The sequence below is a fragment of the Stenotrophomonas sp. YJH_SMC_123 genome, assembly GCF_059368215.1.
Genome location: NZ_JCAFRM010000011.1, coordinates 1 through 56,941 on the forward strand (window position 1 = coordinate 1; position 56,941 = coordinate 56,941).

Annotated in this window: 48 protein-coding genes and 10 tRNA genes (1 of these 58 cut by a window edge); 39 read left to right on the forward strand and 19 right to left on the reverse strand. The window is 66.2% G+C overall.

Going from position 1 to position 56,941, the window contains the following annotated elements; all coding sequences use genetic code 11:
- Positions 1-149: 149 nt before the first annotated feature.
- Both yczE and AC5P5W_RS19510 read right to left on the reverse strand, forming a co-directional pair.
- A complete protein-coding gene (gene yczE / locus AC5P5W_RS19505; RefSeq protein ID WP_014646070.1) occupies positions 150-779 on the reverse strand; it encodes a membrane protein YczE in 630 nt (209 codons plus the stop codon).
- A gap of 195 nt (positions 780-974) precedes the next feature.
- Positions 975-1,994 (reverse strand): zinc-binding alcohol dehydrogenase family protein, encoded by a 1,020-nt coding sequence (locus AC5P5W_RS19510; protein ID WP_180835079.1) that lies wholly within the window; start codon positions 1,992-1,994, stop codon positions 975-977.
- A gap of 357 nt (positions 1,995-2,351) precedes the next feature.
- On the opposite strand from AC5P5W_RS19510, the gene AC5P5W_RS19515 reads away from it, so the two are divergent.
- The 4 genes from AC5P5W_RS19515 to AC5P5W_RS19530 all read left to right on the forward strand — a co-directional run bounded on the left by AC5P5W_RS19515 (position 2,352) and on the right by AC5P5W_RS19530 (position 5,416).
- Positions 2,352-3,443: an OmpA family protein gene (locus AC5P5W_RS19515; protein ID WP_014646072.1), complete on the forward strand. Its 1,092-nt coding sequence runs from the start codon at positions 2,352-2,354 to the stop codon at positions 3,441-3,443.
- Positions 3,444-3,661: 218 nt separating this feature from the next.
- On the forward strand, positions 3,662-4,168 hold the full coding sequence (locus tag AC5P5W_RS19520) for a hypothetical protein (RefSeq protein WP_014646073.1): 507 nt from the start codon (positions 3,662-3,664) through the stop codon (positions 4,166-4,168).
- A gap of 20 nt (positions 4,169-4,188) precedes the next feature.
- Positions 4,189-4,995: a pseudouridine synthase gene (locus AC5P5W_RS19525; protein WP_219633258.1), complete on the forward strand. Its 807-nt coding sequence runs from the start codon at positions 4,189-4,191 to the stop codon at positions 4,993-4,995.
- 85 nt (positions 4,996-5,080) lie between these two features.
- Entirely contained in the window at positions 5,081-5,416 is a 336-nt protein-coding gene (locus tag AC5P5W_RS19530) for a hypothetical protein (RefSeq protein WP_005415439.1), read from the forward strand.
- Between the two features lie 161 nt (positions 5,417-5,577).
- Here the strand turns inward: AC5P5W_RS19530 and kbl are convergent, their stop codons facing one another.
- Positions 5,578-6,786, reverse strand: a complete 1,209-nt coding sequence (gene kbl, locus AC5P5W_RS19535) for a glycine C-acetyltransferase (protein ID WP_197574734.1) — start codon at positions 6,784-6,786, stop codon at positions 5,578-5,580.
- Positions 6,787-6,987: 201 nt separating this feature from the next.
- On the opposite strand from kbl, the gene AC5P5W_RS19540 reads away from it, so the two are divergent.
- Positions 6,988-7,683, forward strand: coding sequence for a TorF family putative porin (locus AC5P5W_RS19540; protein WP_014646076.1), 696 nt, complete (start codon positions 6,988-6,990; stop codon positions 7,681-7,683).
- Positions 7,684-7,817: 134 nt separating this feature from the next.
- Here AC5P5W_RS19540 and tdh read toward each other — a convergent pair whose 3' ends face one another.
- Positions 7,818-8,840, reverse strand: a complete 1,023-nt coding sequence (gene tdh, locus AC5P5W_RS19545; RefSeq protein ID WP_032955954.1) for an L-threonine 3-dehydrogenase — start codon at positions 8,838-8,840, stop codon at positions 7,818-7,820.
- 283 nt (positions 8,841-9,123) lie between these two features.
- Here tdh and AC5P5W_RS19550 point away from each other — a divergent pair, with 283 nt between their 5' ends.
- The 7 genes from AC5P5W_RS19550 (at position 9,124) to AC5P5W_RS19580 (ending at position 17,712) form a co-directional block, all read left to right on the forward strand.
- Complete coding sequence (locus tag AC5P5W_RS19550) at positions 9,124-11,289, forward strand: S46 family peptidase (RefSeq protein WP_046429104.1); 2,166 nt, start codon at positions 9,124-9,126, stop codon at positions 11,287-11,289.
- Between the two features lie 199 nt (positions 11,290-11,488).
- Positions 11,489-12,133: a histidine phosphatase family protein gene (locus AC5P5W_RS19555; protein WP_014646078.1), complete on the forward strand. Its 645-nt coding sequence runs from the start codon at positions 11,489-11,491 to the stop codon at positions 12,131-12,133.
- A 41-nt stretch (positions 12,134-12,174) separates the two neighbouring features.
- On the forward strand, positions 12,175-13,446 hold the full coding sequence (gene folC, locus AC5P5W_RS19560; RefSeq protein WP_046429107.1) for a bifunctional tetrahydrofolate synthase/dihydrofolate synthase: 1,272 nt from the start codon (positions 12,175-12,177) through the stop codon (positions 13,444-13,446).
- Positions 13,447-13,526: 80 nt separating this feature from the next.
- Positions 13,527-14,555, forward strand: a complete 1,029-nt coding sequence (locus AC5P5W_RS19565; RefSeq protein WP_164109412.1) for an SPOR domain-containing protein — start codon at positions 13,527-13,529, stop codon at positions 14,553-14,555.
- A gap of 46 nt (positions 14,556-14,601) precedes the next feature.
- Positions 14,602-15,381, forward strand: a complete 780-nt coding sequence (locus tag AC5P5W_RS19570) for a CvpA family protein (protein WP_014036126.1) — start codon at positions 14,602-14,604, stop codon at positions 15,379-15,381.
- Between the two features lie 30 nt (positions 15,382-15,411).
- Positions 15,412-16,878 carry an amidophosphoribosyltransferase gene (gene purF, locus AC5P5W_RS19575; RefSeq protein WP_005408246.1) on the forward strand — a complete coding sequence of 489 codons (1,467 nt, stop codon included), beginning with the start codon at positions 15,412-15,414 and terminating at the stop codon, positions 16,876-16,878.
- A gap of 9 nt (positions 16,879-16,887) precedes the next feature.
- A complete protein-coding gene (locus AC5P5W_RS19580) occupies positions 16,888-17,712 on the forward strand; it encodes a ferritin-like domain-containing protein (protein ID WP_197574733.1) in 825 nt (274 codons plus the stop codon).
- Between the two features lie 67 nt (positions 17,713-17,779).
- On the opposite strand, the gene AC5P5W_RS19585 is transcribed toward AC5P5W_RS19580, so the two are convergent.
- Complete coding sequence (locus AC5P5W_RS19585) at positions 17,780-19,237, reverse strand: DUF2235 domain-containing protein (RefSeq protein ID WP_197574732.1); 1,458 nt, start codon at positions 19,235-19,237, stop codon at positions 17,780-17,782.
- 225 nt (positions 19,238-19,462) lie between these two features.
- On the opposite strand from AC5P5W_RS19585, the gene AC5P5W_RS19590 reads away from it, so the two are divergent.
- Positions 19,463-20,716, forward strand: coding sequence for a M12 family metallo-peptidase (locus AC5P5W_RS19590; RefSeq protein WP_014646083.1), 1,254 nt, complete (start codon positions 19,463-19,465; stop codon positions 20,714-20,716).
- Positions 20,717-20,805: 89 nt separating this feature from the next.
- Here AC5P5W_RS19590 and lpxH read toward each other — a convergent pair whose 3' ends face one another.
- From lpxH to AC5P5W_RS19635, 9 genes are all read right to left on the reverse strand, one after another.
- Positions 20,806-21,552 carry a UDP-2,3-diacylglucosamine diphosphatase gene (lpxH, locus tag AC5P5W_RS19595; RefSeq protein WP_049407506.1) on the reverse strand — a complete coding sequence of 249 codons (747 nt, stop codon included), beginning with the start codon at positions 21,550-21,552 and terminating at the stop codon, positions 20,806-20,808.
- Between the two features lie 93 nt (positions 21,553-21,645).
- The gene (locus AC5P5W_RS19600; RefSeq protein WP_032955935.1) at positions 21,646-22,185 is read right to left on the reverse strand and encodes a phosphatase PAP2 family protein; all 540 of its coding nucleotides are present in this window, start codon (positions 22,183-22,185) and stop codon (positions 21,646-21,648) included.
- A complete protein-coding gene (locus tag AC5P5W_RS19605; protein WP_049407510.1) occupies positions 22,166-23,311 on the reverse strand; it encodes a glycosyltransferase family 4 protein in 1,146 nt (381 codons plus the stop codon). Before AC5P5W_RS19605 ends, AC5P5W_RS19600 begins: the two co-directional genes overlap by 20 nt.
- 169 nt (positions 23,312-23,480) lie before the next feature.
- Positions 23,481-26,405, reverse strand: a complete 2,925-nt coding sequence (locus tag AC5P5W_RS19610) for a TonB-dependent receptor domain-containing protein (RefSeq protein WP_032955931.1) — start codon at positions 26,403-26,405, stop codon at positions 23,481-23,483.
- A 316-nt stretch (positions 26,406-26,721) separates the two neighbouring features.
- Positions 26,722-28,248 (reverse strand): exopolyphosphatase, encoded by a 1,527-nt coding sequence (ppx, locus tag AC5P5W_RS19615; protein ID WP_032955928.1) that lies wholly within the window; start codon positions 28,246-28,248, stop codon positions 26,722-26,724.
- A 175-nt stretch (positions 28,249-28,423) separates the two neighbouring features.
- The gene (gene ppk1, locus AC5P5W_RS19620; RefSeq protein WP_046429123.1) at positions 28,424-30,511 is read right to left on the reverse strand and encodes a polyphosphate kinase 1; all 2,088 of its coding nucleotides are present in this window, start codon (positions 30,509-30,511) and stop codon (positions 28,424-28,426) included.
- 4 nt (positions 30,512-30,515) lie between these two features.
- Entirely contained in the window at positions 30,516-31,847 is a 1,332-nt protein-coding gene (gene phoR, locus AC5P5W_RS19625) for a phosphate regulon sensor histidine kinase PhoR (protein WP_005415460.1), read from the reverse strand.
- Positions 31,848-31,953: 106 nt separating this feature from the next.
- On the reverse strand, positions 31,954-32,643 hold the full coding sequence (gene phoB / locus AC5P5W_RS19630) for a phosphate regulon transcriptional regulator PhoB (protein ID WP_005408258.1): 690 nt from the start codon (positions 32,641-32,643) through the stop codon (positions 31,954-31,956).
- 116 nt (positions 32,644-32,759) lie between these two features.
- Positions 32,760-34,406 (reverse strand): M48 family metalloprotease, encoded by a 1,647-nt coding sequence (locus AC5P5W_RS19635; protein ID WP_495221401.1) that lies wholly within the window; start codon positions 34,404-34,406, stop codon positions 32,760-32,762.
- Between the two features lie 142 nt (positions 34,407-34,548).
- On the opposite strand from AC5P5W_RS19635, the gene grxC reads away from it, so the two are divergent.
- From grxC to AC5P5W_RS19665, 6 genes are all read left to right on the forward strand, one after another.
- Complete coding sequence (gene grxC, locus AC5P5W_RS19640) at positions 34,549-34,839, forward strand: glutaredoxin 3 (protein WP_004154541.1); 291 nt, start codon at positions 34,549-34,551, stop codon at positions 34,837-34,839.
- Positions 34,836-35,228, forward strand: a complete 393-nt coding sequence (locus AC5P5W_RS19645) for a carboxymuconolactone decarboxylase family protein (RefSeq protein ID WP_004154542.1) — start codon at positions 34,836-34,838, stop codon at positions 35,226-35,228. Before grxC ends, AC5P5W_RS19645 begins: the two co-directional genes overlap by 4 nt.
- Positions 35,229-35,550: 322 nt before the next feature.
- Entirely contained in the window at positions 35,551-36,555 is a 1,005-nt protein-coding gene (locus AC5P5W_RS19650; protein ID WP_014036138.1) for an isocitrate dehydrogenase, read from the forward strand.
- A 248-nt stretch (positions 36,556-36,803) separates the two neighbouring features.
- A complete protein-coding gene (locus tag AC5P5W_RS19655; RefSeq protein WP_014646091.1) occupies positions 36,804-37,547 on the forward strand; it encodes a cysteine hydrolase family protein in 744 nt (247 codons plus the stop codon).
- A 53-nt stretch (positions 37,548-37,600) separates the two neighbouring features.
- The gene (locus tag AC5P5W_RS19660) at positions 37,601-38,509 is read left to right on the forward strand and encodes a LysR family transcriptional regulator (protein ID WP_049440267.1); all 909 of its coding nucleotides are present in this window, start codon (positions 37,601-37,603) and stop codon (positions 38,507-38,509) included.
- Between the two features lie 25 nt (positions 38,510-38,534).
- The gene (locus AC5P5W_RS19665; RefSeq protein ID WP_197575006.1) at positions 38,535-39,287 is read left to right on the forward strand and encodes a sulfite exporter TauE/SafE family protein; all 753 of its coding nucleotides are present in this window, start codon (positions 38,535-38,537) and stop codon (positions 39,285-39,287) included.
- An 11-nt stretch (positions 39,288-39,298) separates the two neighbouring features.
- Here AC5P5W_RS19665 and AC5P5W_RS19670 read toward each other — a convergent pair whose 3' ends face one another.
- Positions 39,299-39,919 carry a flavin reductase family protein gene (locus AC5P5W_RS19670; protein ID WP_014646094.1) on the reverse strand — a complete coding sequence of 207 codons (621 nt, stop codon included), beginning with the start codon at positions 39,917-39,919 and terminating at the stop codon, positions 39,299-39,301.
- Positions 39,920-40,008: 89 nt separating this feature from the next.
- Positions 40,009-40,767 (reverse strand): Bax inhibitor-1/YccA family protein, encoded by a 759-nt coding sequence (locus AC5P5W_RS19675; protein WP_014646095.1) that lies wholly within the window; start codon positions 40,765-40,767, stop codon positions 40,009-40,011.
- A 180-nt stretch (positions 40,768-40,947) separates the two neighbouring features.
- On the opposite strand from AC5P5W_RS19675, the gene AC5P5W_RS19680 reads away from it, so the two are divergent.
- From AC5P5W_RS19680 to AC5P5W_RS19715, 8 genes are all read left to right on the forward strand, one after another.
- Positions 40,948-41,024: transfer RNA gene (locus AC5P5W_RS19680), tRNA-Pro, on the forward strand.
- A 39-nt stretch (positions 41,025-41,063) separates the two neighbouring features.
- Positions 41,064-41,140: transfer RNA gene (locus AC5P5W_RS19685), tRNA-Arg, on the forward strand.
- Between the two features lie 174 nt (positions 41,141-41,314).
- Positions 41,315-41,391, forward strand: a tRNA-His gene (locus tag AC5P5W_RS19690).
- A 79-nt stretch (positions 41,392-41,470) separates the two neighbouring features.
- Positions 41,471-41,546, forward strand: a tRNA-Lys gene (locus AC5P5W_RS19695).
- Between the two features lie 196 nt (positions 41,547-41,742).
- Positions 41,743-41,818 (forward strand) — tRNA-Lys (locus AC5P5W_RS19700).
- 220 nt (positions 41,819-42,038) lie between these two features.
- Positions 42,039-42,407: a hypothetical protein gene (locus tag AC5P5W_RS19705; protein WP_197575005.1), complete on the forward strand. Its 369-nt coding sequence runs from the start codon at positions 42,039-42,041 to the stop codon at positions 42,405-42,407.
- Positions 42,408-42,729: 322 nt separating this feature from the next.
- A complete protein-coding gene (locus AC5P5W_RS19710; protein ID WP_142234347.1) occupies positions 42,730-43,302 on the forward strand; it encodes a hypothetical protein in 573 nt (190 codons plus the stop codon).
- A 160-nt stretch (positions 43,303-43,462) separates the two neighbouring features.
- Positions 43,463-44,173, forward strand: coding sequence for a hypothetical protein (locus AC5P5W_RS19715; RefSeq protein WP_495221402.1), 711 nt, complete (start codon positions 43,463-43,465; stop codon positions 44,171-44,173).
- 50 nt (positions 44,174-44,223) lie between these two features.
- Here AC5P5W_RS19715 and AC5P5W_RS19720 read toward each other — a convergent pair.
- Positions 44,224-44,307, reverse strand: a tRNA-Leu gene (locus AC5P5W_RS19720).
- A 401-nt stretch (positions 44,308-44,708) separates the two neighbouring features.
- On the opposite strand from AC5P5W_RS19720, the gene tig reads away from it, so the two are divergent.
- From tig to AC5P5W_RS19770, 10 genes are all read left to right on the forward strand, one after another.
- A complete protein-coding gene (gene tig, locus AC5P5W_RS19725) occupies positions 44,709-46,004 on the forward strand; it encodes a trigger factor (protein ID WP_014646097.1) in 1,296 nt (431 codons plus the stop codon).
- A gap of 74 nt (positions 46,005-46,078) precedes the next feature.
- Complete coding sequence (gene clpP, locus AC5P5W_RS19730) at positions 46,079-46,705, forward strand: ATP-dependent Clp endopeptidase proteolytic subunit ClpP (RefSeq protein WP_019659528.1); 627 nt, start codon at positions 46,079-46,081, stop codon at positions 46,703-46,705.
- Between the two features lie 126 nt (positions 46,706-46,831).
- Complete coding sequence (gene clpX / locus AC5P5W_RS19735; protein WP_014646099.1) at positions 46,832-48,121, forward strand: ATP-dependent Clp protease ATP-binding subunit ClpX; 1,290 nt, start codon at positions 46,832-46,834, stop codon at positions 48,119-48,121.
- Positions 48,122-48,264: 143 nt separating this feature from the next.
- Positions 48,265-50,712: an endopeptidase La gene (gene lon / locus AC5P5W_RS19740; protein ID WP_014646100.1), complete on the forward strand. Its 2,448-nt coding sequence runs from the start codon at positions 48,265-48,267 to the stop codon at positions 50,710-50,712.
- 219 nt (positions 50,713-50,931) lie between these two features.
- A complete protein-coding gene (locus AC5P5W_RS19745) occupies positions 50,932-51,204 on the forward strand; it encodes an HU family DNA-binding protein (RefSeq protein ID WP_004146343.1) in 273 nt (90 codons plus the stop codon).
- A gap of 11 nt (positions 51,205-51,215) precedes the next feature.
- Positions 51,216-51,290: transfer RNA gene (locus AC5P5W_RS19750), tRNA-Val, on the forward strand.
- Between the two features lie 26 nt (positions 51,291-51,316).
- Positions 51,317-51,393, forward strand: a tRNA-Asp gene (locus tag AC5P5W_RS19755).
- 82 nt (positions 51,394-51,475) lie between these two features.
- Positions 51,476-51,552: transfer RNA gene (locus tag AC5P5W_RS19760), tRNA-Asp, on the forward strand.
- A gap of 270 nt (positions 51,553-51,822) precedes the next feature.
- Positions 51,823-51,899, forward strand: a tRNA-Asp gene (locus AC5P5W_RS19765).
- A gap of 181 nt (positions 51,900-52,080) precedes the next feature.
- Positions 52,081-54,036 carry a peptidyl-prolyl cis-trans isomerase gene (locus tag AC5P5W_RS19770; RefSeq protein WP_197575003.1) on the forward strand — a complete coding sequence of 652 codons (1,956 nt, stop codon included), beginning with the start codon at positions 52,081-52,083 and terminating at the stop codon, positions 54,034-54,036.
- Positions 54,037-54,211: 175 nt separating this feature from the next.
- Here AC5P5W_RS19770 and AC5P5W_RS19775 read toward each other — a convergent pair whose 3' ends face one another.
- Positions 54,212-55,414: a lytic transglycosylase domain-containing protein gene (locus tag AC5P5W_RS19775; RefSeq protein ID WP_046429131.1), complete on the reverse strand. Its 1,203-nt coding sequence runs from the start codon at positions 55,412-55,414 to the stop codon at positions 54,212-54,214.
- Complete coding sequence (gloB, locus tag AC5P5W_RS19780) at positions 55,411-56,175, reverse strand: hydroxyacylglutathione hydrolase (protein WP_014646155.1); 765 nt, start codon at positions 56,173-56,175, stop codon at positions 55,411-55,413. Before gloB ends, AC5P5W_RS19775 begins: the two co-directional genes overlap by 4 nt.
- 11 nt (positions 56,176-56,186) lie before the next feature.
- Here gloB and AC5P5W_RS19785 point away from each other — a divergent pair, with 11 nt between their 5' ends.
- Together AC5P5W_RS19785 and rnhA are read left to right on the forward strand one after the other, a co-directional pair.
- On the forward strand, positions 56,187-56,831 hold the full coding sequence (locus AC5P5W_RS19785) for a methyltransferase domain-containing protein (protein ID WP_041863105.1): 645 nt from the start codon (positions 56,187-56,189) through the stop codon (positions 56,829-56,831).
- A 12-nt stretch (positions 56,832-56,843) separates the two neighbouring features.
- Positions 56,844-56,941: the 5' end (the start) of a ribonuclease HI gene (gene rnhA, locus AC5P5W_RS19790; protein WP_014646157.1), read on the forward strand. 355 nt of this gene lie beyond the right edge of the window; only the first 98 of its 453 coding nucleotides appear in the window; it begins with the start codon at positions 56,844-56,846; the stop codon falls past the right edge of the window.

Here is a 56,941-nt window from a genome sequence, read left to right on the forward strand (position 1 = left end):
GGTACGCTCGGCACATGCGTGCTGTCGCTCCCGCGTTTCGCTGCGCGAATCGCGGGCCCCACTTACCGGCCTCCACCCCCCGCGCCTGCGGCGCTGCCCCCGAACTCCGGGGGCGATAGTGCCGGCCGCTGGCCGGCATACGGGGTAGCTCAGGGTGATTGCGGCTGCCGCGCAGCGGCGGGTACGACCGGGGGGCGGCCGATCCCGAACCAGCCCAGCGTGACGCCGCACAGCGGGCCGATCAGCAGGGCGAAGGCGAGGGTGCCGAGGCCGACATTGCCGCCCAGCCACCAGCCCAGCAGCAATACGCTGCCTTCGATCAGGCTGCGCACCTTCCAGATCGGCCAACCGGTGCGGGCATGCAGGCCAGTCATCAAGCCATCGCGCGGTCCCGGGCCGAGGCGGGCGCCGATGTACAGGCCGGTGGCCAGCGCGACCAGCAGCATGCCTGCACAGAACATCGCCAGCTGCCAGCCCACGCCGATGGCCGGTGGCAGCAGCCACAACCCGAACTGTGCGGAGGGACCGATCAGCATCACGTTGAGCACCGTGCCGACGCCCGGCTTCTGGCGCAGTGGCCACCACAGCAACAGCACCAGTGCGCCGATGACATTGGTCGCCAGCCCGAAGGACAGCGGCGTCTGTGCGGCGATGCCCTGCGACAGCACGTCCCAGGGCGCCACGCCGATGGCGGCACGGATCATCAGCGAGGCACCGAAGCCATACAGGAACAGGCCGGTGATCAGTTGCAGCAGGCGCAGGGGCAGGGCGGTAGGCATGGTGGGCTCGGGGGAGGGGAGATCTGTTTCCACCGTATCCCTGATTTCCTTGAGCCCATAGATACAGATCCCAGCCAATCCGCTGGTACAGGCCGCGCCGATCCTGCAGGCGGGCGGTTGAGCAGGGCCGCGCCCGTGCTCTGCTGGTGGCGGCAGGCGTAGCAGCCTGGCGTGGGCTCGGCCTACATCACGGCGTCAGTTGTCCCAGCCCACCAGCGCCAGCTTGCCCACCGTGTGCCCGCTGGCCAGGCGCTGATGCGCGATGTCCAGGTTGGCCGCATTGATCGTGCCCAGCGTTTCACTGAGCGTGCCACGCAGCTGGCCGGCATCGATCATGCTGGCGGCGCGGCTGAGGATGCGATGCTGTTCGATGCAGTCGGCGGTGGCGAAGCGCGAGCGCGCGAACATGAATTCCCAATGGATGCCGATGCATTTGGCCTTGTACGGATCGCCGATGCGCAGTGCGCCACGCGGCTCCACGATCAGGCCGACATGGCCCTGTGGTGCCAGCAGCTGGCCCAGTTCGTCCCAGTAGTGATCGGTGTCGGCCAGGTTGAGCGCCACCTGCACTGCGTCGATGCCCAGTGCCTGCAGCTGGGGCTGCAGCGGCTGCCGATGGTCGATCACATGCGTGGCCCCCATCTGCCGGCACCAGTCGATCGAGGCCTCGCGCGAGGCGGTGGCGATCACCTCGAAGCCGGCATGGCGGGCCAGCTGGATCGCCATCGAGCCCACGCCTCCCGCACCGCCGATCACCAGCAGGTGCTGGTCGCCATGGCGGCGATCATCCAGGTGCAGCGGCATGCGCTGGAACAACAGCTCCCAGGCGGTCAGCGTGGTCAGGGGTAGTGCGGCGGCTTCGGCGAAATCGAGCGTGCTCGGCTTGCGGGCGACCAGGCGCTCGTCCACCCACTGGTACTGGGCGTTGCAGCCCGGCCGGGTAACGTCACCGGCGAAGTAGACCTCGTCACCGGAGGCGAACAGGCTGGCCTCGTCACCGATGGCTTCGACCACACCGGCGGCGTCCCAGCCGAGCACCCGGGGAACCTCAAGGGTGGCCGGATCGGTAGCGGCCCGCTGCTTGCCATCGACGGGGTTGACCGATACCGCTTCGATCCGCACCAGCAGATCGCGGCCGCGAGGAGGCAGCGGCGGCGGCAGCAGGACATCACGCAGGGCAGGTGCGTATTCACGACTCAGGGCGACGGCTTTCATCACGGCTCCGGCTGGGTTCGTGATCCCATCATAAGGTTCCTCACGTTTCCGCAAACCTGCTGAACCGTGCGATGCAATGTGCTGCGCAGTATGTCGGTTTTCGCGCTTAAACCCCGTCAAACCCTTGCAGCGTGTGGGTCTTGCGGATTTTCATCATCCTGTATAGGGTTTCAACGTCGGACCGGTCGACGGTCGGGCGCAACACTTCACATGTTACGGGACTGTTAACATGGCCTTCACCCGCCTGAGCATAATGTTCGCGGCGGTGGCGTGCTGAATCGGCTGTCGTACATCGACGCACTAGTGCTGGCCCATGCCTCTACCGGTTTCATACCCCCGAAATAGGAGCTGTACTCAATGAACAAGAAGATCCTTACTGCCGCGCTGCTGGGCGGCCTGGCTTTCGCCCAGGCAGCTTCGGCGCAGGAGTTCGATGACCGCTGGTACCTGACCGGTTCGGCCGGCTTCAACTTCCAGGACAGCGACCGTCTGACCAATGACGCTCCGTTCGTGACCCTGGGCCTGGGTAAGTTCATCAGCCCGAACTGGTCGCTGGACGGTGAACTGAACTACCAGAACCCGAACTTCGACAGCAACCAGGACCTGAACTGGTCGCAGTACGGCGTCTCGCTGGACCTGCGTCGCCACTTCATCAAGGAAGGCCGCGGCTGGAACCCGTACATCGTCGGTGGCCTGGGCTACCAGAAGTCGGAAGAAGAGTACGCTGCAATCGACAACAACGGTCCGCGCCAGCGTAAGGACGGCAACGTTGCCGCCAAGCTGGGCGTCGGCCTGCAGACCACCTTCGAGAAGCGTGTTGCTGTCCGCGCCGAAGTGGCCTACCGCGCTGACTTCGACGACCAGAGCATCGCCGCCAAGGACGAGAGCTGGTTCGGCGACGTGCTGGCTTCGGTCGGCGTCGTGATCCCGCTAGGCCCGGCTCCGGTCGCGGCTGCTCCGGCTCCGGCTCCGGTTGCCCCGAGCTGCGCCGACCTGGATGACGACGGTGACGGCGTCAACAACTGCGACGACAAGTGCCCGAACTCGCAGCCGGGTCAGACCATCGGTCCGGACGGTTGCCCGGTTCCGGTCTCCATCGATCTGAAGGGCGTCAACTTCGACTTCGACAAGTCGAACCTGCGTCCGGACGCCGTGGCGATCCTGAGCGAAGCCACCGAGATCCTGAAGCGTTACCCGGATCTGCGCGTTGAAGTTGCCGGTCACACCGACTCGAAGGGTACCGACGCTTACAACCAGAAGCTGTCGGAGCGTCGCGCCACCGCCGTGTACAACTACCTGACCAAGAACGGCGTCGACGCCGGTCGCCTGGTCGGCCCGATCGGCTACGGCGAGAGCCGTCCGATTGCTCCGAACACCAACCCGGATGGTTCGGACAACCCGGAAGGTCGCGCCAAGAACCGTCGTACCGAGCTGAACGTCCAGAACTAAGTTCTGACGCTCTGCCAGTAGGACACAGCAGGACCCGGCTTCGGCCGGGTCTTGTTGTTTCTGCGGTCCGGAACCCGGCGTTTCAGGCGCGGGAGTAACCGTTCGTCGGGATTTTGCCCATAAAACCAATGAGTTGCCGTATTCATTGAAAGTGGCGCTTGAAAGCTGTCGCGGCATTGCTAAACTCGCCGCGTCACTTCCTTTCCTGGATGCCCTTCATGCTGCGCTCTGCATCGGCCGCCTTCCTGGCGCTGGCCCTGGTTCCCGCCGCCCACGCTGCGGTCGATTGCTCGGTCAACACCAGCGCCTCGCCGCTGCCGTTGCCGGCCACGACCATCGCGCCGGTGGCCGACGAGCTCTACATCCGTGGCAACCAGCTGGGCATGCCGGCCGGCGTGCTGAGCAGCAACTACGATCCGTCGCAGTCGCTGGACCAGGTGCTGCAGCGCCTGCGCATCGATGGGTGCCAGAACATCGCCAAGGCCATTCCGAGCGCACCGGCGGTGAAGCCGAACGATCCGGCGGCCTACAAGCCGCAGACCGAATTCGACAACACGCCCTGGCGCTTCGACATGAGCCAGAACGGCAAGCGCATGACCGCCGAAGAGTTCGACGCCTGGATGAAGGCGCGTGGCGTGCGTGTGGTCAAGGCGCGTCCGGCTCCGGCCGCCACTCCGGCTGCGGCCGAAGCACCGGCTGAGACCAAGCCGGTCGACAAGAAGTAAGCGCGGCGGGGAGCAGAGGCTTGCGCACGCGCCGCCCACCTGCTGCCCCCGCTGCCCGCTCCCACGCACCGCGTGGGCGTGCGGTTCCGGATGTCTCCAATGGCGTGCGCCATGGCCTGGCGCGCGTGCTGTCCAAGGCCGGCGTGTGCTCACGCAGCGAGGCCGCGCGCTGGATTGCCGAGGGCCGCGTGCGCGTGTCCGGCCGCATCATCCGTGATCCCGAGTTCCCGATTGCCAGTCCGCACCCGCCGATCGAAGTCGATGGCCGGCCGATGGATGCGCCGCAGCGGCTGTACCTGGTGCTCAACAAGCCGCGCGGCGTGGTGACCACGGCGCAGGACGAGCGTGGTCGCGACACGGTGTATCGCTGCTTCGATGGTGCCGGCCTGCCGTGGATCGCGCCGGTCGGGCGCCTGGACAAGGCCAGCGAAGGACTGTTGTTGTTCAGCAACGATCCGCAGTGGGCGGCGCGCCTGACCGATCCGGAGACCGGCCCACAGAAGACCTATCACGTGCAGGTGGATCGTCTTCCCGATGAGGACACCCTGGCCGCGCTGCGCGCCGGTGTCGAGGACGAGGGCGAGTTCCTCGTCGCCCAGGCCGTGCGCGTACTGCGCAGTGGCGACAAGACCGCATGGCTGGAGGTGGTCCTCGACGAGGGACGCAACCGCCATATCCGCCGCCTGTTGGCGGCCTTCGACCTGCAGGTACTGCGCCTGGTCCGGGTCGCGATCGGTGGGCTGCTGCTCGGCGATCTCGGCAAGGGGCAATGGCGGGTGCTGGAGGTCAGCGACCAGCAGCGGCTGGGGGCCGCTGCACCGGGCTGATCATCGCCCGCGGCCGGCAGTCGCCGGCCACCGTTCCAGGCGCAGGGGGCGCCTGGTTGCTGAATTTCCCGAACGGAGCCTGCCCATGTACCACCCGACCCTCAACCAAACCCTGCGCTGCGCAGGCCTGCTGCTGCCGATGGTGCTGCTGGCCGCCTGTGGCGGCCACAAGAAGGTGGCCAAGGCGGAAACGCCTGCCGAGACCCCGGTGGTGGAAGTGAAGACCCCGGAGCTGGATGGTCGCGGCAGTTACCGCTTCCTGATGAGCAACGGCGACAAGAAGATGACCGCCGATGAGTTCGATGCCTGGATGAAGGCCAACGGCATCCGCGTTGCCAAGGGCAACGGCCAGGACGCCGCCGCCAAGCCGGTAGTGGTGGCCAGCAAGGAAGAGCCGAAGGGCAAGAAGAAAAAGAAGTGACGCCTGGCGGTGCCGACCCTGGCCGGCACGCCCTCAGGCCACGGCGGGTGCCGACCGTGGTCGGCAGCCATCCAGCCCGGTAGGTGCCGACCTTGGTCGGCACGCTTTGACCAGCGGGGTCAGGGCCTTTTCCGCAGGAAAGGGATCCGACCCCGGCATGATCAGCCCTTGACCACGCCCAGTTCGACACCAATGCGGGTGAACGCATCGATCGCGCGATCCAGGTGCTCGCGGCTGTGCGCGGCGCTGATCTGGGTCCGGATGCGGGCCTGGCCCTTGGGCACCACCGGGAAGAAGAAGCCGATCGCGTAGATGCCTTCTTCCAGCAGGCGCTCGGCGAATTTCTGCGCCAACGGTGCGTCATACAGCATTACCGGGCTGATCGGATGCACGCCCGGCTTCACGTCGAAACCGGCGGCGGTCATCTTCTCGCGGAAGTAGGCGGTGTTCTCGGCCAGCGTGCTGCGAAGGTCGTCAGCGGCAGCCAGCATTTCGAACGCCTTGATGCCGGCGGCCACCACATGCGGCGGCAGCGAGTTGGAGAACAGGTACGGGCGCGAGCGCTGGCGCAGCAGTTCGATCACCTCGGCGCTGGCGCAGGTGAAGCCGCCCAGCGCGCCGCCCATGGCCTTGCCCAGAGTGCCGGTGATGATGTCGATCTTCTCCAGCACGCCCTTGACCTCGGCCGAACCACGGCCGGTAGCGCCAAGGAAGCCTGTGGCGTGGCATTCGTCGATGTGTACCAGCGCGTTGTACTTCTTCGCCAGCGCGGTGATCTCGTCCAGCGGCGCGATGAAGCCGTCCATCGAGAATACGCCATCGGTGGTGATCAGCTTGGTCTTGCAGCCTGCGGCATCGGCGGCCTGCAGCTGCGCTTCCAGATCGGCCATGTCGCAGTTGGCGTAGCGGAAGCGCTTGGCCTTGCACAGGCGCACGCCGTCGATGATCGAAGCATGGTTCAGCGCGTCGGAAATGATCGCGTCGTTCTCGCCGAGCAGCGGCTCGAACAGGCCACCGTTGGCATCGAAGCAGGCCGCGTACAGGATGGTGTCCTGCTTGCCGAAGAAATCGGCGATCTGCTTCTCCAGCTGCTTGTGCAGGTCCTGGGTGCCGCAGATGAAGCGCACCGAGGCCATGCCGAAGCCGTGGGTATCCAGTGCGTCCTTGGCGGCCTGGATCAGGTCCGGATGGTCGGCCAGGCCCAGGTAGTTGTTGGCACAGAAGTTCAGCACCTTGCGGCCGTCGTCGAGGGTGATCTCGGCCGATTGCGGGCTGGTGATGATCCGCTCGGACTTGAACAGGCCCTGGGCGCGGATGGCGTCCAGTTCCTCGGCGTAGTGGCGGGTCAGGTCGGAGGAGACGTCGGTCATGGCGTGGGCACGGCTCTGAACGGGGAAACCGCTGATTCTACCGGGCATCGCCGGTCATCAACCGGGCTGGATGGGGCATCGCCATGGGCAGCGCATGTTGCATCGCAATAGCAAAGTGGTTAAGAATTCGTGAACCGGAGCTGTCGCGCTCCGGCCGCTCCCGCCTTCCACGCCACGCCACCGCCCCCACCGGAGACGCTCATGAAGCACGCCCGTGCCTGCCTCGCCATTGCCGCTGCCCTGACCCTGGCCGCCCCGTTCGCCGCCAGCGCGCAGGAGAACGAATCGCCGTACAGCTGGAATGTCACCGCCGTTTCCGACTACCTGTTCCGTGGCGTGTCGCAGACCGACGAGAAGCCGACCCTGCAGGCGGGCTTCACCTACACCTCGCCGGTGGGCCTGTATGCCGGTGTCTGGGGTTCGGGCGTGGACTTCGGTCCGGGCGATCCGAACACCGAGATCGACTACCAGATCGGCTACGGCGTGGACGTCACTTCGCGCGTCAACTTCGACGTGCTGCTGAACCGCTACACCTACCTCGGTGCCAGCCACCAGAACTACAACGAGCTGGTGACCACCACCACGCTTGACGACACCTACAAGCTGACCGTGGCCTACACCAACGACCAGTGGAACAGCGGCACCGATGGCTGGTACTACGGCTTGGGCGGCAGCTGGGGCCTGCCGAAGGACTTCACGCTGAATGCCAACGTCGGTCGCAGCACCTTCGAGGACGGCATCGCCAAGGACTATACCGACTGGAACGTCGGCGTCAGCCGCCAGTTCGGCCTGTTCAACGTCGGCCTAGGCTACTACGGCACCGACGGCAATGGACGCGAGAACTCGGGCAAGCTGGCCCACAGCCGGGTGCTGCTGACCGTGGCCGTGGGCAAGTAACGCCGCAGGCGTTACGGGTAGTGCCGGCCGCTGGCCGGCAACACCAAAGAATAAGGCGCCCATCGGGCGCCTTTTTCATTTTCATGGTGTGCCGAGCAAGCTCGGCCCCCACCATTCGTGCGCGGAACCGAGGATCAATTCCAGCTGAGCACGACCTTGCCGGCCTTGCCTTCTTCCATCAGGTCGAAGCCCTTCTGGAACTCGTCGATCGGCAGCTGGTGGGTCATCACCTTGCCGAGCGGGAAGCCGGACAGCACCAGCTGGGTCATCTTGTACCAGGTCTCGTACATCTTGCGGCCGTAGATGCCCTGCACGGTCAGGCCCTTGAAGATGATCTTGTCCCAGTCGCAGCCGGCGCCCTTGGGCATGATGCCGAGCATGGCGATCTTGCCGCCGTGGTACATGCAGTCGAGCATGTCGTTGAACGCGCGCGGGTTGCCGCTCATTTCCAGGCCCACGTCGAAGCCCTCCATGTGCAGCTCCTTCATCACGTCCTTCAGCGACTGGTTGGCGACGTTGACCACGCGGGTGGCGCCCATGTCGGCGGCCAGCTTCAGGCGGAAGTCGTTGACGTCGGTCACCACCACGTTGCGCGCACCGATGTGCTTGCAGATGCCGGCGGCGATGATGCCGATCGGACCGGCGCCGGTGATCAGCACGTCTTCGCCGATCACGTCGAATTCCAGCGCGCAGTGTGCGGCATTGCCGTACGGGTCGAAGAACGCGGCCAGTTCCGACGGGATCTGGTCCGGAATCGGCCACAGGTTGCTGGCCGGCATCACCATGTATTCGGCGAAGGCGCCGTTGACGTTGACGCCGATGCCGACGGTGTTCGGGCACAGGTGCGGGCGGCCGCCACGGCAGTTGCGGCAATGGCCACAGACGATGTGACCTTCGGCCGAGACGCGCTGGCCGATCTCATAGCCGGTCACCGCCGAGCCGAGCGCGGCAATGCGGCCGACGAACTCATGGCCGATGGTCAGGCCCGGCTTGATGGTGCGCTGGCTCCACTCGTCCCACAGGTAGATGTGCAGGTCGGTGCCGCAGATCGCGGTCTTTTCCAGCTTGATCAGGACCTCGTTCGGGCCCGGGGTCGGAACCGGAACTTCTTCCAGCCAGATGCCCTTGGCCGCTTCGCGCTTGACCAGGGCCTTCATCGTTTGCTGCGCCATCGGGGTGGAACTCATCAGGGGGAAAGCGCGGATTATAGGGTGCCGCGCGGATTTCCCATGTTGCGCTGCGGGTGCAATGGCGGAACGAAAGGCGTGCGCCGACGGGCGTTTCGAACGTGCTGCAAACAGCAGCGCCCCCTCTGGACGATTCCATGTGCGCGGCCGATGTGCGCATGGCAGAGCAAGAAGTAGGCCCATGACTTCCGGGGTTCGGGCCGGGGCAGGGCGGCGGGCTACAATCGAGGGTTCCACTACCAGGGGCTGCTCCATGCGCTCGAACCTGCTTGCATTCTCCATCGTCGCCAGCCTCGGGCTGGCCCAGGTCGCCCATGCCGCTGAAGGCATGTGGGTGCCGCAGCAGCTGCCGGAAATCGCCGGTCCGTTGCAGAAGGCCGGCCTGAAGCTGTCCCCGGAGCAGCTGTCCAACCTTACCGGCGACCCGATGGGCGCGGTCGTCGCCCTCGGCGGCTGCACCGCCAGCTTCGTGTCGCCGCAGGGCCTGGTGGTCACCAACCACCACTGCGCCTACGGTGCGATCCAGCTGAATTCGACCGCCGAGAAGAACCTGATCAAGGACGGCTTCAACGCGCCGAAGCACAGCGATGAACTGAGCGCCGGCCCGAACGCCCGCGTCTACGTGCTCGACCAGATCACCGACGTCACCGCCCAGGCCAAGGCCGCCATTGCCGCCGCCGGCAACGACCCGCTGGCCCGCAGCCGTGCGCTGGATGCCTTCGACAAGGCCCAGGTCGCCGCGTGTGAAGCCGAGGACGGCTTCCGCTGCCGCCTGTACACCTTCTCCGGCGGCAACACCTACCGACTGTTCCGCAACATGGAAATCAAGGACGTGCGCCTGGTCTACGCGCCCCCGGGCAGCGTCGGCAAGTACGGCGGCGACGTCGACAACTGGATGTGGCCGCGCCACACCGGCGACTTCTCGTTCTACCGCGCCTACGTCGGCAAGGACGGCAAGCCGGCCGCATTCTCGGCCGACAACGTGCCGTACCAGCCCAAGCACTTCCTGAAGTTCACCGACCAGCCGCTGGGCGCCGGTGACTTCGTGATGGTGGCAGGCTATCCGGGCCGCACCAACCGCTACGCGCTGGCCGGTGAGTTCAACGAAACCGCCAGCTGGACCTACCCGACCATCGCCAGGCACTACAACGCAGTGTTGAAGATGATCGATGAGGCGGGCAAGGCCGACGCCGACGTCAAGGTGAAGTACGCCGCCACCGCGGCCAGCATGAACAACGTGGCCAAGAACTACGCCGGCCAGCTGGAAGGCTTCAAGCGCATCGACGCTGCTGGCCAGAAGCAGGCTGAAGAAGCCGCCGTGCTGGCCTGGCTGAAGAAGCAGGGCGCCGCCGGCAAGCCGGCCCTGGCAGCGCACGCGCAGCTGGTCAAGCACCTGGATACCAGCAAGGCGACCCGCGAGCGCGATCTGTTCGTCGGCCAGTTCAACAACACCTCGGCGGTCAACGCCGCCATCGGCCTGTACCGCCTGTCGATCGAGCGCACCAAGCCGGACGCCGAGCGCGAGGTCGGCTACCAGCAGCGCGACCTGCCGACCCTGGAAGGCGGCCTGAAGCAGATGGATCGCCGCTATGTGGCGAAGATGGACCAGCAGCTGCAGACCTACTGGCTGGACCAGTACGTCGCCCTGCCGGCCGCGCAGCGCAACAACGACGTGCTGAACACCTGGCTGGGCGGCAGCGATGCCAGCGCGGTCAAGGCACTGGTGAGCAAGCTGTCGGGCACTGAGCTGGGCAGCCTGGATGCACGCCTGAAGTGGTTCAAGGCCGACCGCGCCGCGTTCGAAGCCAGCACCGATCCGGCCATCCAGTACGCGGTGGCGATCATGCCGTCGCTGCTGAAGCAGGAAGAGCAGAAGAAGATCCGCGAAGGCGAGTCGCTGACCGCACGTCCGCTGTACCTGCAGGCACTGGCTGACTACAAGAAGAGCCAGGGCGAGTTCGTGTACCCGGATGCCAACCTGTCGCTGCGCATCACCTTCGGCAACGTGATGGGCTACGAGCCCAGGGACGGCGTGGCCTACACCCCGTTCACCACGCTGGAGGGCATCGTCGCCAAGGACACCGGCGTCGATCCGTTCGATGCGCCCAAGGCCCTGCTCGACGCGGTCAAGGCCAAGCGCTACGGCGGCCTGGAAGACAAGCGCGTGGGCTCGGTGCCGGTGAACTTCCTGTCCAACCTGGACATCACCGGTGGCAACTCGGGTTCACCGGTGCTGGACGCCAACGGCAAGCTGGTCGGCCTGGCCTTCGACGGCAACTGGGAATCGGTCAGCTCCAACTGGGTGTTCGACCCGGTGATGACCCGCATGATCGCGGTCGACAGCCGCTACATGCAGTGGATCATGCAGGAAGTGGCGCCGGCGCCGGCGCTGCTGAAGGAACTGAACCTGGCGAAATAAACCCGTTGCGGTAGTGCCGGCCGCTGGCCGGCAACCCCGACCAGATAGCCGGAGTTTCCAAAACCCCGCGATCCACGTCGCGGGGTTTTTTCATGCCCGGCACGGCCCGGTGCGCCGAACGGGTATCATCCCTGTTCCGCGCACTTCACAGGATGTGAACGAAACGCGGAACCTCCTCCCCCCAGGACCCCTTGCACGCATGCGCATCCTGCTTGCCCGCCACGGCGAAACGCCGTGGAACGCCGAAGGCCGCTACCAGGGCCAGATCGACATCCCGCTTTCGCCGATCGGTGAAGCCCAGGCCCAGGCCCTGGGCGCCCGCTTGGCCTCGGTGGACATCACCCGTGCCGTCGCCTCGCCGCTGTCACGCGCGCAGCGCACCGCGCAGCTGGCACTCGGTGCCGCCCGTGCCGACATGTTGCTGACCGAGCCGGAGCTGCAGGAAATCGCCCACGGCGAGTGGGAAGGCCTGCTGGCCAGCGAAATCAACGAAAAGGACCCGTCGCGCCTGAAGGCGTGGCGCGAGGAGCCGGACACCGTGCTGATGCCCGGCGGTGAATCGCTGCGCCTGGTGCTGGAGCGCAGTTGGCGCGGCCTGGCCCGCGCCACCGAAGGCCTCGGCGAGCACGACACCCTGCTGGTGGTCGCCCATGACGCGGTCAACCGCGTGATCCTGTGCAAGGTGCTGGGCCTGCCGATCTCCCGCCTGTGGACCTTCCGCCAAGCGCCGACCACGCTCAACCTGCTCGAAGGCGCCGACCTGGACAGCCTGGAAGTGGTGCGCCTGAACGACTGTGCCCACCACACGCCGTTCTTCGGCGAAGCCAAGCACCGCGCACTCTGATCCATCCCCTCGCATCAACTGCTTCTGCTGGAACCGCTGCCGTGACGAACACCCCGACCACCCTGGCCGACTGGCTGGACTACATTGAACGCCAGCACCCGGCGACCATCGACATGGGCCTGGAGCGCGTGCGCGCCGTGGCCACGGCGATGGGCCTGGGGGCGCCGGCCCAGCGCACCATCGTGGTCGGTGGCACCAACGGCAAGGGCTCCACCGTGGCCTTCATCGAAGCCATCGCGCGTGCTGCCGGCTGGAAGGTCGGCGCGTACACCTCGCCGCACCTGCTGCGCTACAACGAGCGCGTGCGCATCGACGGCCACGATGTGGAGGATGCGGCGCTGGTCGCCGCCTTCAACACCATCGAGGCCGCGCGTGGCGATATCACGCTGACCTATTTCGAGTACGGCACGCTGGCCGCGCTGCAGCTGTTCGCCGACGCCGGGCTGGACCTGGCGGTGCTGGAAGTGGGCCTGGGCGGTCGCCTGGATGCGGTCAACATCGTCGACGCTGACGTGGCGGTGATCACCACCGTGGACATCGACCATGCCGAATGGCTGGGCGAGGACCGCGAAGCGATCGGCACCGAGAAGGCCGGCATCATCCGTGGCTGGAAGCCGGTGATCCTGGGCGAGACCGACCCGCCGTCGAGCGTGCTCGCACGTGCCTACCTGGTCGGCGCCAACGCGATCCGCGGCGGCAGCGATTATTTCTACGAACCAATCGATGCCCAGCGCTGGCGCTGGCGCGATGTCGGCCTGCGCATGGAACTGCCGACCCCGGCGCTGGCCGGCCCGATCCAGCTGGCCAACGCGGGTGCCGCCATCGCTGCGCTGCGCGCGCTGGACAAGCCGGTGCCGCGTGCGGCGTGGGCTGCTGGTGTCGCGGCGGCGCGCATCTCTGGCCGCCTGCAGGCGTTCGAGCGTGACGGCGTGCAGGTCCGTGTCGATGTCGGGCACAACCCGCAGGCGGCGGGCCAGCTGGCGCGCGCGCTGAAGGCCGAAGCGTCGGCCGGGCGCACCCTGGCGGTGTACGCCGCGCTGCAGGACAAGGACGCGGTGGGCGTTGTGCAGGCGCTGCAGGACGTGGTCGGCGAGTGGACCCTGGCCGGACTGGACGGCCCGCGCGGGCAGAGTGCTGCCCAGTTGCAGGCCCGCCTGGCCGGTACGGCGGCGGCCAAGGCCCAGCGCGCTGATACTGTCGAGCAGGCGCTGGCACAGGTACTGGCCCAGGCCGGGCGCGGTGACCGCGTACTGGTGTTCGGCTCCTTCCATACCGCCGCTGCCGCGCTGCAATGGTTGCAGGGCGCCGCCTGATCCGCGTTCAGCCAATGCCGACGCCGTCCGGTCCGGCACCCGTATAATCGACCGCAACCTCCGGACAGTTGCCGCCTCACGTGGATACGCCTCTGAAACAGCGTCTGATTGGTGCCATCGTGCTGGTGGCGCTGGCCGTGATTTTCCTGCCGATGCTGGTCAAGGGACCGGCGCCGGACAGCGGTGTGGCCTCGGTGCCGATCGCCGCGCCGGACGCACCGGCCGATGGCCAGTTCGAAACCCGTGAGCTGCCGCTGGTTGCTCCGGCCGGTGGAGCCACCGGCCTGCAGACCGGGCAGGCCAAGCCGCTGCAGGAGACGGCCGCGCCGGCTACGCCGCCGACCGTGGACACGTCTCCGGCGGTTGCCGCCGGCAACTTCGCCGTCACGTTTGGCGCCTACGGCAGCAAGGCCGACGCCGATGCGGTGATCGCCTACCTGCAGCGCTCGCAGCTGCCAGGCTTCGCCGAAACCACCACCATCAGCGGGCGCCAGGCGTGGCGTGTGCGTGTCGGGCCGTATGCCGACCGTGCCCAGGCCGAAGCCGCGCGCCTGCAGGCGGTCAAGATCCGCGCCGATGTGAAGGCAGAAGTCATCACCCTGGATGCGGCGGCAGGCAGCAGTGCGACGGTTGCCGCCACGCCGGCGCCGACCACCAGCACCCCGGCCGCGGCCACCACGCCGTCGGCCACCAGCAACCCGGTGCGCAGCGAAAGCCTGCCGCCAAGCACGCCGACGGCGACCACCAAACCAGAGCCGCCCAAGCCGGCACCGAAGCCCGAGGCTCCGAAGCCGGACGCCAAGCCCGAGCCGAAGCCGGAGGCCGCCGCCAACAAGCCGGCGCCTGCCACGCCGACAGCACCGGCGGCCAGTGGCGTCGGCTTCGCCGTGCAGTTGGGCGCGTTCGGCCAGGCCAACGATGCCAACGCGCTGCGCGACAAGGTCCGCGCCGCCGGCTTCAGTGCTTTCGTCGAGCAGGTACGCACTGAAAAGGGCACGCTGCATCGCGTCCGCGTCGGACCGGTGGCCAACCGCGCTGACGCCGAGCAGCTGAAGGCGCAGGTCGCCGCCAAGGTCGGCGTGGCCGGCATGGTCCGACCGCACCCATGATCCACGCGCAGGCCCGTTGCCAGCGCCGCCGAAGGAGCGGGGCGCCATGATCGACGTGGTGCTGCTGATCGTGATCGCCGCCTCGACCCTGCTCGGGATGCTGCGTGGCTTTGTTGGAATCGTCATCGGCACGCTGTCGTGGCTGCTGGCCGCGTGGGCGGCCTTCGCCTTCGGCAACGATGCGGCACGCTGGTGGGCGGCCCCGGCCGCACCCGGCGGCGAGCATTTCGTTGGCGGCTACCTGGGCGTGGGCATTGGCGTGATGATCGTGGTCGCGGTGATCGGCATGGTCATCAAGGCGATGATCCACCGCAGCATGCTGACCAGCCTGGACCGGTTGCTGGGCGGCGTGCTGGGCGCCGTGCGTGGCGGCCTGATCGCGGCGATCCTGGTGCTGCTGGCCGGCTTCACCCCGCTGACCGCCGAACCCTCCTGGAAGCGCTCGGCGGTCCGCCCGGTGCTGAATCCGGCCGTGGCCTGGATGAACGGGAAGCTGCCGCACTGGCAGGTGCCCGGCGCCGATCTGCTGCCCAAGACCTTGCCGACCGACATGCTGTCCCCATCTGCATTGATGGAGCTGGGGAAGAGCGCAGGCGCCGATCTGGGAAAGCCGGGCGCAGCAGGCGATAATGGCATCCTCAACCAGGTAGTGGCGGGCAGCGGATGGCTGCGGCCCGCGAAAGCGGAACAGGGCGACGCATACGATCCGGCCGAAGTGCGCCCGGACGCCCCAGCACTGCCAGACAGTATCGAGCCGGGCGATCCGGCCAATGTCGACCGCAGGCGCGGCGACCACCGCGGCCAGGTACGGCCACCTTCCTTGTAACTGGGCACAGCCCAGCGGAGACTTCGCACCATGTGTGGCATCGTCGGAATCGTCGGCAACCAGAACGTCGCCGGGCAGTTGTATGACGGCTTGACCGTTCTCCAGCATCGCGGCCAGGATGCCGCGGGCATCGCCACGGCCAATGGCAGCCGCCTGCGGGTGCAGAAGGCCACCGGCCTGGTCCGCGATGTGTTCGATGCACGCACCATGTCCACCCTGGAAGGTAGCGTCGGCATCGCCCATGTGCGCTACCCGACGGCCGGCTCGGAAGGCATGGACGAGGCGCAGCCGTTCTACGTCAACTCGCCGTACGGCATCGCGCTGGCCCACAACGGCAACCTGATCAACACCGAGGCGCTGCGCCAGCAGGTGTTCGAGCAGGACCGCCGCAACGTCAACACCGATTCGGACAGCGAAGTGCTGTTGAACGTGTTCGCCTATGAGCTGGAGCAGCAGCGCCAGCTGAGCCCGGAAGCCGCGATCCGCGCGGTGGCTGGCGTGCACCGCCGCTGCAAGGGCGGCTACGCGGTGGTCAGCGTGGTGCTGGGCCTGGGCCTGGTGGCCTTCCGCGACCCGCACGGCATCCGTCCGCTGGTGCTCGGCAAGCGCAGCCATGCCGAGGGCGACGAGTACATCGTGGCCTCCGAGTCGGCCGCGCTGGACGTGCTGGGCTTCCAGCGCGTGCGCGATGTGCAGCCGGGCGAAGCCCTGGTGATCACCGCCCGCGGCGAGCTGTTCTCGGAAATCTGCGCCGAGCCGGCCGAGCACACCCCGTGCATCTTCGAGTACGTGTACTTCGCGCGTCCGGATTCGATGATCGACAACGTCTCGGTGCACAAGGCGCGCATGCGCATGGGCATCAAGCTGGGCGAGAAGATCCTGCGCCTGCGCCCGGACCACGATATCGACACCATCATCCCGATCCCGGATACCTCGCGTGATGCCGCGCTGGAGATCTCCAACGTGCTTGGGGTGAAGTATCGCGAAGGCTTCATCAAGAACCGCTACATCGGCCGCACCTTCATCATGCCGGGCCAGGGCGAACGCGTGAAGTCGGTGCGCCGCAAGCTCAACCCGATCCACCTGGAGTTCCGCAACCGCGTGGTGCTGCTGGTGGACGACTCGATCGTGCGTGGCACCACCAGCCAGCAGATCGTGCAGATGGCCCGTGATGCGGGCGCGCGCAAGGTCTACCTGGCCAGCGCGGCACCGCCGGTGCGCTACCCGAACATCTACGGCATCGACATGCCGGCGGCCGAAGAGCTGGTCGCGCACAACCGCACCGTCGAAGAGATCGAGGCCCACCTGGGCTGCGACTGGCTGATCTACCAGGATCTGGAGGACATGGAAGCGGCGGTGAGCGAGGGCAACCCGGCGCTGCGCAACTTCGATTCGTCCTGCTTCAACGGCCACTACCCGACGGGTATCGAGCCGGGCTACTTCGAGCGCATCCAGCAGCTGCGTTCGGACGACGCCAAGCACAAGCGCCGCGCCTGAGGTCCAGGCGTGGTCGATGTACCCGACGTTGGTGGCGACCTGCTGCGCGCAGCGCAGCAGTGCCTGGCCGAAGCCGACCCGCTGCGCAAGGTCGCGTTGACCCAGGCGTATGCCGCCGCGTTCCGTGCCGGTCGCCTGAAGGTGGCTGCCGATGCGCCGCCGCCGGAACCGATCCGCATGCCTGGCCGGCCGGCACGGCTGGTGCTGGTGCATCCGCGCGAAGTGCCCCGGCGCGGGCTGGGCGGCGTGGAAGGACGCGCCGCCTTCATCCACGCCATCGCCCACATCGAACTCAACGCGATCGACCTGGCCTGGGATGCGGTGTACCGCTTCCGCGGCCTGCCGCCAGCGTTCCATGCCGACTGGGTCAGCTGTGCCGACGACGAATCGCGGCACTTCATGCTGCTGCGCGAGCGCCTGCAGGCGCATGGCCACGACTACGCCGATTTCCCCGCGCACAACGGCCTGTGGGAAATGTGCGAAAAGACCGCGCATGACGGCCTGGCGCGCATGGCTCTGGTACCGCGCGTGCTGGAAGCGCGCGGCCTGGACGTGACACCGGGCATGATCGAGAAGCTGCGCAATGTCGGTGATGGTGAAACCGCCGACGTACTGGAAGTGATCCTGCGCGAGGAAGTGGCGCACGTTGCCGCCGGTTCGCGCTGGTACCGCTGGTACTGCGATCGCGCCGGCGTCGAGCCGCGTGCGCGCTTCAAGGCGCTGCTGGTGGAATACGCCGGCGGCTACCTGCACAGGCCGTTCAACATCGAAGCGCGCCTGCTGGCCGGCTTCGACGCCGACGAGCTCGCCAACCTGGTCGAACAGGCCGGTTGAACAAAAGGGGACGGAGGGGATTAAGTCGTTTGTGCCACAAACGACTTAATCCCCTCCGTCCCCTTTTTCATGCGTTGGGCAGCACCACGCGCTTGCCATCCACGGTGGGCCGGTTGATGTAGAACAGGCCGGGACCGGGCCGGTAGGGCAGTTCGCTGACGCCGGCATCGGCGGCATAGGTCAGGGCGGTGTCGCCCAGCGCGTCGAAATTCCAGTGCGCCGACTGCATCAGGTAGCGTCGGCGCAGCAGCGCCTCCTGGGTCTGGGTCAACGCCTGCCCTGCCACCAGCCGCCGTGCGATCGGTTGCAGGGCCGACGGCAGTTCCCAGCCGGGAACCTCGGCAGCGCTGGCGCGCCAGGTCACGCCGGCATCGATGGCATGCTGCTGCATCACCTGCAGCGCGATCAACTGGTAGCGCCAGTCGATGCGCCGCCGCAGTACCACGGCGGCAGTCACGTACAGCACCGGGGACAGCAGCACGCTGCGGCTGCCGGCGCGGCGCTGCTGCTGCCACTGGTGCCAGACATCCACCCACACTTCCTTTTCGTCCACGCCCAGCTGCTGCCGCCAGCGTTCGGCATCGGCCTGCGTTTCAGCGTAAGCCGTGGTGGCCTGCAGCATCGCCAGCGGGGGAATCTGGTAGTCGGCAACGGCGGGGCGGCGCAGCTGCTGGCGACGTGGGCGGCTGAGCAGCTTGGGGCCTTCCTCCAGCTGGTTGTAGCCTCCGCCGATGTTGGCGTGCACGCCGGGCAAAGCGATCTCGGTGAACGGCGGTGCCACCGTGGTCAGCGGATAGTGCTGGCGATGCTCGTCGCGCGCGGTCAACTGCACCACGCGTGCAGCGATGCCACTGGACAGGGCAAGCTGCGGTTGTTTGTCGGCGCGGCCACCACTGACCGCAGCCACGGTATCGAACAGGCCGATGAATCGCAGCACCGGAAGGGCAGGGGCGAAGTCCGGCGTACAGACCAGGCCGGACGACTGCAGCAGTTGCCGCCAACGCGTGGTATCCCAGCCCTGCAGCTGGTTGGCGATATCACGTGCGGCGGCAGCGCCTCGAGAGAACCCGAACAGATCCAGCTGCACGCGACGCAGCGGTTGCCGCCAACGCGTGGACAGTTCTGCAAGCGCAGCCGGCAGCACCACCTGCAGCGCGCGCTGCACCTTTGCGCGGACGCCGCTGGCGCCGATACCGAACGCCAGTCCGATCAGGTCGTCGTCGGCGTCATCGCGGGTACCGACACCTTCCACGTAGATCGACAGCGAAGGCGTGGCCATCGCATCGCGGCGGCTGTCCGGGTACAGCTGCTGCAGGCGTGCGATGTTGGTCAGGCCGTTGTCGTAGCTGCTGGTCAGCCGGCTCTGGTAGGTCGAATCATCATCCGCACGCAGCTGCGCCGGGCGCGGTCGCGGCTGCTGTGGTCGACCACGCGCGAGGTTGTGCGCGTTGTTGCGGGTGCCATCGAAGAACAGGCCGATCCGCAGCAAGCCGACATCTTCGTCCGTGTCCTGCGATGGTGCCATGTGCTTTCCCCGTCGTGGCTGCGTCACGGTAGCGCGAAAGTGGTGTGTTGGCGAAGTGTAGTGACGCTTTTGACCTGACTGAACGCAGATGCGGTCGATCACAAATCCTGACTTTCATTCCACTCGCCTATTGAATTCACACGAGCCGCGCAGGCCATATGGCCAAACCCGGCAAACCGGGTCGTGCTGCATCAACGCTGTTCACATCATTCAAGGAGCGACGCAATGTTGTCCAGATCGATTGGCAAAGCGGCAGGTGGCCTGGTGTTGGGTTTGTCGGTGGCGGCGGCCGCGCATGCGGCACCGTTGTTCGAGCCGGTGACGGTCATCAGCCGCGCATCGGCAAACAGTGAGCCCGCGCTGGGCAAGCTGCTGGCCACCCCGTCCACCGCGACGGTACAGGAAGTGCGCGTTGATGCAGCCGCGACTGCACAGCCGCAGCTGGAATTCGAACTGCTCGGCCAGCGCGTGCAGGCCGTGCGCAGCAAGGTGGAAGCGCTGCCCGATGGCGGCAGCATCTGGTACGGCCAGTTCCGTTCGCCCTCGGACAAGCTGACCGCGGCCACCTCCAACGGCCAGGACGACCCCGGCAATTCGCTGATCCTGGTGCGCTCGGGCGATACCATCACCGGCTCGATCCGCAAGGATGGAAAGCTGTACCGCCTGCGCCCGCTGGGCAACCGCCACGTGCTTGTGGAAGTGGACGAGTCGCGGATGCCGGCCGACCATCCGGCCGATTACAACCAGCTGCCGAAGATCCCGATGGGCAACAACGATCGCCTCGGCATCGCGCAGGCGTCGTCCGGCACGCCGGCCACCATCCGCGTGCTGGTGGTGGCGACCAATGCCGCCGTCGCCGCCTATGGCGGCAACATGCAGTCACTGGTGCAGCTGGCCGTGGCCGAATCGAACCAGGGCTATGTCAACAGCAACGTCGGCATCACCATGGAACTGGCCCGCTACGAAACCACCAGTTACACCGAATCGGGCAGCTTCGATACCGACCTGGCGCGTTTCCGTGGCACCAGCGATGGCTACATGGACAGCATCCACACCAGCCGGAATACCTACACGGCTGATGTGGGCGTGCTGCTGATCAACAACACCGCCTACTGCGGCCTGGCCTCGGGCATCGGCTCGACGGCGTCGACCGCGTTCGCGGCCGTGTACTGGGATTGCGCGACCGGCTATTACTCGTTCGCGCACGAGATCGGCCATCTGCAGAGTGCGCGGCATGACATCGCCACCGACTCGAGCACCTCGCCCTATGCCTATGGCCACGGCTATCGCTACGAGCCGGCCACCGGCACCGGCTGGCGCACGATCATGGCCTACAACTGCACCCGCAGCTGCCCGCGCCTGAACTACTGGTCCAACCCGAACATCAGCTACAACGGCATCCCGATGGGCAACGCCAGCACCGCCGACAACCAGCGCGTGCTGGTCAACACCAAGGCCACCATCGCGGCCTTCCGCTGACTGTCCAGGCGCCGACCAAGGCCGGCGTCTACCCGAGCGCATGCACCTGCTCTGGTAGATGCCAACCTTGGTTGGCACCTTGCGATCCGTTATTCGCGCGCCAGCGTATCCAGCGTCCAGCCGCTGGCATCCACGCGCAGCACCGAACCCTGTTCGTACCAGTCACCCAGCACGATACGGGTGCGCTCGCGACCACCGGCCTGCAGCGTGTGGATCGCCGGCCGATGGGTATGGCCATGGATCATGGTGTCCACGCCATGGCGCACGAAGGTGGCATCGACTTCGGCCGGGGCCACGTCGGTCACCGACTCGAACTGTGCTCGATCGTCCTGCTTCATCTCGGACTGGCGCGCCTGGCTGGCTTCGCGCGCCTTCTGCGCGAACGCGATGCGTGCGGCCAGCGGCTGCGACAGGAACTGCGCCTGGAATACCGGGTCGCGCGTCTGTGCACGGAACTGCTGGTAGGGAATGTCATCGGTGCACAGCAGGTCACCGTGCTGCAGCAGCACCGCGCGGCCGTACAGTTCGATCATGCACGGGTCGGGCAGGATGCGCAGGCCGGCACGGCGCGCGTAGTCCTCACCGAGCAGGAAGTCGCGGTTGCCGCGGATGAAGTACACCGGCACGCCGCTGTCGGACAGCACCTTCAACGCATCGGCCACCGCATCGGCGGCGGGCGAGGGCGTGTCGTCGCCGATCCAGGCCTCGAACAGGTCGCCGAGGATGTACAGCGCATCGGCGCCGGGCGCCTGCTCGCGCAGGAAGCGCAGGAACAGGTCGGTGATCTCCGGACGGCTGGGGTCCAGGTGCAGGTCGGAAATGAACAGCGTGGTCATGCCCGCATTCTAGGCCATCAATGATGATGGTGGCGCCGCCGGTATTGTGGGGGTCAGATCTCTTTTCCGAAGGAAAAGGATCTGACCCCGGGGCTATACCGGCAGCGGCAGCCAGGTCAGGCTGGCCGAAGCCAGCACGATGGCGATGGCGGTGGCTGCCAGCACATCGGAAGGATAGTGCAGGCCCAGGACCACCCGCGACAGTGCAACGCCACAGGTGAACGGCACCAGCAGCGGCGCCAGCCACGGGTAGTAGGCCAGTGCCACGATGGTGAACGACACCGCATGCAGGGTGTGTCCGGAGGGGAAACTGAACTCGTCCAGCGGCGCCACCCAGGCGCGGATGCGCAGGTCGGCCGCGTAGGGCCGCGGGCGCCGGGTCCAGCGCTTGAGGACCTTGTACAGCAGCAGCGCGGCCAGGCCCGTGGCGGCCATGTGCACCGAGGCGCGCAGGCCGTCGAAGCCGTCCAGCACCACCAGCGCGGCCATCAGTACGTACCAGAACACGCCATCGCCGAGTCGGCTGATGACCGCGAACAGGCGACGCACGCGGCGCCGCCGACAGTAGTGGTTTGCGCGCCGGCACCAGCGTGCTTCGCGCCCGGCCAGCAGCTCAAGCGGCGTAGTGCGCATGGCCGTTCCTCCGCGACTGTGCCAGTTCGGCCAGCAGGGCATCGAACTCGGCCACCACCTGTTGTGGATGCAGGCGCTTCATCGCGCGTGCGGCATTGCCGCCCAGTTCGCGGCGCTGCGCGTCATCGGCGGCCAGTCGCACGGCGGCCTCGATGAACTGATCGTCGCTGTCCACGGCTGCGCCGTTCTCGCCATTGCGCAGGTACTCGCGCGCGGCGCCGTAGTCGAAGGCCACGGTGGCCACACCGCTGGCCATGCTTTCCAGGGTCACGTTGCCGAACGTCTCGCTGCGGCTGGGGAACAGGAACAGATCGCCGCTGGCGAAGTGCCGGGCCAGCGCATCGCCGCGCTGGATGCCACAGAAGATGAAGTCGGGGTTTTCATGTGCCAGCTTCTCGCGGGCCGGGCCATCACCGACCCACACGAAGCGTGCCTTGGGCCGGATCTGCTGCAGCCGGCGGAATGCCTTCACTGCCAGGCCGAGGTTCTTTTCAGCAGCGATGCGGCCGACATAGATCGCCACCAGGCCGTTGCCATCCACGCCCCATTCCTCGCGCAGCGCGGGATCGCGCCGGCCTGGATCGAACTGCTGGCTGTCCACCGCGCGGGCCAGCAGGCGCACGCGCTCGAAGCCCTGTTCGCCGAGGAACTGCTGCAGCTCGCGGGTCGGCACCAGGGTGGCATCGGCCTGGTTGTGGAAACGGCGCATCCAGCGCATGGCTGCGGCCTGCAGCCACGCCACGCCGTAGTCGGGCAGGTACTCGTCGAAGCGGGTGTGGAAGCCGCTGGCGACCGGAATGCCGAGGCGGCGCGCAGTGCGCAGTGCCGACCAGCCGAGCGGACCTTCGGTGGCGATGTAGACCGCATCCGGGCGTTGTTTCTGCCAATGGCGGCCCAGCCGGATCGGTGCCGGCAGTCCGAAACGCAGGCCGGGGTAGCGGGGCAGGGCGGCGCCGGGAACCAGCAAGGTGCCAGGTGCCGAATCCAGCGCTTCGCTGGACTGGCGGGGGCGGACCAGGTCGATCTCGTGCCCGGCTGCGCGCAGACCTTGTTCCAGCCCCTGCACGGTGAGGGCGACGCCGTTCACTTCCGGTGGATAGGTCTCGGTGACGATGGCATAGCGCATGGCGGGCCTCCGGGTTTCCGGCATGCTCGGGCCTGGCGATGTAGCCGACATGACCGCTTTGCGACCATCAGATGACGGCGGCGCCGGCCAGCGCCTGGGCGCGGCGGCCAATAAAAAACCACGGCCCCGAAGGGCCGTGGTCGTCATGCTTCCGTCACAGCGCGATGGATCAGAAGCGCTGCTGGTACTTCATGTAGATGAAGCGGCCGATATCGTAACCACCGTAGTACGAGAAGGCCGAGTTCGGCTTGCTGTACATGACCGGGCCGGTCTTCTCGAACACGTTGTTGGCACCGACCGACACGGTGGCGTCCCACGGCAGCGAGTAACGCACCTGCACGTCGTGGAAGGTGACCGCGCCGCGCTCGTTGTAGTTGCGTGCGCCCTTGTACCACGGTGCGTACACACCCGGATCCGAGCACTCGTCCGGGTACAGCGCGATGTTCGAGCAGGTTTCCTTCACGCCCGAATAGTAACGCGCGGTCCAGCTCGCGCCGAAGTTGCCCCGCTCGTAGCCCAGCACCAGGTTGGAACGGACGCGGAAAGCGCTGCCGATGCCGTTGGTGACGATCGGGACGATCGAGCTGTCGTTGGAGGTGCGGTAGGTCGCACTGGACACGTAGGTGGTGGCCGAGTTCACGTTGAACTTGCCGAACCGGGTGTCCAGACGGTAGCTCACGTCCAGATCGTAGCCTTCGGTTTCCATGAAGCCCGCGTTGCGGTTGCCGAACTTCAGGTTGGTCACGATGCCGGTCACCGGGTCACGCTGGAAGCGCGAGCAGCGCGCGTCGATACCCGATTCGTAGCAGTCCTGCAGGATCTGGGTCGGCGTGTCGGCGATGATCGTGTTGTCGATGCGGATCTTCCACCAGTCCAGCGAGGCGTTGAAGCCCTGGATGAAGCTCGGGCTCCAGACCAGGCCCAGCGTCTTGCTGGTCGAGGTTTCCGGCGTCAGCAGCGGGTTCGACCCGGAGGTGAACGGCACCGGGGTCGCGTCCGTCGAAGTGTTCACCGGGGTGCCACCCTGGCGCAGCTGGCGGAAGGTATTCGCATTGGCGATGTCGCGTGCGCAACGTGCACGGACTTCCGCGCTGGAGGCCGAGGAACCGAAGCGGGTGTCGCACGGATCGCTGAACTGCGCGAAGGTCTCCGAACCACCACCGAACAGGTCGCTGATGGTCGGTGCACGGAAGCCCTCGGCCCAGGTGCCACGCACCATCAGCGAGTCGATCGGCTTCCACTTGAAGCCGAACTTGCTGTTGAGCGTGTTGCCGAAGGTGTTGTAGTCCGAGAAGCGGGTTGCGCCATTAAAGGTCAGTTCCTTCGCGCCCGGCAGGTCGGCCAGCACCGGAACGTTCACTTCCAGGTAGGCCTCGTTGACGGTGTAGTCACCGCCGGTCGGGCCCGCGGCCAGGTTGGTGGTCGCGCCCGTCTGGGCCAGGGCATCCGGGGTGTACTTGCCTTCTTCCTTGCGGCTTTCCACGCCGAACGCGAAGCCCAGGTCGCCAGCCGGCAGGGTCACGATGCTGCCAGCGATGTTGGCAAAGAAGTTCTTGGAGGTGGTACGGCCCTTGGTGATCTCTTCCGGGAACAGCCACGCCTGCAGTTCTTCGTTGCCGTACAGGCCATCGGCAGCCGTCGTGCCGTACGGCACCAGCGGGTTCCACGGCTTGCACACGTCATAGGAGATCGGTGCAGCGGCGGTGCCGCACTGCACCTTGCCGGTGGCGGCGTTGTAGAACGACGGGCCGACGCCGCCGGCGACGCGACCCTTGTGCAGGTTGCCGGTCGCCACCGATTCCAGTTCATTGCGGTTGTACTGGTAACCCACTTCCCAGTCGAAGTAGCGGCTGCCGATCTCGAACGAACCGTCGAACGACGCCACCGCGCGGTAGGTCTTCAGCTCGCTGGTGGTCACGCGCGGCACTTCCCAGGTGCGGCGGTTCCATGCCACGGCGGTCGGGGTGGCATACCCGTGCTGGCGGCCGAACGGATTGAAGTAGCTGTTGATCGACATCGAGCCGACACCGGCGGTGCTCGACTGCAGCGGATAGCCCGCGATCTGGCGGGTGGACTCACGCTGGTTGTAGCCCAGCTCGGTGCGGAAGTTGACGTTGTCGGTGATCTTGAAGCGGCCGTCGAAATAGACCGAGTCGCGCTTGACCGGATACATCACGTGCATCTGGTCGTTGGCGTTGCTCACGTCACCGGTGAACGGCGTGCTATCGGTGAGGTGGTAATTGGCCGGGTTGGTGGGATCGGCGCCGCGGTTGAGGGAATAGCCGCAGCCCGCAGTGGCGGTACAGCCCGGGCCGCGCAGACCGGTGAACTGGCCGTACTGGCTGATCGTGGTCCAGTTGCTGCTGTCGTACGGATGGCGATCGGTCATGCCGTACTTGCTGAAGCCGCGATCGCGCGCCCACACGCCCTTCTCTTCGGCATGCTCGGCGGACAAGGTCAACGACACGCGATCGTTGCTCCAGCCGGCGACCACGTCGAAGCGGTCACGTGCGCCGTCGCCCTGGCTGTACTGGCCGTGATAGACGTTGGCGGTCACACCGGTGACATTGGAGCGGGTGATGATGTTCACCACGCCGGCCATGGCGTCGGAGCCATAGATCGCAGAGGCGCCGTCCTTCAGCACCTCGATGCGCTCCACGGCGGACACCGGCAGCGTGGAGATGTCCTGGTAGCCGGACGTGCTGATGCCCATGCGCTTGCCGTTGACCAGCACCAGCGTGCGCTGGGTGCCCAGGTTGCGCATGTCGATGTAGGTGCCACCCGCGTTTTCACCCGCGGTCAGCGCATTGGCGCGGCTGATGGTCGGGCTGCCCATCGCGGTGACGTTCTGCAGGATGTCGGCAACCGAGCTGAAGCCCTGCTTTTCGATGTCGTTGCGGCTGATCGCGAACACCGGCTGGGCGGTTTCCACGTCCACCTGGCGGATGCGCGAGCCGGTGATCTCGATGCGGTCGAGGTTGGTGGGCGTTGCGTTGCTGCCGTCCTGGGCAAACGCGGGCAGGGCGGCCAACGTTGCGGTGGTAGCCAGGGCATAGCGGATGGCCTGCCCCAGTGCGGTGGTGCGTGAAGTCATGGCGAGCTCTCTCTCTCAGGTCGTGCACAAGACGCCAAAGTGGGCGTCGAAGGAGCCAGCTGGGTTGATGACCGAGCCGGTGACCCGATAGTAGTCTCGTTAGTTAATGCTCTGTAAAGAGTTCGTATCGATTTATGTCACGGGACACCCCCATCCTTCACAAAACGTGAACAAAAGCAGGCGCTTACGTGAGAGGTGCGATACGCGATACGGTGCCGTCGTGATGCGAAGCAGCACAAAAAACCGCCAGACTGCGCAAAGTGGGGTGCGAAGTGCGTCACTCCTGCTGTCCTGTGGACAACAGGCGACGGCGTATTCAGGCTACGAACGGACGGAACTGGATGCCCAGCCCGGCGATCCCGTCGGTCTCGCCGATCAGGTCGGCGCGCAGCAGCGGACGGGCATCGATGAATGCCTGCGGCACGATCAGCGACAGCCGGTTGTCGTCGGCGGTCAGTTCCAGCGCCGGCAGCGGGTCGTCCTCATGCGCGCGGTTGAGCAGCACCGCCAGCCGCAGCAGGGCCGCCAACCGGCGCGCGGTCAGCAGCAGTCGCTCGGGCAGGGCGTCGAAGGCGGTCTTGGTCACGCTGCGGCGATGGCTGCGCACCAGCGCGGCCAGCATCTGCTGTTCCTGGCGGGAGAAGCCGGCGATGTCCGAGTGCTCCAGCACGTAGCTGCCATGCACGTGGTAGCCGCTGTGGGCAATCATCAGGCCCAGTTCGTGCAGGCGTGCGGCCCAGCCGAGCATGCGCGCATCATCGGCATCGAGCTTCCAGCGTTCCTGCACCTGCTCCAGCAGTGACAGAGCGGTGTCCTGCACGCGGTCGGCCTGTACCGTATCGATACCGTAGCGCTGGCTGAGCGCGGCCACCGATTCATCGCGCAGGTCGTTCTCGCCGGCACGGCCGACGATGTCGTAGAGGATGCCCTCGCGCATCGCGGCCTTGCTGACCAGCAGCTTCTGCAGGCCAAGTGCCTGGAACGCCGCTTCCAGCACCAGGATGCCGCCGGCGATGATCGGGCGGCGGTCGCTGGACAGGCCCGGCAACTGGATGTCGTCGATCTTCTTGGCCTTCAGCAGCTCATCGCGCAGTTGCGGCAGGGCCTCGGCGGTGATCGCGCCCTTGCTCAGCTTCATCGTCGCGCAGATCTCGCTGATCGCCTTGTGCGTGCCCGAAGAACCCAGCGCCTCCTGCCAGCCCAGCGCGCGGTACTTGCTGGCGAAGGGCTGGAACTCGCGGCCGATCTCGGCCAGCGCGTCCTTCCAGCGCTTCTTGCTGAGCTTGCCGCCGGGGAAGAAGCGCCGGGTGCTGGCGATGCAACCGGCCTGCAGGCTTTCGCGCTCCAGGGTCTGCATGCCCATGCCGATGATGAATTCAGTGGAGCCGCCACCGATGTCGATCACCAGCCGGCGCTGGCCGGGCTTGGGGGGTTGCGCGTGGGCCACGCCCAGGTAGATCAGGCGGGCTTCTTCGCGGCCGCTGACCACTTCGATGGCGTGTCCCAGTGCAGTTTCGGCCGGGACCAGGAACGACTGGGGAGAACGCAGCTGGCGCACCGTGTTGGTGGCCAGCGCGCGCACCCGATGCGGCGGCACATTGCGGATGCGCTGGCCGAAACGGGCCAGGCATTCCAGCGCGCGCTGCCGTGCGGCGGAAGACAGTCCGCCTTTGCCATCCAGCCCGTCGGCCATGCGCACCGTCTCGCGCAGGCGGTCGATCACCCGCAGCTGGCCGAGCGTGTAGCGCGCGATGACCATGTGGAAACTGTTGGAGCCAAGGTCGATGGCGGCCAGCAGGTCGCCATCCTGCAATGCGGGCGGAGTCGTGGAGGTATGCGGCATGGGCGAATGTTAGCCGAAGCGGCGGTGTGCTCGTCACCGCGCGGCCTTCACATTCTGGAAGGAGGCGTGCAGCAGGATTGCAAGGGGTCAGATCCCTTTCCCGCAGGAAAGGGATCTGACCCCGGGCGACCGCTGATCGAATCCCGACCAGCGGTCGGGATCCACCGGGGCAGGACTACAGCCCCTGCATCAATGCCATCTGCGCAGAATGCGGGGCTTCGTCGTGCGCCGGCGCACGCTTGTGGTAGAGGCCGTCGGCGTCCAGTTCCCAGGCGTTGAGGTTGTCGTCCAGGTAGTTCTGCAGGACCTCGCGGTACACCCGCTTGGCCAGTTCCGGATCGAGGATCGGGAAGCAGGTCTCGACCCGGCGCAGCAGGTTGCGTTCCAGCCAGTCGGCGCTGGCGCAGTACATCTCCGGCGCGCCGTCGTTGCCGAACCAGTAGACGCGGCTGTGCTCCAGGAAGCGGCCGACGATCGAGCGCACGCGGATGTTGTCCGAGACACCCGGAACGCCCGGACGCAGGGTGCAGGCGCCACGGATGATCAGGTCGATCTGCACGCCGGCCTGCGACGCGGCGTACAGCGCGCGCACCACCTGCGGTTCGTTCAACGCGTTCATCTTGGCGATGATCCGCGCTGGGCGGCCGGCGGCGGCGATGCGCGTCTCGCGCTCGATACGGCCGAGGATGCCGGTGTGCAGGGTGAAGGGCGACTGCAGCAGGCGCTTGAGCTTCATCTTCGAGGCCAGCCCGGACAGCTGCTGGAACAACAGGTGCACGTCATTGCCGATGTCCGGATCGGCGGTGATCAGGCTGATGTCGGTGTACGCGCGGGCAGTGCCGCTGTGGTAGTTGCCGGTGCCCAGGTGCACGTAGCGGCGCAGCTTGCGGCCTTCGCGGCGCACGATCAGCAGCATCTTGGCGTGGGTCTTGTAGCCGACCACGCCGTACACCACCTGCACCCCGGCCTCCTGCAGGCGATCGGCCAGGCCCAGGTTGGCCTCTTCGTCGAAGCGCGCACGCAGTTCGACCACTACAGTCACATCCTTGCCGTTGCGCGCGGCCTGGATCAGTGCGTCGACGATCAGCGAATCCTTGCCGGTGCGGTACAGCGTCTGCTTGATCGCCAGCACGTTGGGATCGATCGCCGCCTGCCGGATCAGGTCCAGCACCGCGGTGAAGGCATCGAACGGGTGGTGCAGCAGCAGGTCCTGGCGCGCCGTGGTCTCGAAGATGCCGTCGCTGTCGCGCAGCGTGCGCGGGGTCATCGGCGGGTACTTCAGGTCTGGCTGCGCGATCAGGTCGTACAGCTGGATGATGCGGTTGAGGTTGACCGGGCCGTCGATGCGGTACACCGCGTTCTCGGTCAGGCCGAAATTCTGCAGCAGCGTGCGCACGATCTCGCGCGGCATGTCGTGGGCGATCTCCAGGCGCACCGCCGGCCGGTAGCCGCGGTCGACCAGTTCGTCGCGCAGCGCCAGCGCCAGGTTCTCCACTTCCTCCTCGTCCACCACCAGCTCGGAGTTGCGGGTGACACGGAACTGGTAGGCACCCTGGACTTCCATGCCCGGGAACAGCTCATCGACGAAGGTCGACAGCACCGAGGACAGGAACACGAAGTTCTGCGATCCGCCGAGCTTCTCCGGCAGCTGGATGATGCGCGGCAGCGAGCGCGGCGCACGCACGATCGCCAGGTGGCCGGCGCGGCCGAACGCATCGGTGCCCTTCAGCACCACCACGATGTTCAGCGACTTGTTGAGGATCTTCGGGAACGGGTGCACCGGGTCCAGGCCCAGCGGCGACAGCACCGGCATGATCTCGTTGCGGAAGTAGGCGCGCAGCCAGCGCCTCTGGCGGTCGGTCCAGGAATGGCGACCGAGCACGCCGATGCCGGCCTCCATCAGCGCCGGGCGCAGCGTCTCGTTCCAGCAGCGGTACTGCTGGTCCACCAGCTCCGCAGCGCGGTCATGGATGGCGTTGAGGATGGCCTGCGGGCTCATGCCGTCCGGCGCCGGCGGCAGGCCGAATTCCTGCGCGTGGCGCACGGCGGCGGCACGGATCTCGAAGAACTCGTCGAGGTTGGTGCAGGAGATGCACATGAAGCGCAGGCGCTCCAGCAGCGGCACCTGCGGGTCCATGGCCTGCGCCAGCACGCGGAAGTTGAAATCCAGCTGCGACAGCTCGCGGTTGATGTACAGCGACGGGTCGCGCAACGGATCGTTGTCCGGGCTCACGGGGAGGGGGAGGGATCCGAGGCTGCTCATGGCGTCATTCTTCGATGGAGGTCAGGGGGGCGGACTCGCGCGGGCGCACGTGGTCGGCATCGAAATGGCAGGAGAACACCGAGCCCTTGCCGACTTCGCTTTCAATCTCCAGCCGTGCGTGGTGCAGGCCGAGGATGTGCTTGACGATGGACAGGCCCAGCCCGGTGCCGCCGCTCTCGCGCGAGCGGCTGCTGGACACACGGTAGAAACGTTCGGTCAGGCGCGGCAGGTGGGTGGCGGGAATGCCGTAGCCGGAATCGCGCACCGCCAGCACGGCGCCGTCGCCTTCGCGGCGGAACTCCACCGCAATGCGGCCCCCGGCCGGGGTATAGCGCACCGCGTTGGTGACCAGGTTGGAGAAGGCACTGTGCAGTTCCTTGGTCGAACCCTGCAGGTCGACACCGGCCAGATCATCGATGCTGATCTGGTGGCGGCCCTGGCTGTGCGCCTCGGCCTCGCGGCGCAGGGTCGCCAGCATCGGCTGCATGGCCACGGTCTCTTCCTCGCTGTGCTCCTGCGATTCCAGCCGCGACAGGGTCAGCAGGTCTTCCACCAGCTGGGCCATGCGCTGGCTCTGCTTGCGCATTTCTTCCAGCATCGGGCCGGTGCCGGGGAAGTCCTCCGGATCCATCATGTCCAGGTAGCCGTGGACCACGGTGAGCGGCGTGCGCAGCTCGTGTGAAACATTGGCCACGAAGTCGCGGCGCACCTGTTCCAGGCGCAGCAGCTTGCTGACGTCGCGGGCGATCAGCAGCCAGTAATCCGACGAATAGGGAATCAGGCGCAGGTTCAGGCGGATCGCCGGATCGACCGGCGAGGGCACGTCCAGGATCGGTTCGGCATTGCGGCCACCGGCCAGCCAGTGGGCCAGCGGCATCGGCTGCAGGCGTTCGACCAGGGCCTCGCCAAGGTCGCCGGGATGGTGCAGGCCGAGCAGGGCGGTGGCCGCTTCGTTGAACCACTGCACGCGCTGGCTGTTGCGGTCCAGCACCACCACCGCGTCGGGCAATGCGGCGGCGGCGGCGCGGTAGCTGCGCAGCATGTCCAGCAGGCGGCGCTTGCGCACGCGCATTTCCACCTGGTTGCGATACAGCAGGCGGTCCAGTTCGTTCCAGACGCCGGTGCCTTCTTCGGCGGTGTCCCAGCGCTGGCGCGCGGTCAGCCGCCGCAGCACGCTGCGCAGTCGCCAGTAATGCCAGGCCAGGGTAGCCAGCGCGCCCAGTGCGATGCACAACCACAGATGGCCCGTGAACCACCCCACCAGTCCGGCGAACAGCAGTACCGCGGCAACGGTGGCCAGGGTCTTCAACCAGGCAGAGCGGATGTGGCGGGGCATTGCGGTCTCGTCGTTGAGGTGCGGCGGTTCACTGGAGTGAACCAAGGGTTATAGCAGAGTTGCCGGCACCGGCACCCGCAGGTGCGCGGTGCCGGCACGACGAGACTCAGGTGGCAGTGGAGAACCGGTAGCCGGCGCCGCGCACGGTCTGCACCATGTTCTCGGCGTTGAACGGTTCCAGCGTCTTGCGCAGGCGGCGGATATGCACGTCGATGGTGCGCTCCTCCACGTACACGCTGCCACCCCATACATGGTCCAGCAGCTGCGCGCGGGTGTAGACGCGCTCCGGATGGGTCATGAAGAAGTGCAGCAGGCGGTATTCGGTCGGGCCGATCGGCACCGGCTGGTCGTTGGCGAACACGCGATGGGCGGCGCCGTCGATGCGGATCGGGCCGACTGCCACGCTGCCGTCCTCGTCGTCCTCGCGGGCACGGCGCATCACCGCACGGATGCGCGCCAGCAGTTCGCGCGCCGAGAACGGCTTGACCACGTAGTCGTCGACGCCGGCTTCCAGGCCACCGACGCGGTCGTTCTCTTCGCCGCGGGCGGTCAGCATGATGATCGGCACTTCGCGGGTCAGCGTTTCCTTGCGCCAGCGACGGGCCAGGTCCAGGCCGCTGGTGCCGGGCAGCATCCAGTCCAGCAGGATCAGGTCCGGAACGCGGTCGGCGATCGCGGTCTGGGCCTCCCGGGCATCGCCGGCGTGGACCGGTTCGTAATCGCCCTTACGAAGGGCGAAGGCGACCATTTCACGGATCGCGGGCTCGTCATCGACGATCAGGATGCGTTTCTGCACGAGGACACCGTAGGGCTCGGTTACTGGAGTGGTGCCAGTAGACTACGGTTTGATGACATGTTTGTGACTGCCCGGCCGGAACCGGCCTGGATTGCCATCGGCCGGTCATGCAGCGCTCAGCGCCGGTCCAGGTCCGGGTCCTGCACGCCCTGGCGACGCAGCTCCAGCACGGTCGGGGTGATCGCTTCGATGCGGGCATCGACCCGCGCGCGGCCAATGTAATCCAGCGCCGGGTTGCGCTTGAGCGCCTGCAGCTGCAGCAGCGCCTGTTCCGGCCGACCGCTGAGGAAGGCGGCCTCGGCATAGGCCTCGCTGGCACGCACGCTGTCGCCGGCCAGCTCGCTGGCGCGGGCAAAGCGCTGCTGGAAGACCGGATCGTTACCGCTTTGCGACAACAGGGGGCGCAGCATCGCCTGCGCGCGCTGGCCGGCCTCGCGGTTGCCCTGTTCGTTCAGGATCTCGGCATAGGTCAGTGCCACCGGGCGGCTGTTGGGGTGTTCGCGCAGCAGCTGCTCGAAGCGGCTGTTGGCCTGGGCCGCCTGGCCTGCCCGCGATTCCGCTTCGCCCAGGCCCAGCGCCAGCCACAGGTTGCCGGGATGGGTCTGGAGCAGGCCGGCCAGGGTCTGCCGGGCCTGGCCGGCGCCGGCACGGCCACCGCGCATGACCGCCAGCGCCTGGCCATAGCGCTGCGCATCGTTGAGACCGTCCTTCTGCCGCTTGGCCAGGTCGGCATACTCGCGTTCCAGCTCGGGGGTGGAATCCGCGCTGAGCACGCGCAGGCGCTCACGTGCCCAGTCGAAGTCGCCGCTGGCGCCACGGTTGAGCTGGCCGATCGGGAGGCGCAGCACACTGCTGGGCAGCAGCGGGTTGTTGCCGCGCAGCAGCGGCTCGCCCAGGCTGGGATCGGCCGGGTCCACCCGCTCCTTGCGCTCGCCGGTGGGGGTGCTGGTGGCCAGCAGCACCGTATCCTTCTTCATCTGCTCGGCGCGGGCCTTGGCTTCGCTGATGCGGGTGATGTTGACCGGGTGGGTGCGCAGGAACTCGGGCACGCTGTAGCCCCCTTCATTGCCACGCATGGCCGCCGACATCCGTTCGAAGAAGCCGGCCATGGCATCGACGTCGTAGCCGCTGCGCGACAGGGTGCGGATGCCCAGGCGGTCGGCCTCGGACTCGTTGGAGCGGGTGTAGTTGATCTGCCGTTGCTGCATCAGGCCCATGCCCGAGCTGATCGCGGCCATCGTCGCGTTGCCGGACGACGTGCTGTTGCTGGCCTGGGCGGCCACCACCGCCGCCAGCATGCCCAGCAGGATCGGGATCTGGTCACGCTGGGCGCGCTCGACGCCGCGCAGCACATGCTGCTGGGTGACGTGGGCGATTTCGTGGGACAGCACCGCAGCGACCTCGTCCTCGCGCTCGGCGGTCAGCACCAGGCCGGCATTGACCCCGATGTAGCCGCCCAGCGTGGCGAACGCGTTGATCTGGCGGTCGTTCATCACGAAGAAGGTGTACGGCTGCCGTGGCTGGTCACTGTTGGAGCCGAGACGGGTGCCCATGGTCTGCAGCCAGTCGTTGACCAGCGGATCTTCCAGCAGGTAGCCGTAGTTGCGCAGCTCGCGCAGCATCATCGCGCCGTACTCGGCCTGGCGGGCCGGGGTCAGCAGCTCGCCGGCCGAGGAGCCGATGTCGGGCAGCTTCTCCTGGGCCTGGGCCAGCGGCATGGCCAGGGCCAGGGTGACGGCGGTAGTCAGCAGCAGGGCTCGCAAGCAGGAGTTCCTCGGGCGGGGCGCGCCAAGCGTGGCAGGGCGGGGGGCAACCATTCGTTAATCCACAGTGTTGCGGCCGTGGCGTGGAAATTCCAGCGCACCGGTACCATATGTAGACCGTCGATCCATCGTGGAGTTTCCCGTGACAGCCCAGACCGCCGGCGGTGCCCCCGCCATCACCATCTATTCCACCGCCGTCTGCCCGTACTGCGTGGCCGCCAAGAACTTCCTGAAGAGCAAGGGCCAGCAGTGGACCGAGGTCCGCATCGACCTGGACCCGGCCGAGCGCGAGAAGATGATGGCGCTGACCCGCCGCACCAGCGTGCCGCAGATCTTCGTCGGCGACGTCCATGTCGGCGGCTACGACGACATGATGGCCCTGCACCGTGAAGGCAAGCTCGAGCCGCTGCTGGCCGGGCAGGGCCAGGCATGAGCGCGGCCGACGACGGCAGCAAGGACCGCATCGCCGAGTTCACCGAGTTCCGCAAGCGCATGAACGAGCGGATCCTGGGTGAGCCGAACCAGGTGGTGCGCCGCTTCTTCGCGCTGGACACGCAGACCTACCAGGCCGGCGCGCTGGACGTGAAGACCAAGGAGCTGCTGGGCCTGGTGGCCTCGATGGTGCTGCGCTGCGACGACTGCATCAGCTATCACGTGGCCCAGTGCAAGGACGCCGGCGTGACCCGCGAGGAGTTCTTCGAGACCTTCTCGGTCGGCCTGGTGGTGGGCGGATCGATCGTGATCCCGCACCTGCGCCGCGCGGTCGACTTCCTCGACCAGCTTGAAGGTGGCGCCGCCGCCCCGGCAGCGCACGAGCACTGAGGGGCGTGCCGGCCGCTGGCCGGTATTCCCTGAATCCGGCATGGCCGGGGTTGCCGGCCAGCGGCCGGCACTACCGCACCCGCGAGGGGCCTTCCCACGATCCAACAGCCCAGGAGCCCCCTTGTTGTTCAAGGGGGCGCGCCGACAGGCGCGGGGATAAGGCGGAATGCGCGGGCAATTCTGCCTGGGCCGGGCACTGGGACCATGGTCTATTTGGGACCTCGGCCCCGGCTCAGGCATAATTGCCGGTGAAACTTCCTTTGCGCCGGCGTTTCCGGGCACGTCCGGACGGCGTTTTTCCCCCTGTTCGGAACATCGATCAATGACGCAGAAAATTACGGTCATCCGCGGCGACGGCATTGGCCCGGAAATCATGGACGCCACCCTGTTCGTGCTCGACCAGCTCAAGACTGGCCTGGAGTACGAAGACGCCGACGCCGGCCTGGTGGCCCTGGAAAAGCACGGCGACCTGATGCCGGCAGTGACCCTGGAATCGATCGCGCGCAACAAGGTCGCGCTGAAGAGCCCGCTGACCACCCCGGTCGGTGGTGGCTTCACCTCGATCAACGTCAGCCTGCGCCGCCACTTCGACCTGTACGCCAACGTGCGTCCGGCCCACACCTTCCCGAACACCAAGTCGCGTTTCGACAACGTCGACCTGATCACCGTCCGTGAGAACACCGAAGGTGCCTACCTGGCCGAAGGCCAGGAAGTGTCGGCCGACGGCGAAACCGCCTTCTCCGGCACCCGCATCACCCGCAAGGGCTCCGAGCGCATCGTGCGCTACGCCTTCGAGCTGGCCAAGAGCACTGGCCGCAAGAAGGTCACTGCCGTGCACAAGGCCAACATCATCAAGTCGACCTCGGGCCTGTTCCTGAACGTCGCCCGTGAAGTCGCCGCACAGTACCCGGAGATCGAGTTCCAGGAAATGATCGTCGACAACTGCTGCATGCAGCTGGTGATGCGTCCGGAACAGTTCGATGTGATCGTCACCACCAACCTGTTCGGCGACATCATCTCCGACCTGTGCGCCGGTCTCGTCGGCGGCCTGGGCCTGGCCCCGGGTGCCAACATCGGCAAGGACGCGGCGATCTTCGAAGCCGTGCACGGCACCGCGCCGGACATCGCCGGCCAGGGCAAGGCCAATCCGTGCGCGCTGCTGCTGGCAGCCGCGCAGATGCTGGACCATGTCGGCCAGCCGGAAAACGCCGAGCGCCTGCGCAAGGCCATCGTGGCGACCATGGAAGCCAAGGATTCGCTGACCGGCGACCTGGGCGGCACCGGCACCACCATGAGCTTTGCCCAGGCCATCGCCAGCCGCCTGTAAGCGGCCGGCCGACCTCGGTTGGATCCACAGCGGGGCGCCTTCGGGCGCCCCGTTGCGTTGTGGGCCGGCCCGGTAGATCCACGCCGTGCGTGGAATGACGGGGCCTTGGTCCGCAGCCACCCATGGGGTGGCTCTACATGGAAATTGTCTGTGCGTACATTGCACAGATCATGTGCCGCTACGCGGCTGGTTCGTGCGTCATGCGCTCCGCATCCTGTGCCCACTTCCCAACGCACTGGAGCTCGAACATGAACCTCACCGCCTTCGGCCTGGCCAGCCTGATCGGCATGGCCACCACCGCCCCGGTCGCCGCCGCCGAGCCGGCCCATCCCACCATCCGCCACATGGCTGGCGCGCCGGTCGCGACCTCGCTGGATGCGGCAAAGACCGCCGTGCTGGTCATCGACTTCCAGAATGAGTACTTCGATGCCACGGCCGCACCGGGCTTTGCCGGTGGCCGCATGGTCATTCCCGATGGCGTGGCCGCGCTGCGGCAGGCGAAGCGGGTGGTCGAATTCGCCGATGCTCATGGCATCCGCGTGATCCATGTGCAGCACGTGCTGCCGGCGGGTGCGCCGCTGTTCGCACAGGGCAGCGTCAATGCTGCCTTCCATCGCGACCTGCAGCCGCGCCAGGGCGAGACCGTGGTGCAGAAGGACAATGTCAGCGTGTTCGCCGGCGCGTCCTCCACCGTGCTCGACCCGCTGCTGAAGAACGCCGGCATCGACACCCTGATCGTCACCGGCCTGCAGACCCATGCCTGCGTGGCTGGTGCCGCGCGCGACGCGGCGGCCGCGCCCCGTGGTTACCGGGTGATCGTCTCGTCCGATGCCAGCGCCAGCCGTGACCTGGACCTGGCTGGCGGCCGGCGCATCGGCCATCGCACGCTGCATGAAGCCGCTCTGGCCCAGATCGAGGACGCCTTCGGCGATGTCATGACGACTGACGCGATCCTGGCACTGCCGGTGCGCAAGGCCGGCGACGGCGCTTGATAAGCTGGCGGGGCCCGCATGCCGCGGGCTCCGCCACGTGGAGCTGCCCGCCGATGGATCACTTCGCTGCCCTGCGTGCACTGCGCGCCATCGTCGATGCGGGCAGCTTCACCGCGGCAGCCGAGCGCCTCGGTACCACCCACTCGGCGATGTCGCGGCAACTGCGGCGGCTGGAAGAACACCTGCAGGTGCGCCTGCTCGATCGCAACAGTCGCCGGCTGTCGTTGACCGAGGCCGGGCGCGACTACTACCGTGAGGCGGCAACGCTGCTGGACCGCCTGCAGGAAGCCGACGACCGTGCCCGTGCCGGGCAGGCGCAGCCCAGTGGAAGCGTGCGGATCAGCGTGCCGCAGGTGGTGGCCAGCCAGGAGCTGCCGCACTGGCTGCCGTCATTCCTGCAGCGTTACCCCCAGGTCACGCTGGACCTGTCGGCCGATGACCAGCTGGTCGATGTGGTCGGTGGTGGTTTCGACCTGGCCCTGCGCATCGCGGCTTCACTGCCGGACAGCCAGCTGGTCGCGCGCGAGCTGGCCAGCTGCCCGCGCATCCTGGTCGCCGCACCGGCCTACCTGGCACACCACGGACTGCCGCGGCAGGCAGCGGACCTGGCTCATCACACGCTGCTGGGTTTCAGTCCCACGCCAGCAATGCCGCCCTGGCAGTTGCAGGGGCCGCGCGGCGCAACCGCGAGCATCGAAGCCGGGCAGCGCCTGCGCGTGGATGCCACGCCCGCACTGTACGCCGCCGCGCTGGCCGGCATGGGCATCAGCCTGTTCACCGCCTTCACCGTGCAGGAGGATCTGCGCGCCGGTCGTTTGATCCGCGTGCTGCCGGCCTGGCATGCGGGCCAGCGACGCTACTTCGCGCTGTACCCGCATGCACGTGCACTGGCGCCCAAGGTGCGTGCGCTGGTCGAGCATCTCGCGGCGCACTACGCTGCACAGGTGAGCGCGGCAGGGTAGTCGCGCGGTTGCAGCCGGGGTGATGATGGAGTCGGTGTATCTGCTGGTCGCGCTTGGCGCGATCGTCGCCGGATTCGTACAGGGCCTGTCCGGTTTCGCCTTCGGGATGGTAGCGATGTCGTTCTGGGCATGGGGGCTGGAGCCGCGACTGGCCGCTGCGCTGTCGGTGTTCGGCGCGCTGGTCGGTCAGCTGGTGGCCGTGTTCACCGTGCGGCGTGGCTTCAACCTGCGCCTGCTGCTGCCGTTCGTGCTGGGCGGCCTGGCGGGCATTCCGCTCGGCGTGATGGTACTGCCACACCTGGACATGGACTGGTTCAAGGCGCTGCTGGGCGGCTTCCTTGCGCTGTGGTGCCCGGTGATGCTGATGGCGCGATCATTGCCGCCGATCCGCGTGGGTGGTCGCATCGGTGACGCGATCGCCGGCATGGCAGGTGGGGTGCTCAGCGGCATCGGCGGTTTCGCCGGACCGGTGCCGACGCTGTGGAGCACGCTGCGTGGCTTCGGCAGGGACGAGCAGCGCGCGGTCATCCAGAACTTCAACCTGGCGATGCTGGCAGTGACCATGGCCACCTATGTCGGCAGCGGCCTGGTGAGCCGGCAGATGCTGCCGTACTTCGCCATCGTGGCGCCGGCGATGCTGGTGCCGACCCTGCTGGGTGCGCGCGTCTACATCGGCATCAGCGAGGCGCGCTTCCGGCAGATCGTACTGAGCCTGTTGACCGCGTCGGGCATCGCATTGCTGGCGTCGTCGATGCCGGTGCTGCTGGCGCGGCCGTAACCGGTTGAACGTCAGGTCGGGCGGAACATGCGGAAGCGCTGTCCGGCGCCGATGCGGAAGTAGTCGGCAGGCCCGCCGCCGCGCAGGATCGGGGCCGCCGCAGCGGTGTCGTAGATGCCATCGACCAGCAACCGTTCATCGATATGCACCGTCACCACTTCGCCCAGCACCAGCCAGCCGTTGGTGTCCTGGCCGGCGGCATCGCGCAGGCGGACGATCTGCGTGCAGCGGCATTCCATGCTTACCGGGCTCTGTGCCACGCGGGGCGGTGTGACCTGCGTTGAGGCCAGTGGCGTCAGGCCGGCAAGGACGAACTCGTCGACATCCGGCGCGACCGCACGGCAGCTTTCGTTCATCGCCTCGGCCAGGTCGAAGGTGGCCAGGTTCCACACGAATTCACCGGTGGCTTCAATGTTGCGCAGCGAGTCTTTGCGGCCCTGGCTGGAGAAGCCGATGATCGGCGGGGTGTAGTTGAAGGCGTTGAAGAAGCTGTAGGGCGCCAGGTTCAACGTGCCCTGTGCGTCGCGGCTGGAAATCCAGCCGATCGGGCGCGGGCCGATGATGGCGTTGAACGGGTCATGCGGCAGACGGTGGCCCTCTGCCGGGCGGTAGCTGTGGAAGGTGTCGGGCATGGGGGCAGGGGACGTGTGGGCTTGCTCGACTCTACAAAAAAGCCGCGACCCTTGCGGATCGCGGCTTGTCTCTCTCGGCGTGGCTGGACTCAGCGCTGCTGGATCTTCGACAGCAGGCGCAGGAACTCCACATACAGCCAGACCAGGGTCACCATCAGGCCGAATGCGCCATACCACTCCATGTACTTCGGCGCGCGCTGGGCCACGCCGGTTTCGATGAAGTCGAAGTCCAGCACCAGGTTCAGCGCCGCCACGACCACCACGAACAGGCTGAAGGCGATGCCCAGCCAGCTGGAGTCGTGGATCACCGGCACGTTGATGTTGAAGAAGCCCAGCACGAACGAGGCCAGGTAGAGCAGGGCGATGCCGCCGGTGGCGGCGACCACGCCCAACTTGAAGTTCTCGGTGGCCTTGATCACGCCGCTGCGGTACGCGAACAGCAGCGCAAACAGGGTGCCGAAGGTCAGCAGCACGGCCTGGAACACGATGCCCGGGAACTTGGCGTTGAACAGGGCCGAGATGGCGCCGAGGAACACGCCTTCCACCAGCGCATACATCGGCGCGGTGACCGGCGACCATTCCTTCTTGAAGATGGTGATCAGCGCCAGCACCAGGCCGCCGATGGCGCCGCCCATGGCATACAACCTGGCTCCGGCCATGACCTGGCCGTAGTCGTCGATGGTCTGGTTCCAGGCGAAAGCGGCCGTCAGCACGGTCAACAGCAGCAGGAAACCGGTCTTGTTGACGGTGCCGTTGAGGGTCATTGCCTGGTCGGGGCTCGTCACCACCGAACCGCTGGCGAGGTCGAGGAAGGTCGACTCGGAAAGAGCCGGGTTGCCGCTGCGCATGCGTGTTCTCCGTGCGAATGAGGGTCAGGACGGCCATCCGGCCGATGGGCGTGAGCATAGCCGATGACTGCTTTTGGCGTTGTGGCAGGCCGCGGAACTGCGCGTCCTTCGTTGACAGTTCCCAACGCGCTTGGCGACAATGACCAACTCCCCGGGCCTGACCCGAGGGGATTGCAAGACCGGGGTATAGCGCAGTCTGGTAGCGCGCCTGCTTTGGGAGCAGGATGTCGGGGGTTCGAATCCCTCTACCCCGACCAATCCCACGTCACGTCGGATTGGACACCGTTCCGGTTCGGGCGCCCGTAGCTCAACTGGATAGAGCACCGGCCTTCTAAGCCGGCGGTTACAGGTTCGATTCCTGTCGGGCGCGCCATTGGCGGGACAGCGGGATCGCATCGGCGGATGTGAAGAAGTGCTTGCAAAAGCGTAAAGACTCCACCAGAATATCGGACTCGCTTCGGCGGACCGGAACTTCGGTGACAGTCTCCAGGCAAGGTTTCAAGGTTCCAGTGCTGGCGGTATCGGCGGTGGAGCGAAAGTTTCAGTGGTGGCTGTAGCTCAGTTGGTTAGAGTACCGGATTGTGATTCCGGTGGTCGGGGGTTCGAATCCCCTCAGCCACCCCACTGATTCAACCGCATCGGCGCAGCCGAAACGGTATTGCAATAAACAGAAAGCACGCTACAATGTGCGTCTGAGTTTCACGGGCCGTTAGCTCAGTTGGTAGAGCAGTTGACTCTTAATCAATAGGTCCAAGGTTCGAATCCTTGACGGCCCACCAAGACGGAAGCCACCTGGTACGCCAGGTGGCTTTTTTCTTATAGGTGTGACCCTTTCGTTTCAATGGGCCACACGTTGCAGGGCCCCGCCTGGCGTGGATCTGCAACGCATCGGGATCGCAGTGCTGGTTTCAACGATGTTGAAGAAAGTGCTTGCACCCACCGAGCGGATCGGGTCATAATTCGCGCCCCGATTTCGGGCTGTTAGCTCAGTTGGTAGAGCAGTTGACTCTTAATCAATAGGTCCAAGGTTCGAATCCTTGACAGCCCACCAGACGAAAGCCACTTGGTCATCCAGGTGGCTTTTTTCTTGCCCGCACGCCGGGTTGCGTTTCATCCACGCATGGCGTGGATCTACTGAAGCAGTGCTGAAATCAGGGGCATACGCGTCATCAGTGTTTTCAATGCTGTGCACTGCTTCTCACCGCATGGCGTCCTGCATCGCACCCAATAGATCTTCCGAGCCGATGGCGCATGCAGGAAGGAAGATGTTGATGGCTGAGATCACTCGATTGCACGGCACGGTGTGGGTTCCCTTCGCGTTGATGGCACTGGCGGCCTGCACGCCGGGCAATGATCCCGCGCAGGCTGTCGAGCGTGATCCGGGCGCAGAGCGCATTCCGGCGCGCCAGATCGACGACGCCATGCAGTTGCGGCCGGCCCGGCCCGCGGAGGGGGAGGTCCTGCCCGGCGCGGTGGACGTACAGCGCAATGCGGACGGTTCGGTGGATGTGCGCAGGGCTGCGCCGGCGTCGGTGGCCCTGCGTCGCACCGACGATGGGGGCGTGGAGGTCCGGAAGGTGGATGCGGCCGTCGACCCGGGCTCAGGCGCGGCGCCGGCCCGCACGGTACCGCAGCAGTAGGCTGCGGCCAGCCCGGCGGGTCGCGCACCCGCCGGGCTGGCCGCGATGCAGCGATGGCGCGGAGCGTAGTGGATTCAGCTTTGTGCAGGCCTTCCGATTCCAGTCGCCGCCTGCGACAATGACCACCTGTGCCGGCCACGCGAAAGTGGCGGAATTGGTAGACGCCCTGGATTTAGGTTCCCCTCCGGTCTCTTGCAATTCAATGACTTAGCGCTACGCGCGCGTCACATGTCCGGCACAGCGACACAGTTGGCACACAATTTCTAAGGCTGTGTGCCGCGACGTTGGCACACACCTTGGCACACCACGGAGGGGGCGTTACGTGGCTAGCGACAAGAGTTTTTGGCGCGCAATTCTCGAAGGCGTAGTCGTTGCGGCCATTGTTGGCGCATGCACATGGGCGCTCAAGTTCGTGCCCGTGATCGGCCAGTGGTTGAGCAAAGGTGTGACCGTTCCTGTCTGGGCGATTTCAGGCATTGCGCTAGCCCTGCCGTTGCTGTTCGTCTTGGCACTCAACTCCTTCCGTGCGAGTAAGGAGGTTGCCGCCATCCAGCAGGTGTCGCCTCAAGCTCCGTCCCCGTGGCGACCTGAAGGGCTGACACTTCTAGTGCTGAGGGCGCTTCGGGCAGTTGATGCTGGCGAACTCAGCCCCGAACAAACCCGCAAGTTTCTCCAGGTGGCGGGCTTCGGAATCCACCCGTTGTCAGATGTGACCCTGGCCCTGCAGGAGCTAGCGGAGGCGGACTATGCTTATTTCAACTACAGGGCTCATTCAGGATTGGTCTACAAGTTGCTCGGTGACGGAATCCGCTTTGCGCAGCGCGAAGATATTCCAACCATGCCTTATGCAGAGCTTCGTAGACTCCGGGCCGAAATGGACCGTCTGCGGGACTGAGATCAGCGGCGTGCATAGATAGCGCGCCGCATTCGTGAACTCCTCGGGAAGTTCGACTATGCCTCTCCACGTGGTGACGCGCGGTGCGAAGTTTGGGGTTTGCAACATCTGTGGCAACACTGGCCCACTGACTGAAGATCACACTCCGCCCAAAGGCTGTGTGAATCCAACTGCTGTTGAGCTTCAACACGTCACGCATCTGCTTGATGCGGGGAAGGCGATCAAGACAAAAGCTCAGGATGGGGTGAAGTACCGTACGCTGTGTGGCCGGTGCAACAACGCCCTGCTCGGCGGCCGATATGATCCGGTGCTTATCGACTTCACCAAGCGAGTCAGTGGGTTGCTTGCATCCGACTTGGCGCTGCCCTCGGTCATGGCGGTGCCTACAAAGCCTGCCCTACTGATTCGCGCGGTTTGGGGGCACTTGGCGGCAGTCGGAGTTGATCGCTATCGAAAGGGGCCGCTCACGGAGCAATGGCGGGATTTCTTCTTGGACGAAACTCTGCCTTTGCCTGCCGGGGTCAATGTCCACTACTGGATTTATCCCTATCGTCGGCAGGCGCTCATCCGCGACGCAGGTTCCGTGGATCTCACTAGGGGCGGAGACATTTCCACCTACTGGCTGATGAAGTTTTACCCCTTGGCATTTGCCGTATGGAAGTCAAAGGGGGGATGGGCGCTGCCTTATCGGGATCTTGCGGGATGGCGCGTGCGCGACCCGGATGAGCTGATTGATGTGATGGTTGACCTGGCTCCCGTGAGTCATGAGCTGACGTTAGAAGCACCTACTGACACGCAACTCATCATGTTTGGCCAAGACTCCGTTGTTGCGACTAGCCGGAAGCCTCGCGGGCGCATTCTGAAAATATGACACTGAGTCAGGCAAATTTCGCGCAGAGGTACGGTTTGGCAACGATCCCGTGGTACCGGTGACAGGACTCGAACCTGCACGCCATAGGCGAACGGACCTAAACCGTTTGCGTCTACCAATTCCGCCACACCGGCACGGGCAGGCGGAGTCTACCTGACTGGAATTCATCTGGCGAAGGAATTGCATCGGACCAGTGATGTATTTCCGACGGGGGAGGCACGATCCGTCGCTTTTGGCACACTGAATGGGCCACAATTGAGGCGGGACAAGGCTTGGAGGCCAATCTGCACTGGAGATAGGTTCCAGTGCCGCAAGGCGTGGGGGTTCGAGTCCCCCTTTCGCACCAGTGCCGGCCTGTCCCCGCCCTGATCGGGCCATCGGCGCCCCCTTGACCGGCACGCGCTGGCAGTGCAGGCCGAATTGGGCGAAACTAAAGGGCTGCGGCAAGCAGGCGCGTCCCAGACGTCGTGTCCTAACAACCGTTTCATCCCAATCATCGAGCCGGGGGCCTGGGCCACCGGTGGCAGGAGTCAACATGCAAGCTTCGATCGAATCCACCGGCAACCTGGAACGCCGCCTGAGCTTCTCGCTGCCGGAAGAGCGTCTGCAGAGCCACATCGCCGGCCGCCTGGGCGAAATCGCCCGTACCACCCGCATCAAGGGGTTCCGTCCGGGCAAGGTGCCGGCCAAGGTGATCGAGCAGCGCTTCGGCGCGCAGGTCCGTGGCGAGGCGCTGGACGGCCTGCTGCGCGAGACCTTCGACGCGGCCGTGCGCGAGCACGACCTGCGCGTCGTCGGCAGCCCGCGCATCGACAAGGGCGACGAGGGTGAGTTCTCCTTCGTGGCCACCGTGGAAGTGGTGCCGGACTTCGGCGACATCGACGTCAGCAAGCTGACCGTCGTGCGCCACACCGCCGAGATCACCGACGCCGACATCGACCAGATGATCGAGAACCTGCAGAACCAGCGTCGCACCTGGGCCCCGGTCAGCCGTGGCGCGCAGGACGGTGACCTGGTCGCGGTGGAAACCTGGTCGCAGGCCGGCGAAGAGCGCCTGCCGGCCGAGGGCACCGAGAAGGGTTCGATCGTGCTCGGCCAGGGCATGATGTTCGACACCATCGAAAAGGGCCTGGTCGGCCTGGCCAAGGGCGAAGAGAAGACCCTGGACGTCGAGTTCCCGGCTGACTGGCGCGTGCCGGTGCTGGCCGGCAAGACCGTGCAGGTCACCGTCAAGGTTGCCGACGTGTCCGAGCCGGTCGTGCCGGCGGTCGACGAAGCCTTCATCAAGAGCTTCGGCGTGAAGGGTGGCGACGTCGAGCAGTTCCGCAGCGACATCCGCGCCAACCTGGAGCGTGAGCTGAAGGGCGCGCTGATGAACCGCCTGCGCCGCGAAGTGGGCGAGCAGCTGATCGCGGCCTACTCGTCGGTGGAAATGCCGCCGCGCCTGGTCGAGAACGAAGCCCGCGCCATGCTGGCCCAGCAGGTCGAGCAGCTGCGCCGCAACGGCCAGAACGTCGGCGAGATCCCGGCCGATGCCCACGAAGGCTTCAAGGACGCCGCCGCCAAGCGCGTGCTGGTCGGCCTGCTGGTCGGTGAAGTGGCCCGCATCAACGACCTGCGCCTGGAAGCCAAGCGCCTGAACGAAACGATGCGTCTGATCGCCTCGACCTACGAAGAGCCGGAGCAGGTCATTGAGATGTACCGTAACGACCCCCAGCTGATGTCTGGCCTGCAGAACCGTGTGATGGAAGAGCAGGTGATCGACTGGATCGCCGAGCGTGCTCAGCACACCGAAGAGAAGCTGTCGTTCCAGGACGCGATCCGCCAGTAAGCCGGCGGATCACCGGATGCCCCGCGCCTTTGCCGGCGCGGGGTTGTTGCCCCCCAAGATAGGTACCTCACGTAATGGACAACCGAACCAAAGCCCTGAACCTGGTTCCGATGGTGGTCGAGCAGACCAGCCGCGGCGAGCGTGCCTACGACATCTATTCGCGCCTGTTGAAGGAGCGCCTGATCTTCCTCGTGGGCCCGATCGACGATCACATGGCCAACGTGGTGGTGGCGCAGTTGCTGTTCCTGGAATCGGAGAACCCGGAAAAGGACATCAACATCTACATCAACTCGCCGGGTGGCGTGGTCACCGCCGGCATGGCGATCTACGACACCATGCAGTACATCAAGCCGAATGTGAGCACCACCTGCATCGGCCAGGCCGCCTCGATGGGCGCCCTGCTGCTGGCCGCGGGCGAAGCCGGCAAGCGCTATGCGCTGCCGAACTCGCGTGTGATGATCCACCAGCCGCTGGGCGGCTACCAGGGCCAGGCCACCGACATCGACATCCACGCGCGTGAGATCCTGACCCTGCGTTCGCGCCTGAACGAGATCCTGGCCAAGCACACCGGCCAGTCGCTGGAGACGATCGCCCGCGACACCGAGCGCGACAACTTCAAGAGCGCCTTCGAGGCGCAGGCCTACGGTCTGGTCGACCAGGTCCTGGAGCGTCGTCCGGATGAGTCGATCCAGGCCGGTTGACCGGCCTTCACGGGGCCAGGGAGGCCCCGTTCCTGCAGGGTCGGGCGGGACTGGTGTCCCCTCGGCCCTGTGCTATTCTCGAATCGAACCCCCGTTCAGCGGGTGGGGTAACTGGGTAAGCGAAGCATGAGCGAAGACCGCCAAGGTCGTTCCACGGACACCGGCAAGATCCTCTACTGCTCTTTCTGCGGCAAGAGCCAGCATGAAGTGCGCAAGCTGATTGCGGGTCCGAGCGTATTCATCTGCGATGAGTGCGTGGAGCTGTGCAACGACATCATCCGTGAGGAACTTGAGGAAAAGGCGCAGTCGGCGCGCAGTTCGCTGCCCAAGCCGCGCGAGATCCTCGAGGTCCTCGACCAGTACGTGATCGGCCAGAACCGCGCCAAGCGCACCCTGGCCGTGGCCGTGTACAACCACTACAAGCGCATCGAGAGCCGGCAGAAGAACGACGACGTCGAACTGGCGAAGTCGAACATCCTGCTGGTCGGCCCGACCGGTTCGGGCAAGACGCTGCTGGCCGAAACCCTGGCCCGCCTGCTCAACGTGCCGTTCACCATGGCCGACGCCACCACGCTGACCGAAGCCGGTTACGTGGGCGAGGACGTGGAGAACATCATCCAGAAGCTGCTGCAGAAGTGCGACTACGACGTCGAGAAGGCACAGCAGGGCATCGTCTACATCGATGAAATCGACAAGATCTCGCGCAAGAGCGAGAACCCGTCGATCACCCGCGATGTGTCCGGCGAAGGCGTGCAGCAGGCCCTGCTGAAGCTGATCGAAGGCACCGTGGCCAGCGTTCCGCCGCAGGGCGGGCGCAAGCATCCGCAGCAGGAATTCCTGCAGGTGGACACCAAGAACATCCTGTTCATCTGCGGCGGCGCGTTCGCCGGGCTGGACAAGGTGATCCAGGCCCGTTCCACCGACGTCGGCAGCATCGGCTTCGGCGCCAAGGTGAAGAGCAGCGAGCGCAAGCAGGAAGTGGGCAAGGTGCTGGCCGAAGTCGAGCCGGAAGACCTGATCAAGTTCGGCCTGATTCCGGAGTTCGTCGGCCGCCTGCCGGTGGTGGCGACCCTGGAGGAGCTGGACGAGCCGGCCCTGATCAAGATCCTGACCGAGCCGAAGAACGCCATCACCAAGCAGTTCAAGAAGCTGTTCGAGATGGAGAACGTCGAGCTGGAGTTCCGTCCGGACGCGTTGTCGGCCATCGCCAGGAAGGCGCTCAAGCGCAAGACCGGTGCCCGTGGCCTGCGCACCATCGTCGAATCGGTCCTGCTGGACACCATGTACGACCTGCCGTCGCAGGAAAACGTCAGCAAGGTGGTGGTGGACGAATCGGTGATCGAGCACAAGTCCGAGCCGTACCTGATCTACCAGACCCCGGCGGTCCCTGAACAGAAGGCCGCAGGCGCCGAGTGATCCTTCCAGGTTGTTGATTGGAAAGGATTTTCAAGGAATGCCTTGCATCTGAAAGCCGATGGCCCCATAACGGGGCCATCGGCTTTTTTTGTCTCCGGAAGATGCCCTCCCGGAGGCGGTTTTCCCCCTTCCCTGGAGCCCCCATGGCCCGTTCCCCAAGTGAAACCCTCGACCTGCCGGTCCTGCCGCTGCGCGACGTAGTGGTGTTCCCGCACATGGTCATTCCGCTGTTCGTCGGCCGTGACAAGTCCATGCACGCGCTCGAACAGGCAATGGAGGCGGACAAGCGCATCCTGCTGCTGGCGCAGAAGTCGGCCGAAACCGACGACCCGCATGCGGCCGACCTCTACCAGGTCGGTACGCTGGCGCAGGTGCTGCAGCTGCTGAAGCTGCCCGACGGCACCATCAAGGTGCTGGTCGAAGGCCTGTCGCGCGTGCAGGTCACCCACGTTGACGAGCGCAACGGCTCGCTGCACGGCCAGGCCGTGGAGATCGACGCCAGCGACGAGCGCGAAGCGCGCGAGGTCGAGGCGATCGCCCGCTCGCTGATGTCGCTGTTCGAGCAGTACGTGAAGACCAACCGCAAGCTGCCGCCGGAACTGCTGCAGACGCTGTCGGGCATCGATGAGCCGGCGCGCCTGGCCGACACCATCGCCGCGCACATCAGCGTGCGCCTGGCCGACAAGCAGCGCCTGCTGGAAACGCTGGCCGTCGGTGACCGCCTGGAGATGCTGGTCGGCCTGGTCGACGGCGAGATCGACGTGCAGCAGATGGAGAAGCGCATCCGCGGCCGCGTGAAGTCGCAGATGGAGAAGAGCCAGCGCGAGTACTACCTCAACGAACAGATGAAGGCCATCCAGAAGGAACTGGGTGACCTGGACGATGCGCCTGGCGAGCTTGAAGAGCTGGCGCGCAAGATCGCCGAGGCCGGCATGCCGAAGGCCGTTGAGGCCAAGGCGCGCAACGAGCTGAACAAGCTCAAGCAGATGTCGCCGATGTCGGCCGAAGCGGCGGTCGTGCGCAACTACCTGGAGTGGTTGCTGGGCGTGCCGTGGAAGAAGCGCAGCAAGGTTCGCAAGGACCTGAAGGTGGCGCAGGACACCCTCGATGCCGATCACTACGGGCTGGAGAAGGTCAAGGAACGCATCCTTGAATACCTGGCGGTGCAGTCGCGCGTGAAGCAGATGAAGGGCCCGATCCTGTGCCTGGTCGGGCCGCCGGGCGTGGGCAAGACCTCGCTGGGACAGTCCATCGCCAAGGCCACCAACCGCAAGTTCGTGCGCATGTCGCTGGGCGGCGTGCGTGACGAGGCCGAGATCCGTGGCCACCGTCGCACCTACGTCGGTTCGATGCCGGGCCGCATCGTGCAGAACCTCAACAAGGTCGGCAGCAAGAACCCGCTGTTCGTGCTCGACGAGATCGACAAGATGTCGATGGACTTCCGCGGCGATCCGTCCTCGGCGTTGCTGGAAGTGCTCGACCCTGAGCAGAACAACGCGTTCAACGACCACTACCTGGAAGTGGACCTGGACCTGTCTGAAGTGATGTTCGTGGCCACCTCGAACTCGCTCAACATTCCCGGCCCGCTGCTGGACCGCATGGAAGTGATCCGCATCCCCGGCTACACCGAGGATGAGAAGCTCAACATCGCCACCCGTTACCTGGTGCCCAAGCAGGTCAAGGCCAACGGCCTGCAGCCGGAAGAGCTGGAGATCGGCAGTGACGCCATCCAGGACATCGTGCGCTACTACACGCGCGAGTCGGGCGTGCGCAACCTGGAACGCGAGATCGCCAAGATCTGCCGCAAGGTGGTGAAGGAGATCGCGCTGGCCGGCCCGCAGCCGGTGAAGGCGAAGAAGGGCGCGAAGAAGAAGGCGCTGGTGAGCGTGTCCAGCAAGAACCTGGACAAGTACCTGGGCGTGCGTCGCTTCGACTTCGGCCGTGCCGAGGAAGAGAACGAGATCGGCCTGGTCACCGGCCTGGCCTGGACCGAGGTGGGTGGCGATCTGCTGCAGATCGAATCGACGCTGGTGCCGGGCAAGGGCCAGCTGATCCTGACCGGCCAGCTCGGCAACGTGATGAAGGAATCGGCTTCAGCGGCGCTGTCGGTGGTGCGTTCGCGCGCCGTCGGCTTCGGCATCGACAGCGACTTCCTGCAGAAGCACGACGTGCACCTGCATGTGCCCGATGGCGCTACGCCGAAGGACGGCCCGAGTGCCGGCGCGGCGATGGTCACCTCGCTGGTATCGATGCTGACCAAGGTGCCGGTGCGTGCCGACGTGGCGATGACCGGCGAGATCACCCTGCGTGGTCGCGTCACGGCCATCGGTGGACTGAAGGAGAAGCTGCTGGCCGCACTGCGTGGCGGAATCCGCACGGTCATCATTCCCGAGGAGAACCGCAAGGACCTGGCCGACATCCCGGCCAACGTCACCCGCGATCTGGAGATCGTGCCGGTGAAGTACATCGAAGAAGTCCTGGACCTGGCGCTGGAGCGTCCGTTGGCACCGAAGAAGGCGCGCAAGAGTGCGCAACGTGTCACGGTGCGCAGCAAGGCCAAACCGAGTGGAAACGCGCGCGTCAAGCATTGACGCGCGCTGTCCAATGGCCCGAAACCCGCGTCGTTGCTGGCTTTCCAGCTTGCGTGGGGGTAGGGCCACTGGTATAAAAGCAGCACTCGCGAATGAGTGATCGCAGTCTGGCGATCGCTGAATTCGGCGAACCGTTTCCACATGGCGGCCGCATGCAGAGCGCGTGCGGTTGCTTCCCTGTCGAATAAGCGGAACCCACCGCCAAAGGAGTTGTAGAGAATGAACAAGACCGAATTGATCGATGCCGTTGCTGAAGCTGCAGACCTGACCAAGGCCGAGTCCAGCCGCGCTGTCGATGCCGTCGTTGCTGCCGTCACCAAGGCGCTGAAGGACGGCGATGCGGTCACCCTGGTTGGCTTCGGTACCTTCCAGGTCCGCGACCGTGCTGCCCGCACCGGCCGCAACCCGAAGACCGGCGACACCATCAAGATCGCTGCTTCGAAGAATCCGTCGTTCAAGGCTGGTAAGGCCCTGAAGGATGCTGTAAACTAAGCGGCTCGCTGGGGTGCTTAGCTCAGCGGTAGAGCGTCTCCTTTACACGGAGAGGGTCGGGGGTTCGAAACCCTCAGCACCCACCACAGCACCGCGGTAAAAGTTTGAGTGTGGAGCGGTAGTTCAGCTGGTTAGAATGCTGGCCTGTCACGCCGGAGGTCGCGGGTTCGAGTCCCGTCCGCTCCGCCATTCAACGAGGCCTCCGGCCAAAAGCTGGAGGCTTTGTTTTCTCCCGGTCCAGGCCGGCTGAAAGCAAAAAAGGTAACAACGCGGAGCGGTAGTTCAGCTGGTTAGAATGCTGGCCTGTCACGCCGGAGGTCGCGGGTTCGAGTCCCGTCCGCTCCGCCACTACATCGAGGCCCCCGGCCTGAAGCTGGGGGCCTTGTCTTCTCACCGACAGGTTCGGAAGGAAGGCGAAAAGGTTTTTGCAAGAACAGAGCGGTAGTTCAGCTGGTTAGAATGCTGGCCTGTCACGCCGGAGGTCGCGGGTTCGAGTCCCGTCCGCTCCGCCATTGCAGAATTCTTAAGTCCCTGTGAAAAAACTTTGAAAAAAGTGTTCATCGGGCTGGGTTTCCAGGGAGTCTTCGGATATACTGGGCGCCTGCAAAGTTCAAGCGCGGAGCGGTAGTTCAGCTGGTTAGAATGCTGGCCTGTCACGCCGGAGGTCGCGGGTTCGAGTCCCGTCCGCTCCGCCAACTTCAAAAGCCCTCGGCGCAAGCCGGGGGCTTTTTCTTTGCGCCATGGTGGAAATGGCCGACACACGGATGGCGCATGCCTGCCGATGTGGGCGCAGGCCGCGCTGGCGCTGCTTTTGGTCCCTGCGGCGAAGCGGGTTACACTGCCGGGCTCGCCAATAAGGCCTTGTGATTCCTCACCATGCTGCAGAAACTCCGCGACAAGACCTCAGGCTGGATCGTCACTGTGATCCTGGGGCTGCTGATGATTCCGTTCCTGTTCGTGATCGACAACAGCTACCTCGGTGGCGTTGGCGCACAGAACGTGGCCAAGGTTTCCGCGCCGCCGACCTGGTGGCGTTCGGCGCCGTCGTGGTGGCCGGTGCGCATGCTGTGGCAGCACCACGAGATCAGCTCGCAGGATTTCCGCACGCGTTTCGAGCAGGAGCGCATGCGTGAGCGCCAGCAGCAGGGCGACAACTTCGACCCGCGCGCGTTCGAGAGCACCGAGAACAAGATGGCCGTGCTCGATCAGCTGATCGACGAGCAGGTCGTGCGCCTGGTCGGTGAGCAGGCGGGCGTGGTGATCGGCGACGGCGCGGTGCGCGAGTACATCGCGACCATGCCCGCATTCCTCGATTCGAACGGCAAGTTCAACGAGAACAACTATCGCCTGGCCCTGGCCGGCGGCAACCCGCCGCGTACGCCGACCCAGTTCCAGGAGCTGGTGCGCGAGAGCCTGCAGCAGTCGGTGATTCCGTCGGGCCTGCAGAGCTCCGGCTTCGTCACCCAGGCCGAGACCGAGCGCCTGTTGAAGCTGCTGGGCGAAACCCGCGACGTCGAGCTGGCCGCGTTGCCGCCCGTACCGGCCGATACCGCGCCGGTGACCGATGAGCAGATCAAGCAGTGGTACGACAGCCACGGCAAGGATTTCCGCCAGGCCGAGAGCGTGTCGCTGGAGTACGTCGAGATCAACGGCGCGAACCTGCCGGCACCGGCGGCGGCCGATGAAGCCACCCTGCGCAAGCGCTATGAAGACGAGAAGGCGAAGTTCACCTCGCCGGAGCAGCGCCAGGCCTCGCACATCCTGATCACCGGTGACGGTGCAGAAGCCAAGGCGAACAAGATCGCTGCCGAAGCCAAGGCCGCTGGTGCCGATTTCGGCGCGCTGGCCAAGGCCAATTCGGAAGATCCGGGCTCCAAGGACCAGGGCGGGGACCTGGGTTGGGTCGAGCGCGGTGCGATGGTGAAGCCGTTCGAGGACGCGCTGTTTGCGGCCAAGGCCGGTGATGTGATCGGCCCGGTGAAGACCGAGTTCGGTTACCACATCATCAAGGTGGCCGCTGTGCGCGGTGGCCAGGGCAAGTCGTTCGAGGAAGTGCGTGACACGCTGGCCGCCGAACAGCTGAAGGCCGACGGTGAGCGTGGCTTCAACGAGCTGGCCGGTCGCCTGGTCGATGCCATCAACAAGAGCCCGAGCGACCTGGCCGCTGCCGCCAAGGAAGTGAACCTGCCGCTGCAGACGCTGGGCCCGATCACCCGCGCGACCGCCAGTGGCATCGCGGCTGACCCGGCCGTGCTGCGTGCGGCGTTCTCCGACGTGCTGGTGCAGGACGGTACCGCCAGTGACCCGATCGCCCTGGGGGGCGCGACCAACCACAGCGTGGTCATCCGCGTGGCTGCGCACACCCCGGAACAGGCCCTGCCGCTGGACAAGGCTCGTGACCAGGTGATCGCCGCGATCCGCGCTGACCGCCAGCGCCAGGCCAGCGACAAGGCGGCCGATGCGATCCTGGCCAAGCTGAAGGCGGGTGCCACCTTGCAGTCGCTGGCCGCCAGCGAGAAGCTGCAGCTGAGCCCGATGCCGGGCCTGCCGCGCAGCCAGCCGGTGCCGACCCCGGAAATCAACCGCGCGATCTTCAGTGCGCCGGTGCCGGCCGAAGGCAAGCCGAGCTATGGCAAGGTCGACGTCAATGGCCACGCGCTGCTGTTCGCGGTGAACAAGGTCAATCCGGGCGACATCAAGGAAGTGACTGCAGAGCAGCAGAAGCAGCTGAAGGAACAGCTGAGCCAGATCGATGGCATGGCCGCGGCCAAGGCCTACATCGAGGCGATGCGCAAGAAGTTCGTGATCCAGACCACCGAGGCGAACCTGTAAGCCTTGCGGCGAGCAGATCGAAGAAGGCCCGGCATTGCCGGGCCTTTTTTTGTGCCTGCCGATGTGTAGCGTCGAGCCATGCTCGACTGCGTCTGCCGGGCGCAGGCATGAAAAAGCCGAGCAAGGGCTCGGCTCTGCAGGAAACAGGGCAGGGCGCGCCGGTGCCGCGCCGGACTCAGTCTTCCACGCGCAGCACGGCGCCCGGCTTCAGCACGCTGCTGCCGCTCAGGCCGTTCAGCGACAACAGGGCCTTGACCGGCATGCCGTAGCGGCGGGCGATGGTCCAGGCCGACTCGCCATCACGCACGGTGTGGCGGCGGCTGCGCGGACGATCAGCGATCGCGGCGACGGTCTTGGCCACCTGCGGCGTCGGTGCTGCGGTGGCGACTGGCGCAGCGCTGGCGACCAGGGCGGATGCGGTGTCCGCCACCGTCGCATTGGCAGCCGAGACAGGGGCCAGCACGCGGGTGGTACCCGACGAGGCGCGGCCACCGCCCGCCAGGGCGGGGTTGAGGCGGGCGATCCTGGCCGGGTCCAGGGCGCGCTGTGCGGCCCACTGCTGGACGCTGGTGCCGGCGGGCAGGGTGTGGTCCTTCAGCACCGGCACGGTGCGGTCCAGCGAGGCCATCACGCCCGGCTGGTCTTCCACGTCTTCCAGCACGCAGGCCAGGGCATGCAGCTTCTCGACGTAGGCATGGGTGACCGGCGACAGGCCGGGCAGCGCCGACGGCTTGGCGTTCTGCGCGTTCATGCCGGCCTTGCGCATGGACTGCAACACGCGGTACTCACCGGCGTTGTAGGCCATGGTGGCCAGGCGCCAGTCGCCGCCGAACATGCCGTGCAGGGTCTTCAGGTAGCGCACTGCGGCCTGGGTGGAATCGACCGCCGACAGGCGGCCGTCGTAGCCGTTGGCCATGGGCACGCGGTGGTTGCGCGCGGTGGTGGCGATGAACTGCCACAGGCCGGTCGGGCCGCTGCCATTGCGGGCATTGGGCCGGTAGCCGCTTTCCACGAACGGGATCAGTGCGAATTCGGTAGGCAGGTTGGCCTTGCGCAGCTCTTCAACCACGTAGCCGAACAGCACCAGCGCATCGTCATCCTGGTTGGCCAGGCGCGACGGGGCGTGGGCGAACTGCTTCTGCCAGCGCGGGCTGGTGGCCTCGGCATTGCAGGTGGGCTCGGCCAGGCCGTCGCGGAAGCTGGAGAAGATCTCCTGGCCATTGCGGACCGACGCGGCCGGCAACGCGGCCGGATCCAGCGGCAGGGCCGCCGCGGCGGCCAGGTTCTGGCCGATGCCCGCGCCCAGCGACTGGGCACCGGCGGTTCCGGCCAGCCCCAGGACCAGGCCCAGGGCCAGCGGCAGACTTCGGCGCATCATGCGCGGAAGCCGTCTTTCCAGTGCCGGAGACCGGCCATGACGTCGACGTCGTCAACGACGTCGCGGCCCAGGTGCGCCGACACTGCCGCGCGGATCGGCGCCGTGTGCACACGCAGGAACGGATTGCAGTCGAATTCGTTGGCCAGGGTTACCGGCAGGGTGGAACGGTCATCGCGGCGCATGGCCAAAGCCTCCTCTTGGCGCTGCCACAGGGCAGCGTTGGCGGGGTCGACATGCCGCGCGAAGACGGCATTTGACACGGTGTACTCGTGGGCGCAACAAAGCAGCAGTTGCGCGGGCAAGGTACCCAGCTTGCGCATCGATGCCAGCAGCTGGGACGGCGTACCTTCGAACAGGCGTCCACAGCCCAGGCTGAACAACGAATCTCCGCTGAAAAGATGTTCAGCAGTGTGAAACGCGATGTGGCTGCGGGTATGCCCGGGCACGGATAGTACGTGGAACGTCCGGCCCAGTGCCTGAACGCGTTCACCTTCGCCGACCCGCTCGGTCGCTGCAGGGATGCGCTCCTCGACGGGCGCGATGACCCGTACACCGGGAAAACGTGCCTGCAACGCGGGCACGCCACCGATGTGGTCATCGTGGTGATGGGTGAGCAGGATCGTGTCCACGCGCAGGCCCTGATCGGCCAGCGCAAGCACCGGCGCGGCATCGCCGGGATCGACGACCACGGCGGCGCCAGCGTCGTCGATCAACGTCCAGATGTAGTTGTCCGCAAATGCGGGCAGGGCAGTCAGTCGCATAGAATTGGACCATGCCCGCGCTGCAGAGCACCCGTCAAGCGAGCCAGGCCCCGTGGTTCGACACTGAACCGGCGGGCTCCTTGCGCGTGCTGGAGCGGCAGTTGCTGCTGCCGCAGCTGTCTGTCCTGCCGACGCAGCCCTGGCTGTGGATCGCACCGAGTGCGGCCTGGCTGGAGGATGCACAGCTGGGCGGGCGCGGGCTGCGGCTGTTCCGGCAGGGCCAGGGCTATGCCGGCGACACCCGCTGTGCGCTGCCGCTGCCGCTGGCCAGCGAGAGCGTCAACGCGGTCGTGCTGCAGCATGTGACCGCGGGCGATGCGGAGCGACTGCTGGACGAGTGCGAGCGCGTGCTGATGCCGGGCGGCCACCTGTGGCTGAGCAGCCTCAACCCGTTCAGCCCTTACCGCACGCATTGGCGCCAGCACGGACTGGTGGTGCGCACGCCACAGCGGATCCGCCTGCTGCTCGGCCGCCACGGGCTGGAGTGCGACGATATGCGTTACCTCGGCCCGCTCTGGCGCGGTGCAGGCAGTCGCCGCACGGGCGGTTGGGCGCCGCTGCGCGCGGCCTGCCTGTTCCATGCTGAAAAGCGCACGCTGGCCCTGCCCGGGCCGAAACCGTTGCCGGTGCGTTGGCTCGGCACCGTTGCCACCTGATCTGGAGTTGTATTGAAGACCATCGAAATCCACACCGACGGTTCCTGCCTTGGCAATCCCGGCCCCGGCGGCTGGGCTGCGCTGCTGCGCTACAAGGGCCACGAGCGTGA

Excerpts from the sequence above, each read along its gene's own strand:
- yczE (WP_014646070.1), bottom strand. The coding sequence starts at position 779 with ATGCCTACCGCCCTGCCCCTGCGCCTGCTGCAACTGATCACCGGCCTG.
- AC5P5W_RS19510 (WP_180835079.1), bottom strand. The coding sequence starts at position 1,994 with ATGAAAGCCGTCGCCCTGAGTCGTGAATACGCACCTGCCCTGCGTGAT.
- AC5P5W_RS19515 (WP_014646072.1), top strand. The coding sequence starts at position 2,352 with ATGAACAAGAAGATCCTTACTGCCGCGCTGCTGGGCGGCCTGGCTTTC.
- AC5P5W_RS19520 (WP_014646073.1), top strand. The coding sequence starts at position 3,662 with ATGCTGCGCTCTGCATCGGCCGCCTTCCTGGCGCTGGCCCTGGTTCCC.
- AC5P5W_RS19530 (WP_005415439.1), top strand. The coding sequence starts at position 5,081 with ATGTACCACCCGACCCTCAACCAAACCCTGCGCTGCGCAGGCCTGCTG.
- kbl (WP_197574734.1), bottom strand. The coding sequence starts at position 6,786 with ATGACCGACGTCTCCTCCGACCTGACCCGCCACTACGCCGAGGAACTG.
- AC5P5W_RS19540 (WP_014646076.1), top strand. The coding sequence starts at position 6,988 with ATGAAGCACGCCCGTGCCTGCCTCGCCATTGCCGCTGCCCTGACCCTG.
- tdh (WP_032955954.1), bottom strand. The coding sequence starts at position 8,840 with ATGAAGGCCCTGGTCAAGCGCGAAGCGGCCAAGGGCATCTGGCTGGAA.
- AC5P5W_RS19550 (WP_046429104.1), top strand. The coding sequence starts at position 9,124 with ATGCGCTCGAACCTGCTTGCATTCTCCATCGTCGCCAGCCTCGGGCTG.
- AC5P5W_RS19555 (WP_014646078.1), top strand. The coding sequence starts at position 11,489 with ATGCGCATCCTGCTTGCCCGCCACGGCGAAACGCCGTGGAACGCCGAA.
- AC5P5W_RS19570 (WP_014036126.1), top strand. The coding sequence starts at position 14,602 with ATGATCGACGTGGTGCTGCTGATCGTGATCGCCGCCTCGACCCTGCTC.
- purF (WP_005408246.1), top strand. The coding sequence starts at position 15,412 with ATGTGTGGCATCGTCGGAATCGTCGGCAACCAGAACGTCGCCGGGCAG.
- AC5P5W_RS19585 (WP_197574732.1), bottom strand. The coding sequence starts at position 19,237 with ATGGCACCATCGCAGGACACGGACGAAGATGTCGGCTTGCTGCGGATC.
- AC5P5W_RS19590 (WP_014646083.1), top strand. The coding sequence starts at position 19,463 with ATGTTGTCCAGATCGATTGGCAAAGCGGCAGGTGGCCTGGTGTTGGGT.
- lpxH (WP_049407506.1), bottom strand. The coding sequence starts at position 21,552 with ATGACCACGCTGTTCATTTCCGACCTGCACCTGGACCCCAGCCGTCCG.
- AC5P5W_RS19600 (WP_032955935.1), bottom strand. The coding sequence starts at position 22,185 with ATGCGCACTACGCCGCTTGAGCTGCTGGCCGGGCGCGAAGCACGCTGG.
- AC5P5W_RS19605 (WP_049407510.1), bottom strand. The coding sequence starts at position 23,311 with ATGCGCTATGCCATCGTCACCGAGACCTATCCACCGGAAGTGAACGGC.
- AC5P5W_RS19610 (WP_032955931.1), bottom strand. The coding sequence starts at position 26,405 with ATGACTTCACGCACCACCGCACTGGGGCAGGCCATCCGCTATGCCCTG.
- ppx (WP_032955928.1), bottom strand. The coding sequence starts at position 28,248 with ATGCCGCATACCTCCACGACTCCGCCCGCATTGCAGGATGGCGACCTG.
- ppk1 (WP_046429123.1), bottom strand. The coding sequence starts at position 30,511 with ATGAGCAGCCTCGGATCCCTCCCCCTCCCCGTGAGCCCGGACAACGAT.
- phoR (WP_005415460.1), bottom strand. The coding sequence starts at position 31,847 with ATGCCCCGCCACATCCGCTCTGCCTGGTTGAAGACCCTGGCCACCGTT.
- AC5P5W_RS19645 (WP_004154542.1), top strand. The coding sequence starts at position 34,836 with ATGAGCGCGGCCGACGACGGCAGCAAGGACCGCATCGCCGAGTTCACC.
- AC5P5W_RS19650 (WP_014036138.1), top strand. The coding sequence starts at position 35,551 with ATGACGCAGAAAATTACGGTCATCCGCGGCGACGGCATTGGCCCGGAA.
- AC5P5W_RS19655 (WP_014646091.1), top strand. The coding sequence starts at position 36,804 with ATGAACCTCACCGCCTTCGGCCTGGCCAGCCTGATCGGCATGGCCACC.
- AC5P5W_RS19660 (WP_049440267.1), top strand. The coding sequence starts at position 37,601 with ATGGATCACTTCGCTGCCCTGCGTGCACTGCGCGCCATCGTCGATGCG.
- AC5P5W_RS19665 (WP_197575006.1), top strand. The coding sequence starts at position 38,535 with ATGGAGTCGGTGTATCTGCTGGTCGCGCTTGGCGCGATCGTCGCCGGA.
- AC5P5W_RS19670 (WP_014646094.1), bottom strand. The coding sequence starts at position 39,919 with ATGCCCGACACCTTCCACAGCTACCGCCCGGCAGAGGGCCACCGTCTG.
- AC5P5W_RS19675 (WP_014646095.1), bottom strand. The coding sequence starts at position 40,767 with ATGCGCAGCGGCAACCCGGCTCTTTCCGAGTCGACCTTCCTCGACCTC.
- AC5P5W_RS19705 (WP_197575005.1), top strand. The coding sequence starts at position 42,039 with ATGGCTGAGATCACTCGATTGCACGGCACGGTGTGGGTTCCCTTCGCG.
- tig (WP_014646097.1), top strand. The coding sequence starts at position 44,709 with ATGCAAGCTTCGATCGAATCCACCGGCAACCTGGAACGCCGCCTGAGC.
- clpP (WP_019659528.1), top strand. The coding sequence starts at position 46,079 with ATGGACAACCGAACCAAAGCCCTGAACCTGGTTCCGATGGTGGTCGAG.
- clpX (WP_014646099.1), top strand. The coding sequence starts at position 46,832 with ATGAGCGAAGACCGCCAAGGTCGTTCCACGGACACCGGCAAGATCCTC.
- lon (WP_014646100.1), top strand. The coding sequence starts at position 48,265 with ATGGCCCGTTCCCCAAGTGAAACCCTCGACCTGCCGGTCCTGCCGCTG.
- AC5P5W_RS19745 (WP_004146343.1), top strand. The coding sequence starts at position 50,932 with ATGAACAAGACCGAATTGATCGATGCCGTTGCTGAAGCTGCAGACCTG.
- AC5P5W_RS19770 (WP_197575003.1), top strand. The coding sequence starts at position 52,081 with ATGCTGCAGAAACTCCGCGACAAGACCTCAGGCTGGATCGTCACTGTG.
- AC5P5W_RS19775 (WP_046429131.1), bottom strand. The coding sequence starts at position 55,414 with ATGATGCGCCGAAGTCTGCCGCTGGCCCTGGGCCTGGTCCTGGGGCTG.
- gloB (WP_014646155.1), bottom strand. The coding sequence starts at position 56,175 with ATGCGACTGACTGCCCTGCCCGCATTTGCGGACAACTACATCTGGACG.
- AC5P5W_RS19785 (WP_041863105.1), top strand. The coding sequence starts at position 56,187 with ATGCCCGCGCTGCAGAGCACCCGTCAAGCGAGCCAGGCCCCGTGGTTC.